This is a genomic window from Halanaerobium sp. DL-01 (assembly GCF_003338615.1).
GTDB lineage: Bacteria > Bacillota > Halanaerobiia > Halanaerobiales > Halanaerobiaceae > QPJE01.
The window spans coordinates 1-57,671 of record NZ_QPJN01000012.1 but is presented as its reverse complement, the minus strand read 5'-3'; the positions used below and the strand labels follow the sequence as shown (position 1 = coordinate 57,671).

47 protein-coding genes, 1 pseudogene and 1 riboswitch (1 of these 49 running past the window's edge) are annotated in these 57,671 nt (G+C 34.4%); of the genes and pseudogenes, 40 read left to right on the top strand and 8 right to left on the bottom strand.

Going from position 1 to position 57,671, the window contains the following annotated elements; translation table 11 throughout:
- From prdC to DER71_RS05845, 11 genes and pseudogenes are all read left to right on the top strand, one after another.
- On the top strand, positions 1 to 1,150 hold the 3' portion of the coding sequence (prdC, locus tag DER71_RS05900) for a proline reductase-associated electron transfer protein PrdC (RefSeq protein ID WP_114458206.1). 149 nt of this gene lie to the left of the window's left edge; 1,150 of the gene's 1,299 nt are visible here — the last part of the coding sequence; its start codon lies off the left edge, out of view; it ends in the stop codon at positions 1,148 to 1,150.
- Between the two features lie 137 nt (positions 1,151 to 1,287).
- Positions 1,288 to 3,390, top strand: coding sequence for a D-proline reductase (dithiol) proprotein PrdA (gene prdA / locus DER71_RS05895; protein ID WP_114458205.1), 2,103 nt, complete (start codon positions 1,288 to 1,290; stop codon positions 3,388 to 3,390).
- Positions 3,391 to 3,437: 47 nt separating this feature from the next.
- Positions 3,438 to 3,731, top strand: a complete 294-nt coding sequence (locus tag DER71_RS05890; RefSeq protein WP_114458204.1) for a CBO2463/CBO2479 domain-containing protein — start codon at positions 3,438 to 3,440, stop codon at positions 3,729 to 3,731.
- Entirely contained in the window at positions 3,728 to 4,453 is a 726-nt protein-coding gene (prdB, locus tag DER71_RS12385) for a D-proline reductase (dithiol) protein PrdB (protein ID WP_114458203.1), read from the top strand. Before DER71_RS05890 ends, prdB begins: the two co-directional genes overlap by 4 nt.
- 44 nt (positions 4,454 to 4,497) lie before the next feature.
- Positions 4,498 to 5,745, top strand: a pseudogene (prdD, locus tag DER71_RS12215) (proline reductase cluster protein PrdD).
- A gap of 198 nt (positions 5,746 to 5,943) precedes the next feature.
- On the top strand, positions 5,944 to 6,948 hold the full coding sequence (locus DER71_RS05870) for a proline racemase (protein WP_114458200.1): 1,005 nt from the start codon (positions 5,944 to 5,946) through the stop codon (positions 6,946 to 6,948).
- Positions 6,949 to 7,012: 64 nt separating this feature from the next.
- Positions 7,013 to 7,861 carry a sulfite exporter TauE/SafE family protein gene (locus DER71_RS05865; protein ID WP_369834948.1) on the top strand — a complete coding sequence of 283 codons (849 nt, stop codon included), beginning with the start codon at positions 7,013 to 7,015 and terminating at the stop codon, positions 7,859 to 7,861.
- Positions 7,862 to 8,302: 441 nt separating this feature from the next.
- Positions 8,303 to 9,706: a sodium:solute symporter gene (locus DER71_RS05860; protein WP_114458198.1), complete on the top strand. Its 1,404-nt coding sequence runs from the start codon at positions 8,303 to 8,305 to the stop codon at positions 9,704 to 9,706.
- A gap of 614 nt (positions 9,707 to 10,320) precedes the next feature.
- Positions 10,321 to 11,421: a Xaa-Pro peptidase family protein gene (locus DER71_RS05855; protein WP_158531729.1), complete on the top strand. Its 1,101-nt coding sequence runs from the start codon at positions 10,321 to 10,323 to the stop codon at positions 11,419 to 11,421.
- A 215-nt stretch (positions 11,422 to 11,636) separates the two neighbouring features.
- The gene (locus DER71_RS05850; RefSeq protein WP_114458196.1) at positions 11,637 to 13,343 is read left to right on the top strand and encodes a proline--tRNA ligase; all 1,707 of its coding nucleotides are present in this window, start codon (positions 11,637 to 11,639) and stop codon (positions 13,341 to 13,343) included.
- 461 nt (positions 13,344 to 13,804) lie between these two features.
- Positions 13,805 to 15,037, top strand: coding sequence for a sensor domain-containing diguanylate cyclase (locus tag DER71_RS05845; protein ID WP_114458195.1), 1,233 nt, complete (start codon positions 13,805 to 13,807; stop codon positions 15,035 to 15,037).
- A gap of 15 nt (positions 15,038 to 15,052) precedes the next feature.
- On the opposite strand, the gene DER71_RS05840 is transcribed toward DER71_RS05845, so the two are convergent.
- From DER71_RS05840 to DER71_RS05815, 6 genes are all read right to left on the bottom strand, one after another.
- The gene (locus tag DER71_RS05840; protein ID WP_114458194.1) at positions 15,053 to 16,018 is read right to left on the bottom strand and encodes an omptin family outer membrane protease; all 966 of its coding nucleotides are present in this window, start codon (positions 16,016 to 16,018) and stop codon (positions 15,053 to 15,055) included.
- A gap of 124 nt (positions 16,019 to 16,142) precedes the next feature.
- A complete protein-coding gene (locus DER71_RS05835; protein WP_114458193.1) occupies positions 16,143 to 17,420 on the bottom strand; it encodes an O-acetylhomoserine aminocarboxypropyltransferase/cysteine synthase family protein in 1,278 nt (425 codons plus the stop codon).
- A 76-nt stretch (positions 17,421 to 17,496) separates the two neighbouring features.
- Positions 17,497 to 17,601, bottom strand: a riboswitch (SAM riboswitch).
- A gap of 189 nt (positions 17,602 to 17,790) precedes the next feature.
- A complete protein-coding gene (locus DER71_RS05830) occupies positions 17,791 to 19,119 on the bottom strand; it encodes a PTS galactitol transporter subunit IIC (RefSeq protein WP_114474409.1) in 1,329 nt (442 codons plus the stop codon).
- 18 nt (positions 19,120 to 19,137) lie between these two features.
- The gene (locus DER71_RS05825; protein WP_114458191.1) at positions 19,138 to 19,425 is read right to left on the bottom strand and encodes a PTS sugar transporter subunit IIB; all 288 of its coding nucleotides are present in this window, start codon (positions 19,423 to 19,425) and stop codon (positions 19,138 to 19,140) included.
- A 67-nt stretch (positions 19,426 to 19,492) separates the two neighbouring features.
- Positions 19,493 to 19,978 carry a PTS sugar transporter subunit IIA gene (locus tag DER71_RS05820; protein WP_114458190.1) on the bottom strand — a complete coding sequence of 162 codons (486 nt, stop codon included), beginning with the start codon at positions 19,976 to 19,978 and terminating at the stop codon, positions 19,493 to 19,495.
- Positions 19,979 to 20,073: 95 nt separating this feature from the next.
- Complete coding sequence (locus DER71_RS05815) at positions 20,074 to 22,077, bottom strand: BglG family transcription antiterminator (protein WP_114458189.1); 2,004 nt, start codon at positions 22,075 to 22,077, stop codon at positions 20,074 to 20,076.
- A gap of 382 nt (positions 22,078 to 22,459) precedes the next feature.
- Between DER71_RS05815 and pdhA the strand changes: the two genes are divergently transcribed.
- The 17 genes from pdhA to DER71_RS05730 all read left to right on the top strand — a co-directional run bounded on the left by pdhA (position 22,460) and on the right by DER71_RS05730 (position 39,886).
- Positions 22,460 to 23,437 carry a pyruvate dehydrogenase (acetyl-transferring) E1 component subunit alpha gene (pdhA, locus tag DER71_RS05810; RefSeq protein WP_114474408.1) on the top strand — a complete coding sequence of 326 codons (978 nt, stop codon included), beginning with the start codon at positions 22,460 to 22,462 and terminating at the stop codon, positions 23,435 to 23,437.
- A complete protein-coding gene (locus DER71_RS05805; RefSeq protein ID WP_147267758.1) occupies positions 23,437 to 24,411 on the top strand; it encodes an alpha-ketoacid dehydrogenase subunit beta in 975 nt (324 codons plus the stop codon). The genes pdhA and DER71_RS05805 overlap by 1 nt, the downstream gene beginning before the upstream one ends.
- Before the next feature lie 46 nt (positions 24,412 to 24,457).
- Entirely contained in the window at positions 24,458 to 25,711 is a 1,254-nt protein-coding gene (locus tag DER71_RS05800) for a dihydrolipoamide acetyltransferase family protein (RefSeq protein WP_114458186.1), read from the top strand.
- Positions 25,712 to 25,869: 158 nt separating this feature from the next.
- Positions 25,870 to 26,241 (top strand): transcriptional regulator GutM, encoded by a 372-nt coding sequence (locus DER71_RS05795; protein ID WP_114458185.1) that lies wholly within the window; start codon positions 25,870 to 25,872, stop codon positions 26,239 to 26,241.
- A 380-nt stretch (positions 26,242 to 26,621) separates the two neighbouring features.
- Complete coding sequence (locus DER71_RS05790) at positions 26,622 to 27,158, top strand: PTS glucitol/sorbitol transporter subunit IIC (protein WP_114458184.1); 537 nt, start codon at positions 26,622 to 26,624, stop codon at positions 27,156 to 27,158.
- 148 nt (positions 27,159 to 27,306) lie between these two features.
- Positions 27,307 to 28,320, top strand: a complete 1,014-nt coding sequence (locus DER71_RS05785) for a PTS glucitol/sorbitol transporter subunit IIB (RefSeq protein WP_114458183.1) — start codon at positions 27,307 to 27,309, stop codon at positions 28,318 to 28,320.
- Between the two features lie 141 nt (positions 28,321 to 28,461).
- Positions 28,462 to 28,827 (top strand): PTS glucitol/sorbitol transporter subunit IIA, encoded by a 366-nt coding sequence (locus tag DER71_RS05780; RefSeq protein WP_114458182.1) that lies wholly within the window; start codon positions 28,462 to 28,464, stop codon positions 28,825 to 28,827.
- Between the two features lie 17 nt (positions 28,828 to 28,844).
- A complete protein-coding gene (locus DER71_RS05775; protein WP_114458181.1) occupies positions 28,845 to 30,134 on the top strand; it encodes an SAF domain-containing protein in 1,290 nt (429 codons plus the stop codon).
- Between the two features lie 169 nt (positions 30,135 to 30,303).
- Positions 30,304 to 30,618, top strand: coding sequence for a bh protein (locus DER71_RS05770; RefSeq protein ID WP_114458180.1), 315 nt, complete (start codon positions 30,304 to 30,306; stop codon positions 30,616 to 30,618).
- 18 nt (positions 30,619 to 30,636) lie between these two features.
- Positions 30,637 to 31,635: a lipoate--protein ligase gene (locus DER71_RS05765; RefSeq protein WP_114458179.1), complete on the top strand. Its 999-nt coding sequence runs from the start codon at positions 30,637 to 30,639 to the stop codon at positions 31,633 to 31,635.
- 329 nt (positions 31,636 to 31,964) lie between these two features.
- Positions 31,965 to 32,921, top strand: a complete 957-nt coding sequence (locus tag DER71_RS05760) for a sugar-binding transcriptional regulator (protein ID WP_114458178.1) — start codon at positions 31,965 to 31,967, stop codon at positions 32,919 to 32,921.
- Positions 32,922 to 33,157: 236 nt separating this feature from the next.
- A complete protein-coding gene (locus DER71_RS05755) occupies positions 33,158 to 33,640 on the top strand; it encodes an RpiB/LacA/LacB family sugar-phosphate isomerase (RefSeq protein ID WP_114458177.1) in 483 nt (160 codons plus the stop codon).
- A 198-nt stretch (positions 33,641 to 33,838) separates the two neighbouring features.
- Positions 33,839 to 34,492 carry a fructose-6-phosphate aldolase gene (fsa, locus tag DER71_RS05750; RefSeq protein WP_114458176.1) on the top strand — a complete coding sequence of 218 codons (654 nt, stop codon included), beginning with the start codon at positions 33,839 to 33,841 and terminating at the stop codon, positions 34,490 to 34,492.
- A gap of 589 nt (positions 34,493 to 35,081) precedes the next feature.
- On the top strand, positions 35,082 to 35,654 hold the full coding sequence (locus DER71_RS05745) for a glycerol-3-phosphate responsive antiterminator (RefSeq protein WP_114458175.1): 573 nt from the start codon (positions 35,082 to 35,084) through the stop codon (positions 35,652 to 35,654).
- Positions 35,655 to 35,909: 255 nt separating this feature from the next.
- Positions 35,910 to 37,442: an FGGY-family carbohydrate kinase gene (locus tag DER71_RS05740; protein ID WP_114458174.1), complete on the top strand. Its 1,533-nt coding sequence runs from the start codon at positions 35,910 to 35,912 to the stop codon at positions 37,440 to 37,442.
- Positions 37,443 to 37,708: 266 nt separating this feature from the next.
- Complete coding sequence (locus DER71_RS05735) at positions 37,709 to 38,569, top strand: class II fructose-bisphosphate aldolase (protein ID WP_114458173.1); 861 nt, start codon at positions 37,709 to 37,711, stop codon at positions 38,567 to 38,569.
- A gap of 63 nt (positions 38,570 to 38,632) precedes the next feature.
- Entirely contained in the window at positions 38,633 to 39,886 is a 1,254-nt protein-coding gene (locus DER71_RS05730) for a zinc-binding dehydrogenase (protein WP_114474407.1), read from the top strand.
- 96 nt (positions 39,887 to 39,982) lie between these two features.
- Here the strand turns inward: DER71_RS05730 and DER71_RS05725 are convergent, their stop codons facing one another.
- On the bottom strand, positions 39,983 to 40,753 hold the full coding sequence (locus DER71_RS05725; protein WP_114458171.1) for a DeoR/GlpR family DNA-binding transcription regulator: 771 nt from the start codon (positions 40,751 to 40,753) through the stop codon (positions 39,983 to 39,985).
- 514 nt (positions 40,754 to 41,267) lie between these two features.
- Between DER71_RS05725 and DER71_RS05720 the strand changes: the two genes are divergently transcribed.
- The 12 genes from DER71_RS05720 to DER71_RS05660 all read left to right on the top strand — a co-directional run bounded on the left by DER71_RS05720 (position 41,268) and on the right by DER71_RS05660 (position 54,734).
- Positions 41,268 to 42,599, top strand: coding sequence for a sn-glycerol-1-phosphate dehydrogenase (locus DER71_RS05720; RefSeq protein WP_114474406.1), 1,332 nt, complete (start codon positions 41,268 to 41,270; stop codon positions 42,597 to 42,599).
- Between the two features lie 115 nt (positions 42,600 to 42,714).
- Positions 42,715 to 43,512 (top strand): HAD-IIA family hydrolase, encoded by a 798-nt coding sequence (locus DER71_RS05715; protein WP_114474405.1) that lies wholly within the window; start codon positions 42,715 to 42,717, stop codon positions 43,510 to 43,512.
- 18 nt (positions 43,513 to 43,530) lie between these two features.
- Complete coding sequence (locus DER71_RS05710; RefSeq protein ID WP_114458168.1) at positions 43,531 to 44,541, top strand: dihydroxyacetone kinase subunit DhaK; 1,011 nt, start codon at positions 43,531 to 43,533, stop codon at positions 44,539 to 44,541.
- 90 nt (positions 44,542 to 44,631) lie between these two features.
- Positions 44,632 to 46,341: a flavocytochrome c gene (locus DER71_RS05705; RefSeq protein WP_114458167.1), complete on the top strand. Its 1,710-nt coding sequence runs from the start codon at positions 44,632 to 44,634 to the stop codon at positions 46,339 to 46,341.
- Positions 46,342 to 46,629: 288 nt separating this feature from the next.
- Complete coding sequence (locus tag DER71_RS05700; protein WP_114458166.1) at positions 46,630 to 47,805, top strand: M20 family metallopeptidase; 1,176 nt, start codon at positions 46,630 to 46,632, stop codon at positions 47,803 to 47,805.
- Between the two features lie 239 nt (positions 47,806 to 48,044).
- Positions 48,045 to 48,419 (top strand): RidA family protein, encoded by a 375-nt coding sequence (locus DER71_RS05695; RefSeq protein ID WP_114458165.1) that lies wholly within the window; start codon positions 48,045 to 48,047, stop codon positions 48,417 to 48,419.
- 25 nt (positions 48,420 to 48,444) lie between these two features.
- Entirely contained in the window at positions 48,445 to 49,725 is a 1,281-nt protein-coding gene (locus tag DER71_RS05690; RefSeq protein ID WP_114474404.1) for a serine dehydratase subunit alpha family protein, read from the top strand.
- A gap of 100 nt (positions 49,726 to 49,825) precedes the next feature.
- Positions 49,826 to 50,995, top strand: a complete 1,170-nt coding sequence (locus tag DER71_RS05685) for a dicarboxylate/amino acid:cation symporter (protein WP_114458163.1) — start codon at positions 49,826 to 49,828, stop codon at positions 50,993 to 50,995.
- 209 nt (positions 50,996 to 51,204) lie between these two features.
- Positions 51,205 to 51,843 (top strand): transcriptional regulator, encoded by a 639-nt coding sequence (locus DER71_RS05680; protein WP_114458162.1) that lies wholly within the window; start codon positions 51,205 to 51,207, stop codon positions 51,841 to 51,843.
- A 238-nt stretch (positions 51,844 to 52,081) separates the two neighbouring features.
- Entirely contained in the window at positions 52,082 to 52,273 is a 192-nt protein-coding gene (locus DER71_RS05675; protein WP_114458161.1) for a hypothetical protein, read from the top strand.
- An 88-nt stretch (positions 52,274 to 52,361) separates the two neighbouring features.
- Positions 52,362 to 52,883 carry a transcription repressor NadR gene (locus DER71_RS05670; protein ID WP_114458210.1) on the top strand — a complete coding sequence of 174 codons (522 nt, stop codon included), beginning with the start codon at positions 52,362 to 52,364 and terminating at the stop codon, positions 52,881 to 52,883.
- A 363-nt stretch (positions 52,884 to 53,246) separates the two neighbouring features.
- Positions 53,247 to 54,734 carry a sodium:solute symporter family protein gene (locus DER71_RS05660; RefSeq protein ID WP_114458159.1) on the top strand — a complete coding sequence of 496 codons (1,488 nt, stop codon included), beginning with the start codon at positions 53,247 to 53,249 and terminating at the stop codon, positions 54,732 to 54,734.
- Between the two features lie 65 nt (positions 54,735 to 54,799).
- On the opposite strand, the gene DER71_RS05655 is transcribed toward DER71_RS05660, so the two are convergent.
- A complete protein-coding gene (locus DER71_RS05655; protein WP_114458158.1) occupies positions 54,800 to 57,547 on the bottom strand; it encodes a cation-transporting P-type ATPase in 2,748 nt (915 codons plus the stop codon).
- Positions 57,548 to 57,671: the final 124 nt, after the last annotated feature.

The window sequence follows — 57,671 nt, the reverse complement described above, 5'->3', positions numbered from 1 at the left end:
AAAAATTACAGAAACAGAAGTTATTATTGAATCCAGTCAGGAAGTAGAGAAGGATGATTTTTTAAAACTGAATAAAAGTGATGACTATCTAGAAATGATTAAAGAAGCCGGCATTGTAGGTGCTGGTGGAGCAGGGTTCCCAACACATGTTAAGCTTAATTGTGAATTAAATAACGGTTTTGTTATTGCTAATTGTGTTGAATGTGAACCAATACTTAACCATAACATCAGTTTAATTGAAAAAGACCCCACCTCTATAATTAGAGGTATTAAATATGTAATGGAAATTACTGGGGCAGAAGAGGCATATATTGCGATAAAAGCTAAAAACAAAAAAGCTGTAAAAGCTTTAGAAGAAAAAACTTCATCAGAAAATAATATTAAAGTTAAAAAGTTGAGAGACATATACCCTATGGGTGAAGAAAGAGCAATTATCAAAGAAATTTTTGGTAAATGGTTGGAACCAGATCAGCTGCCGTTGGAGGTAAATTCTGTAGTATTAAATGCAGAAACAATTTTTAATATCAGTGAGGCTGTAGAAAAAAGAAAACCGGTAATAGATAAAGATATAACAATTGCTGGTAAGTTAAATGGAGAAAAAACAAGGGTCGTAAAATTAAGAGTTCCGATTGGAACCCCCATTAAATTGTTAATTGAAAAAGCAGGTGGTATAAAGGGAGATTATGGTGAATTAATAATTGGCGGACCATATACAGGTAAAGCTGTTTCTCTGGAAGAGGCAGTTCTAACAAAAGTCGATGGTGGAGCGCTGATAACTCTTCCCTTTCCAGAATATACTGGACCACTGGGATTACTTGTTTGTGCCTGTGGTGCTGATGAAGCAAGGCTGCGGGATATAGCTGAAAAAATGGGTGCAGAAGTTGTCGGTGTAGAACAGTGCAAAAATGTTGTTGAAAATAATGGCAGTTTAAAATGTAAAACTCCTGGAGAATGTCCTGGCCAGGTTGAAAAAATAATGAAACTAAAAAAAGCAGGGGCAGAAAGAGTACTTATTGCCAATTGTAGTGACTGTTCAAATACAGTAATGTGCTGTGCACCTAAACTGGGCATTCCAGTTTATCACCATACTGACCATGTTTTTAGAACATTAAATTATCCGCTCACAAGAAGACTAAAATTAGATGCATAAAGCATTAATTATTAGTTTATGTAAAAAATATATAAAAATAACTTACTTATGATAGTTCAATTTAACATAGTGAATTAAAAATATATTAATTTAAAGATATTGGAAAATAAAAGATAAGAAAAGAAAGGAGAATAATTATGTCAATTTCTGCTGAAGAAGCACAAAAGATGAAAAATGAAGTAGCAGTTGGCTGCTGCCGTACAGAAGCCGGAACAGTCATTTCTGCAAAGAACCTGGAAGATCCAGCTATTATTCCAGATCTAGTTGATTCAAACCTGCTGGAAATTCCGGACAATTGTTTAAAAATAGGGGAGGTAATAGGTGCCAAACTTAAAGAAACTGTTGATTCTCTGACACCATTTACTCCAGAAATGTTTGAAGATATTAAAAAAATGGAAGAGGATGAAGACATTAAATTAAGTAATGAAGACCAGGCAGCAGTGCTTAAGATAAATAAAAAAGCAGGTGAAAAAATTACTATAGACGATTTAGAAGATCCAATGCATTTTGATAAATTAGAAGATTCTCTTCTCATTGATTTAAATGACAGTGATAATGTATTAAGCAGGAGGGAAGCAGTAGGTAAAACTCTTTCTCAGGATTTACCAGCTTTAACTCCAATTAAAAAAGCAGTAATTAAAGAATATCCTGATTCCACAACTGAAGAAGGTGGAAAATCAAATCAAAATAATGTTCAAAGAGGTGGAGTACTTAAAATAAAGATAGATGAGGGAAAAGGTATTGATATAGAATTACCTCTCAATACTACTGTACAGGGGGGTGCACAAACTATTGCAGAATCAAATCAAAGCAAAAGTTTAAAAATTAAAGATACAGCAGATAAAGAAAAAAAGGCAGAAGAAGAAATAATTGTACGTAAACTAAAGCGCAAATATTTCGAAATAAATGAGGTAAAATTTGCTAGAGAAAGCAAAATTGAGGATAAAACCCTTTACATTAGAAAGGATATCTGTCAGGATGCTGTAGATTCAGAAGATCTTGTTGTTGATCTCAAAATAGATATAATAACTCCTGATGATTATGATAAATTCAGTAATACTATTATGGATGTTCAGCCAATTGCAGTTAAAGAAGAAGGAGAACTTGGAGAAGGCATCACAAGAGTTATTGATGGAGTAATTGTAATGGTAACTGGAACAGATGAAGAAGGTGTACAGATTGGAGAATTTGGTTCTTCAGAAGGTATTTTAGAAAGAAATATTATGTGGGGCCGCCCCGGTGCACCAGAAAAAGGCGAAATATTTATTAAGACAGATGTTAAAGTTAAAGCTGGAACAGGAATGGAAAGGCCTGGACCTATGGCAGCTCATAAAGCAACTGATTTTATCACTCAGGAAATTCGTGAAGTTCTCAAAGAGTTGGACGAAAGCCTTAAAGTAAGGGAAGAGGAATTTGTTCAGAAGCGCCGGCCAGGGAAGAAAAAAGTTGCTATTATAAAGGAAATAATGGGCCAGGGAGCAATGCATGATAATTATTTACTTCCTGTTGAACCAGTAGGCACACTTGGTGCTAAAGCAAATGTAGATTTAGGTAATGTTCCGATTGTAGTCTCACCACTACAGGTTATAGATGGCTGTATTCATGCTTTAACCTGTATTGGCCCAGCTTCTAAAGAGACTTCAAGACATTACTGGAGAGAACCTCTAGTAATGGAAGCTATGAATGATGATGAAATAGATTTAACAACAGTAATTTTAATTGGATCACCACAGGTAAATTCAGAAAAATTCTATGTATCAAAATTACTGGGAATGGCGGTAGAATCTATGGACCTTGATGGTGCCATTGTTACTACAGAAGGATTTGGAAATAACCATGTGGACTTTGCAAGTAATATTGAACAGGTGGGTAAAAGAGGAGTTCCGGTTGTAGGAGTCACCTATGCAGCAGTACAGGGCCAGCTTGTAGTTGGTAATGAATATATGGATGCTATGGTTGATCTAAATAAATCCAGACAGGGTATTGAAAATGAAATTTTAGAAAATAACTGTCTGACTAAAGAAGATGCCATAAGAGCAATAGCTATGCTAAAAAGCAAAGTAGCTGGTGAAGAAATTAAAGCACCGGAAAGATCCTGGAACCCAAATGTTAAGTTAAATAATATCGAAGTAATTGAAGATACTCTAGGAGAAAAAATAGAACTTGCTCCTAATGAAACTTCCCTTAAAATGAGCAAAAAGAGAAAAGAAATTTATGAAAAAGATGAAAAAGATAATTAGATCAAAATTGCTGACTGCAAAAAAATATCAAAAAGGAGATTAGACAGATGAATAATTTAAAATATATTTCCACAGAAAGATATTATGAAGGTATTATAACTGAAATAAATGATTGTGCAGTAGCAATTGATTTCAAAGGGCGTATGGGAGAAATCTATATTCCCCGCCGCATGTTGATTAGTGATTATAAAATAAAAGTTGGTCAGGAAGTAGGTTTTATGATGACATATCCAGAAGTTTTAGCTTCTGATGTAAATGAAGATTATTTAGCCAATATAAAAAGAAGTAATATAAAAAAGCTTAGAAAAAATAATAAAAAAAGTAAAGGAGGAGCAAAATGAGTTTAACCGTTGTAAAAGGACTGCAGTCCGAAATTTATGTTCCGATTACTCCCGAAGTTGTCTGGACACCGGTAGAAAAACCTTTAAAAGAAATGAAAGTAGCGCTTGCTACTGCAGCTGGAGTACATTTAAAGAGTGATAAAAGATTTAATTTGGCAGGTGATACAGGATATCGAATTATTCCAGGTGATGCCTCAAGTGAAGATTTAATGGTTTCACATGGTGGCTATGATAATAGTGATGTTAACAAAGACATCAACTGTATGTTTCCTCTGGACAGATTGAGAGAGCTTGAATCAGAAGGATTTATTAAAGAAGTAGCTTCCAAACATGTAGGCTTTATGGGAGGTGGGGGTGATGTAAAAGTCTTCAAAGAAGAAACTGGCCCCAAAATTGCTGAAATATTTAAAGAAGAAGGTGTTGATGCAGTCTTATTAACTGCTGGCTGAGGTACCTGCCACCGCTCTGCCGTGATTGTGCAGAGAGCGATTGAAAGTGCTGGTATATCGACAATTATTATTGCAGCATTACCTCCAGTAGTTCGTCAAAATGGTGCACCAAGAGTGACTGCTCCTTTAGTACCTATGGGAGCTAATGCAGGTGAACCAAACAATGCTGAAATGCAGTTGAATATTGTGCGTGATACATTAAAACAGTTAGAAGAAATAGAAACTCCAGGAAGAATAGTAAAACTACCTTATGAGTATAATGCTAAAATTTAGAGCTAAAAATTGATAATAAAAGGGATATAAACAGGAGGATAAAAATGTCGGGGGAAAAACGCAAATTGACAATCAAAGCTTTTAATATTAATAAAGTAGAACTAGGATCTTTTACAGAAATAAAAGATAATGTTCTCAAACTGGATAGAGAATATCTAAATAAAATAGATTTTCAAAATGAAATAATAAAAGATATAAATTTAAAAATTATTTCACCAGATAGACATGATCAATATGTGAATAATATCCTGGATTTTATCCCTATCTCAGTTAAAGCACTTGGTAATTTAGGAACTGGCATTACTCATACATTAACCGGGGTATATTTGCTCTTAAGCTGTGCGGACGAAAAAGGAAGACAGATGGCCGAATTTGGATCTTCTGAAGGCATACTTTCTGATAGAGTTATTTTTGGAAGAGCAGGTACCCCGGCAAAAGATGACTATATAATTAATTTTGAAGTTATAGTTAAAGAAAAATATCTTTTTGAAAGAAAAGCAGCTCAGAGTGTTCATGCAGCTTGTGACAATTTTTTGGATTTGATCCGTGAAAAACTAAAAAATATAGATGGACGAAAAGCAGATGAAATACATAAATATGAAGAAAAAATAAATCCAGATAAGAAAAAAATTGTGTTAGTCAAGCAGGTTGCCGGTCAGGGAGCAATGTATGATAACCAGATTTTAGCTGATGAGCCATCAGGATTTAAAGGTGGTAGATCAATTATCGACATGGGCAATATGCCAGTAATACTATCTCCTAATGAATATCGAGATGGGGCAATTAGAGCCATGACATAATATTTTATTACAAATAAGAGGTGTTTAATTATGGGAATTGGTCCATCAACAAAGGAAACAAGTTTACATCATTTTCGTGATCCGCTCTTAAATATCATAAATAAAGATGAAGATATTAATCTTATGGGAGTAATTATAGTTGGCACTCCGCAATCACAAAAAGAAAAATATTATGTTGGGAAGAGAGCTGCTCAGTGGGCGGAAGCAATGCAGGTTGACGGAGCAATAGTTTCAGCAGATGGCTGGGGTAATTCTGATGTAGATTTTGCCAATACAATAAAAGAAATAGCTGTTCGGGATATAGAAGTAGTTGGACTTAGTTTTATTGGTATACAGGGTAAATTTGTTGTAAAAAATAGGTATATGGATACAATAATAGATATAAATAAATCAGAATCTGGAATAGAAACAGAAGTTGTTGGTGAAAATACTGTTGATGAGCTTGATGCCAAAAAAGCGCTGGCATTTTTAAAACTTAAAATGAAAAGATAAACTTTAAATAAGCTAGTTTAAATTATATAAAGGAAGAACTTTTTAGGAAAAAGCTTAATTTTTTATATAAGTCACCCCTATATTTCCAAAAATTATTATTTATGCCTTAAAATTCTAATTTTCTAGTTTGAAGAAAAATGAAAGACTGCTGATAAGTAAGTATTTAAGAGATAAATCAATTTCATAAGGAGGTAAATTATGAATTTTATTAAAAGTATTCAAGCTGTTGATTCTCATACTATGGGAGAACCCACCAGAATTATAACTAGTGGTGTGCCAAAAGTTCCAGGTAAAAATATGGCTGAAAAGAAAGCATATTTAGAAGAATATTTGGATAACATCAGAACTACAGTAATGTTTGAACCGCGTGGCCATAATGATATGTTTGGTTCCATTATTCTACCCCCAACTACAGAAGAAGCAGACTTAGGAATTGTGTTTATGGATGGTGGTGGTTATCTAAATATGTGCGGTCATGGCAGTATTGGAGCAGCCACAGTTGCAGTTGAGACCGGTATGGTAGAAGTCAAAGAACCTTATACCGATGTAGTTTTAGAAGCACCGGCTGGTTTAATTAAAGCCAGGGTAGAAGTTAAAGATGGTAAAGCTAAATCAGTTTCTATAATTAATGTTAACTCTTTTGTTTATAAGGAAAATTTAGAAATTGAAGTGCCAGAAATTGGTGCAGTTAAGTTAGATATTTCTTTTGGAGGTAGTTTTTTCGCAATTGTAAATGCTAAAGATCTTGGCTTACAGGTTAATCATGCAAATGCTGATCAGCTAAAAAAAGTAGGGATTCAAATTAGAGATATTGTTAATCAGACAATTAAAGTTCAGCACCCAGAAAAACCGCATATTAATCAGGTTGATTTAGTGGAAATTTATGATGATCCAACTAATCCAGCTGCTGATAAGAAGAATGCAGTTGTTTTTGGCCAGGGCCAGCTGGATCGTTCTCCCTGTGGAACAGGAACAAGTGCTAAATTAGCTACTTTATATAAAAAAGGTGAGTTAAAAGAAAATCAAGAGTTTGTATATGAAAGTATAACTGGAACTTTATTTAAAGGAAAAATAGTAGGTCTGGCTAAGGTAGGAGATTTTGAAGCTGTAGTCCCTCAAATAACTGCTAATGCCTATATAACAGGGTTTAACCAATTTGTAATTGATCCAGATGATCCTCTCCAAAATGGATTTTGTTTATAAATAATCTGATCTTTTAATGAATTAGATAAATAAACTATTAAAAGGAGTGAATAAATTGATTAATATTTTATTAGGTATGTTAGCTTTATTGGGTAGCTGGTTTGGTGTGGAGCTGGCCCGAGATACAGTAAAAAATTATAGTAATTTAGAAAATAGAACAGATTGGTTTAAATCAGGAGCAATTGGATTTGCAACCAATTTTTTTGATACACTTGGCATTGGTAGTTTTGCACCTACGACAGCCTTATTGAGAGGATTTAAGCAGATTAGTGATCGTATTTTACCAGGAACTTTAAATGTTTCCTGTACAATTCCTGTAATTATTGAAGCATTTATTTTTATTTCAGTAATAAATGTTGATCCCATAACTTTATTTAGCATGATAGCATCAGCTACAGTAGGAGCCTGGATTGGAGCTGGAATTGTATCTAAATTACCAGAGAAAAAGGTACAGTATGGAATGGCATTTGCCTTGTTTATTACTGCTGTTTTAATGATTTCAGGTCAGCTGGGCTGGATGCCAGTTGGTGGAGAAGCAGTTGGTTTAACTGGTTTAAAACTAATAATTGCAAATGGAGTTAATTTGATTCTAGGTGCTTTAATGACACTAGGAATTGGGCTTTATGCTCCCTGTATGGCTTTAGTTTACATGCTGGGAATGAGTGCCCGGGTTGCTTTTCCTATTATGATGGGATCCTGTGCCTTTTTAATGCCGGTTGCTTCTGTTAAATTTATTAAGGAAGGTGCTTATAACAGAAAAGCTTCTCTGGCAATTTCTATTGGAGGAGCTATCGGTGTTTTTATTGCAGCTTATATAGTTAAAACTTTACCACTCAATATTTTAACCTGGTTAGTAATCTGTGTAATTTTTTATACTTCAGTTACTATGTTTAGAGCTGCATACAGTAAATAATTATTATAAACATGAAATAATTCAGATTAGCTAAAATATAAATAATTTACTTTAAATAATATGTTTTGGCAGGAGGAGATAATATTGCTCTATTAGAGTGCTGGTTATCTCCTTTGATTTTTTAAATAAGAAATAATATAATTATACTAGTTTAAAATTTCACATGTAAATTAAGCTAAGACTTTTTAATTTCATTCTGCATTTTAGCTTTGGTGACATATCCGATACCGTTATTTCCACAGTATCTAAGGTTTTCATAGTGAGAAAATAGGGAATATTCCAGAATAGATGAACCAGCGATAAAACTAATACTGGTCATATTATACTACTACATATCAATAAAAAGGGGGTAATGTTAATAATTTATAGGCATATATTTTGTTGGTTGTTTAATATTAAAATTTTAATATTAATCAAAACATTATCTGAGGAGATGAAAAAATGAAAACACAATATTTGATTTTTATTTTTGCTTATTTGATCGGTATTTCTCTTTATGGAGTTTATTTGAACAAAAAATATATCACAGATAGTGATAGTTTTGTTAGAGCTGGTCGTTCTCTCCCATTTCCAGTTTTAGTTGGTACTTTACTGGCTACTTGGATGGGTAGTGGTATGATTACTGGGACCGCTAATTTTATTTATGAGCGTGGACCAATAGCCGGTATGATTCATTTAATTGGTGAACCAGTGGGATTATTATTGATAGCTTTATTTTTAGCTAAAAGAATTCGTGAAAAAGTTAACTATACTCTGCCAGAATTGATTGAAAAAAAATATGGAGTTTTAGCTAAAGTTCTTGTGGCAGTCTGTATAATACTTGCATATGTTGGAATAGTATCCTATCAATTTAAAGCTGGCGGCTATATATTAAATATTGTTACCGGTATGAGTGTGCAGGTAGGTACTCTTATCAGTGCTGCTGTTATAGTATTTCTTGCTATGGTAGGTGGACTTGTCTCAGTAGCATATACAGATGCAATAGGTACTCTGCTGATATTTGGAGCAATTTTAATTGGCCTTCCCATAGCAGTCAGTCAGGCCGGTGGTATTTCTGAAATAATTGCTTCAATACCCGCAGAAAAAACTACAGTTACTGGTGGGCTTTCAAATATTCAGCTTATAGGGTATATGCTTCCTACAATATTTCTTGTTTTAGGAGAACAAAATCTCTATCAGCGTTTTGGAGCAGCCAAAGACCCTGAAGAAGCAAATAAATCAGGTTTTGGCCTGTTTGGTCTGGCACTGTTATTAGATATTTTAATAATTGCTATGGTAGTAATGGCAATAGTATTATATCCAGGATTAGCTAATCCTGATACAGCATTTTTTCAGGTGGCAATGGGATTACCACTCGTGGTTGGTGGATTAATAATTGCATGTTCTATAGCACTTTTTGTTACCACAGCTAATTCTTACTTGCTCTCTGCTTCGACAAATATAGTATATGATCTCTACATAAATTTTTTTAAACCAAATATTTCAGATAAAGGAAAATTAGTTGCTATGAGAATAACTATATTTATTCTGGCGGTGGCTGCATTAGTAATGGGAACATTTTTCCCAAATATTTTGAGTATGCAGATGTACGCTTATTCAATGTATGGAGCAGCAATTACTCCATCACTGCTGGCAGCTCTTTTCTGGAAAAAAGCATCTAAGCCCGGAGGATTAGCATCTATAATCTCTGGAGGAGCTACTGTGTTAATCTGGGATGTTTTATTGGGTACCCCATTTGGATTAAATAGTATTGTGATAGCAGGTCCATTGGCAATAGTGGTATTGATAATCGTAAGTTTAGCTACACAGGACCAGGTTAATTTTTTAGAAGCTGAAAATGCATAATGTTTTAAATTATTTCTCTAGCATTGCATAATTTCTCTATCATAAATGATGCGAATATTTATTTTGATTCCTGTTTTGATTGATCTAAAATCAGCCCAGAAATAATTACTTAAAACCATGGAGGCAGATGAGCATCAATGATATTTATGGTCGAGATTGTTTTGTAGAAATTAGAATCTCTTTTTCCAGAACCACTCAATTTAATATGATTAAATGTGGTTTTTATGATATTTTTATGCGGTGTTAGTAAAATTATTTAGTTTTATTGTTGATTTTAAATCAAAGGTAATCTAAGTAGGAGTTTCCCCAAAATTTATTTTCAAGCTGCAAAAAGGGGGCTTTAGTCATCAACGAAATTTTTAGATTTAGCTAAAACTCAATTCGGGTGTGAAATAGGGCACACTAATCAATGAGTCCTACTGACTCATGATTAGCTCACTCCATCCTGCAGTTCAACCCTATTTCTTCCTTCATTTCGTTAAGATTCATTGACTAAAAATTTCAATATTCCTGCATCTCCCCTTTTTGCAGCAGTATATAAAAAATGGGGAAAGTCCAGTAATCTAAGTTATTATTTTAAGTTCAATGTATATTATATGGGGAGGATATTATTTATGGTTTGGCAGAAAAAGATCGATAAGCTGGCAGAAGTAATGAAGGAAAATGATGTAGATTTCTTAATTATTGGCGCAGACACTGATTTGGAATATTTTGCACGAATAAATTCTTGGGAAGGCGAACGATTTAAGGGGTTAGTAGTTTTAAACAATGGACAGCATTTTTACATAAGTCCAGAACTTTATTATGAAGAAACAAGAGAAGTTTTAGGTGAAGAGGAAGATATATATCAGTGGGGAGATGGCGAAGGTTTTTTAAAAGCTTTTAAAGAAGCTGATAAAAAGTATGATTTAAGAAATAAAGTGATTGCAGTTAACCAGGCAGTAACAGCAGTTGAAATGTTAGAAATGAAAAAAGAATTGAATTCTAATTTTATTTCAGGTCAGGATTTCGTTTCACAGATCAGAATGATAAAAGATAAAACTGAAAGAAAATATTTAAAAAAAGCTGGAGCGATTGCTGATAAAGCAGCTGCAGATATTGTTGAGTTTATAAAGCCTGGCATAACAGAAAGAGATATAAAAGAAAAAATAAAAGAATTACTGTTAGAACATGGAGGTGAATCACTATCTTTTGAAACAATAGTAGCATCCGGTCCAAATAGTTCTAAGCCTCATTATAATAACGACAAAAGAGTAATTGAAAAACAGGATGTAATAGTTTTGGATTTTGGCTGTAAGTATAAGGGATACTGTTCTGATATGTCTAGAACTGTATTTGTTGGAGAACCTACTGAAGAAATGAAAAAGGTTTATGAGATTGTGTTAAAGGCAAACAGAAAAGCAGAAAAAGCAGCCAATGTTGGTTCTACAGCTGAAGAAGTAGATTTAGCCGCAAGAAATATTATTGAAGAAGCAGGATATGGTGAGAACTTTATAAACAGGACCGGACATGGTATTGGTAGAGCAGTTCATGAAGGCCCATTTATTAAAAATGGGAATAAATTGGAATTGAAAGATGGTATGGCTTTTAGTGTTGAACCAGGAATCTATATACCTGGTAAATTTGGTATGAGAGTGGAAGATATAATTTTAATTGAAGATGGAAAAGGACAAAAATTAAATAATTATAATAAAGAAATGATAGTAATAAAATAAATAATAGATTAATTATTTAACAGCAGTGCTGGTTTCGGGCAAATAAATTTTCCTGATACAGCTACATTAAATAAATTTACAAGCTGTTTTAGCAGGAATCTAGAAAAAGTTATAGAAATTATAATTTATGATATTTCCTAACAGCTGTGATATTATCAATATTTTTTAAAAACTATTAGATTTGACGTAACGAGAATATGAAAGGGGGATTTTTTATGAAAATGTCAAAAATGTACATACCTACTTTAAAAGAAACTCCAGCTGATGCAGAAATTGTTAGTCATCAGCTTATGCTTAGAGCAGGCCTGATGCGTAAATTGACTTCAGGTATTTATACCTACTTACCGTTGGGTTATAATGTGATCAGAAAGTTTGAACAAATTGTTAGGGAAGAAATGAATAGAGCGGGAGCTCAGGAGCTTTTAATGCCAGCTCTACAGCCAGCTGCTCTCTGGAAAGAGTCGAAACGGTTTGATGACTACGGCCCAGAATTAATGAAGTTAAAAGATAGACATAACCGGGATTTTTGTCTGGGACCAACTCACGAAGAGGTAGTAACTGATCTGGTTAGAGATGAAATTAGGTCTTATAAAGATTTACCTTTAAATCTTTATCAAATTCAGACTAAATATAGGGATGAGATTAGACCCAGATTTGGAGTGCTGAGAGGTCGAGAATTTATTATGAAAGATGCCTATAGTTTTGACCGTGATCAAGCAGGTCTTGATCAAAGCTATCAGAAAATGTATGATGCTTATTGTAAAATTTATGATCGCTGTGGTCTTAAGTACCGCACAATTTTGGCTGATAGTGGACCAATTGGAGGAGATAATTCTCATGAATTTATGGTTTTGGCCGAAGTTGGTGAAGATACTATTGTCTATTGTGATAGCTGTGATTATGCTGCTAACTTAGACCTGGCCGAATCAGTGCTGGATCTTAAAGAAGAAACTGCTGGTGATGCGGAGCTGTCTGCAGTATCAACCCCTGCTGCCAAAACAATTGATCAGGTAGCAGAATTTTTAGAGTTAGAAATTAAACAGATTGTAAAATCTGTTCTTTATGAAACTCAACGGGGTGAAATTGTTCTAGCTTTAATTAGAGGTGACTATGAAGTAAATGAAGTTAAACTAGCTAATCTATTAGGTGTTGTCAACCTGGAATTGGCTGGTGATCAGGTTTATGAGGAATTAAATACGGTTAAAGGATTTACTGGCCCTGTTAATATTGGAGAAGTGAAAATTATTGCTGATCATTCTGTTAGTAAAATTGTTGATGGAGTAATTGGTGCTAATGAAGCAGATCAACATTTTATTCATTTTAATTTTTCTCGTGATCTTGATTTAGAGGAAACTTTTGATATTCGCAAAGTCAAAGAGGGCGAAGAATGTGTGCATTGTGGAGGTAAACTGAAATTTGCTGAAGGAATAGAAGTTGGTCAGATTTTTAAATTAGGAACTAAATATAGTGAAGTTTTTAATGCAACTTATCTAGATGAAGATGGCAAATCTCAGATGATGGAAATGGGCTGTTATGGAATTGGAATTACCAGAACAATTGCTGCTGCAATTGAGCAAAACTATGACGAATATGGTATAAAATGGCCGCTTGCTCTTGCACCCTATCAGGTTCATTTATTACAACTTGGTGAAAGTGAAGAAGTAATAGCTAAAACAGAAGATCTCTATAAGCAGTTGAATAATGAGGGAATTGAAGTTTTATTAGATGATCGTAATGAACGAGCAGGAGTTAAATTTAATGATGCTGATCTGATCGGTTGTCCAATTAGAATAACAATTGGCGAACGTTCTTTATCAGCTGGAAAATTAGAAGTTAAATACCGACAAACAGGTAAAGAATTTACTATCAGTACTGGTGATGAAACAGCTAAAATTAAAGAGTTGCTTGCTGATTTAAGTTAAATCATCTTTGAGATGTAAAAGGAATAATCCTGCTGGGACCAGTTCAGCAGGATTATTTTAAGTTTTCAAAAATAATATCAAAAAAACTTAGATATTTTATCAGCTGATAATTGATAATATTTTATAAATAATATACAATATAATTATAAATTAACCGGCTATACGGAGATTATCATCAGCAAAAATTAAGGTATGAACCTCTCTTCCTAAATCAAAAACAAGATTTAGATGGAGCTTTTAATTACATATAGATTAAATTTCAAACAGCCAATTTATTGGCTATTTTAGATAAAAATAATATTTGTCACTGTTTTTACAGAGAGTATGCAGGAGTAAAGTATTTTCAGTTGAAGAGCTGAATAAAAAATAGGTTTAGATGTGAGAGGAGACAATTTAACTGCTGTTTTTAAAAATTCAATATCTGTTAATGATAATTGATAAGGGAGGAGGTAGATTAAGTTATGAACATTGATATTGAAAAATTAAACTCCAAATATTTAGATACTATTTTGAGAGCACTGCCGGAAATAATTATTTTGATGGACAGCAAGGGGAATTATCTGAATATTCTAACTTCAAATTCTGATGATTTAGTTGATCAGAAGAAGAACCTTGTTGGGGAAAATGTTCGGGATATATTACCAGCGGCTGAAGCAGAAAAATTTATCAACATCTGCAGATCTAACTTTAAAAAAGGTGAAGTTAAAAAATTTGAATATAGTCTTTTGCTTGATGGCAGGCAAAAATACTTTAATGCTCTTTTTTCAGCTGTTGAGCCTGAACATATAATGGGCAAGGTAGTAGTAGCTTCTATCCGCAATATCACTAAATTAAAGGAGACTGAGCAGAAGTTAAAAGAACAAAAAATCTATTTTGAGCAGCTTTTTAATAATTCAACAGAGGCAATTTCTCTAATGGATAAAAATCACTGTGTAATTAAGGTTAATAAAAAGTTTGAAGAAATATTTGGTTATACTGAAGAAGAGATTAAGGGATACAATCTTGATGATTTTCTGCTTCCTGAGGAAATAGAAAGTACAGGTAGATATTATACTGAAAAAATAAAAAAAGGAGAAAAAGTTACAGGTGAAACTGTTAGAAAAAGTAAAGATGGTAAAAAAATAGATGTTTTTCTTCAGGGATTTCCAATTAATTTAAGCAATGGTCAGATTGGAATATATGCTCTTTATACAGATATCAGTCAGCGCAAGAAAAAGGAGAGAGAAATAAGGTTTCTTTCTTTTCATGATGAAATGACCGGTTTATATAATAGAAGATATTTTAAAAATGAGCTGGAAAGGCTGGAATCTTCCCGCAAGCTACCAGTTGCTGTGGTGATTGGAGATTTAGATGGATTAAAAAAGATAAATGATGCCTATGGTCATAAAATGGGAGATAAATTTATCATGAGTACTGCTCAAATACTTAAAAATACCAGCAGAAGTGAGGATGTAGCAGCTAGAATTGGTGGTGATGAGTTTGCTGTAATTCTGCCTAAAACAGATGCTGAATCAGTTCATAAATACTGTCAGCGGATCAGAGAAAATATTGATAAGTTTAATCAGCAAAATGATCTGCCCCAGGAACTTTCCATTTCGCTGGGTGCTTCTGTTTTAAAGAACAGTTCTCAAAGTCTGGATGAGATTTTTAATGAAGCCGATCAGAAAATGTATATTAATAAAGGACGAAAGTAGATTTTAAGAAAAAAATTAAAACTTCCATGTAATTCCTGCCATATACTGTGTATATTCCTGTTCAGCTTTATAATCAATACCTTCTGCAAAACTTCCATCTGAAAAATATTGTTTCTGGCTTCCATCAACTTCTGTTTTATTGTAATCTATATTGAGAAATATATCTGCAGCAGGTCCTAATTTGTAGCTTGCTTTTCCGCCAATCATCAGAGAACTTCCCTCACCTTTTCCTTTAGCGCTTAAATTTCGAAGAAGATGACGATCTTCATCTTCCATATCAACCCAGTTTGAGTAATTAATAACAAATTCTAAATTCAAATTATTGAGGTTATTTTGGAATTCCACACCTACATAAGGAATATCATAGGTTGCTTTATAAGTAATATTATCTCCTGCTACTTTCTGCACTGTTCCTTTAGGAGGAAATATAGTTGGATAATAATTAGAGATGTTTGTTAAAGTAGTCTGGTTCAGATCATATGTCACTAAATCATATTTATCTTGTTTAAATCCAACATTTATGGAATATTCCCAGTTATACCCTGCTGAGTTCCAAGGTGCTTTAATTTTTAAATTCCACTTAGTTATATCTTCAACTTCTGTAGAAGACTTGCCTATAATATCCTTCACATGTATTCCTGTTGCTGCTAACCAGTCAGAATCCTTAAAAGTCCCCGCATCATCATTGATATTTTTTGCAATATCAAATTCTATACCACCAATATTTAAAGATTGAATGTTTAAATTATTTCTGTAGCTTATGTTAATCATCTCTACATCTAATGGAAATTCAAGCAGACTTCTAAAAGTATATCCTGAAGAAATATCAGAATCGATAGCTCCAATCTCATATTCAGTATAACCATTCAGAGTTCCAATGCTTAGATCAAATTCGTGAGTGAGATCTTCTGCAGAAGCTGCAGTGGTAAAAGAAAATAAAAGCAGGAAAAGAATCATATAAATGATAATCTTATTTTTCATTAATTTTCACCTCAATAATAAATTTTACAAATTATGAAAAAATATATCTATTTATATAATTCACGTATTTTAAACTAATTCCTGCAGATATCACTTAATAATTTTCTAATTCAAAGAAAAATAATTAGTTCCGTGATTTTTCTATTGCTTGATCCAGATCAGCTTTAATATCTTTAATATCTTCAATTCCAATAGAAAGTCTAATTAAATTCGGAGAGATACCGGTCTTTTTTAGATCTTCTTCATTAAGCTGCTGATGAGTTGTACTTGCCGGATGAATGGCAAGTGATCTTGTATCTCCCAGATTGGCGACATGTAGAAATAGTTCTAAGTTATTGATAAACTTTTCAGCTGCCTTTTTACCACCTTTTACACCAAATGCAATCATACCACCATAACCATTACTTAAATATTTTTTTGCATTTTCATGTGTGCTGTGATTTTTAAGACCTGGATAGCTGACCCATTCAACTCTATCATCTGCCTGCAGAAATTCTGCTGTCTTAAGTGCATTTTGCGAATGTTTTTCCATCCTGAGGCTCAATGTTTCCAAACCGGCTGCGGTTAAAAAAGAATTAAATGGACTGGGTGCACTTCCCAAATCTCTCAGCAGCTGTACTCTTGCTTTAATGATATAGGCAGCCTCTCCAAACTCTTCCTGAAATTTTATTCCATGGTAGCTGGGATCTGGTTCTACCAACCCCGGAAATCTTCCGGTATTCCAGTCAAAATTACCGCTGTCAACTATTACACCACCGATAGAATTACCATTACCGGAAATATATTTTGTTGTAGAATGAAGAACAATATCTGCTCCATATTTAAAAGGCCTGCAGAGGTATGGTGAGGCAAGAGTATTGTCCACTATCAGCGGTAAACCATTCTGATGAGCAATTTCTGCTATTTCTTCTAAATCAGGTACAGTCAGAGATGGATTTCCGATAGTTTCTAAGTAAAAAGCTTTTGTATTATCTCTGACTGCTTTTTCAAAGCTTTTTGGATCTTCTGTATCAACAAAGTTTACATCTATACCCATCTTTTTAAAAGTATGTTTAAATAGATTATGGGTTCCACCATAGATTGCACTCCCACTTACAATATGGTCTCCCTGATTACAGATAGTTAAGAGAGCAACAACTTCTGCTGCCTGTCCTGAAGAAAGTGCTAAAGCACCGACCCCACCTTCTAAAGCTGCAATTCTTTCTTCTAGAACCGAATTGGTAGGATTCTGAATTCTTGTGTAAATATTTCCACTTTCTTTTAGAGCAAAAAGATCTGCTGCATGTTCTGTGTTTTCAAATAAGTAAGATGATGTCTGATAAATGGGGAGAGTAGCTGATTTTTTGTTATCTCCCGGGTTATAACCTGCATGTACCGCTAAAGTATCAAATTCTAAACTCATTTAATTTCCCTCCTGAATATTATTTTAAAAACAAAAATCCCAGCTCCTAAAAGTAGAAGTGGGATAAATTACGTACTCCTTATCTTCAGGAATAATCCATCTGGAATTAGCACCGGGCAGTATATAGACTGCTGGTTGCCGGGCTTCAAAGGGCCAGTCCCTCCACCACTCTTGATAAGTTTATTTGTTTTTTAATACTTTAACATAGTTTATTTATCTTGTCAAGAATTAATTTTGTGCAAAATATCACTTGTACCAGGTACAAAAAGGTCTTTTTGTACCTGGTACACACAGTTAGATGTCAGACACCTGTTAAATTCAGATATCTGACATCTGCTGTAATTGTATTATAATCTATAACATATATATTTTAGGCAGTAGCTCCCTTGTTTCTATATATATAATATCCAAATCCAACAACAGCTATTGCAATTATTCCAACACCAATTACACCCAGGTTCATGAATTTAACTATCAACCAGGTAAGAGGATTGCCACCATCACAGATACTGGAGATAATATTGGCTCCTTCTGGGAATTCAAAAGAAGTTGTTTTAGCTGCAGATGTAATCATTGGTGCCAGGTTGGTAGCTATCAGCAGCCCAACTCCGATGATAATAGCTCCGATTAAAGTAGATCTAAATATATTACCTTTTGTAATCGGGATAATCATGACCACCATAAATGGCAGTGTGGCCAGATCTCCAAATGGAAGCACACCATTACCAGGTATAATTACAGCTAAAAAGATTGTCAGTGGAACCAGGATAAGAGCTGTAGAAATAGCACTTGGATGCCCTATTGCAATTGCGGAGTCAAGTCCAATATAAAATTCTCTGTCCTGGAACTTTTCGCGCATATATTTTTTAGCTGATTCAGATAGAGGTGTCAGACCTTCCATAAGAATTTTTACCACTCTGGGGAAAAGAAGCATAACGGCGGCCATTGTAACACCAAGATTCAAAATTTGGGGAATGCTGTATTGGGCAAGCATTCCGACAATAATCCCTAATACAAGTCCCATAAAGATTGGTTCACCAAAAACACCAAATTTTTCCTGTATTGTTTCCGGATCAAGTTCAATATCATTTATTACAGGTATTTTATCTATCATGGCATTTAAAGGTATTGCAATTGGTACATATGCTGCAGAAAATCCATGTGGCAGAGATATATTAGGTATGTTGTAGAATTTCTGCACCATGGGAGCTGTCCAGTCAGCCAGAACAAGAACAATTGCTGCATTGAGGGCAGCAGTAATAAGTCCCCAGGTCAGACTGTTAGTAACAGCAGCTACCAGGGAACCGGTAAAAGCAAAGTGCCAGTAGTTCCAGATATCAACATTTAAGGTTTTAGTAAGCTTAAAGAAAATCATAACAACATTGACCAGAAGCACAATTGGTATAACAAAAGCGCCAACCTTTGTACCATAAGCTATTGCTGCAGAAGCGGGCCAGCCTACATCAATAATATTGAGAGAGATCCCAAAATTGTCGATCATAGCTTTTGCTGCAGGTCCAAGGTTGCTCACCAGTAAATTAAGTACAAGGTTAATACCAACAAAGCCGATACCTATTAATAATCCAGACTTAAAAGCTTTTCCGGGTTTTTGTTTAAAAATTAGTCCCATAATAAAGATTATAATTGGCAGAAAAACTTGTGCTCCCAGATTAAGTAAATATTGAATAGCAGCTTGCATTATATTTCCTCCTTTACTCTAGTCCTTTAATATATTTTTAACTTCTTCTATTACTTCTTCTTCTCCAACTCCGCTAATAAAAGGAAGACCTTTTACATAAGGAACATCAACTTCAAATGGAAGTTGAGTTGTAGCAATTAGCAGATCCACTTTATTATCTTTAAGATGGCTTTTGGCTTCTGTAACTTTAACCTGATTGATATTGACATCAAAATTATTTTCCTTCGCAATTTCTTTAATTTTTTCTCCCACTACAGTTGATGTTGCAATACCGGTACCACAGACAAGTAAAATATTTTTTTTCACTGGTATTCACCCCCTTTTTTTAATAAGAATTTGCTAAAAATTAAATTAACCACTGTAAAATTAAAATCTACTGCAAATTTGTTTTAACTAAATTAAGTATTTCATGCTTATCATCAGACTTTTTGATAGATTTTAAAAAGTCAGAATTCTGAAAAGCCATAATAAGTTTGCTTAAAAATTTGCTCTGCTTTTCCTTTTCGTCTATAAGTAAAAAGAATAGGACTTCAACATTCACTTCTTTATTTGGATCATCCATCTGCTTAAAAGTGATAGGTTCAGCCATCTTTACCACCATTAAAGAAGCTTTTTTGATATGTTTATTGTCTGTATGTGGTATGGCAACATTTATTGGTTCTGTATTTATACCTGTTGGAAAAACAGCTTCTCTTTCAAGCAGTGCATTATAATAGCTTTCTTTAACGATATTTTTTTTCATTAAAATATTGGACACTTTTTTGAACAGCTCTTCCTTTGTTTTAGAGTGATCATTTATAAGTATTAAATCTTTTTTGACCATATTATCAATATTCAGTAATGTAGAATTTTTTTTCATAAATTACATCTCCCTTTTTGATAAATAATATAGTGATAAAATTGTGGAATAAAAATTTTTTATAATTGTCGAGACAGAAATTTAATATAATTAAACTAAAGAGTGTTTTTAGATAACTGGCTGTATATCTGATCTACAGAATCTGCCCTAATTAAGTTATCAAAAAATTGTTCATCTTTTACCAGAAGATTAAAGACTCTAAAAAATTTTTTAGCTTTGGCTTTATCTTTTAAGGCAAGCAGAAATATAATATTAACATTTTTAGAATCATCACTCCATTTGATTCCTTTTTGGAGTATGGCAACTGCAACACGTGATCTCAGCACAAATTCGTTATCACCATGTGGAATGGCCATACCCTTTGTTATTTCTGTGGATGTAAGTTCTTCTCTTGCAAAAACAGACTGGCTGAAATTTTTTTTAACAATTCCTTTTTGTACAAGCTTATTAATTAAGAAATTAAGAAGTTCTTCTTTTGAATTAATATTTAAATCAGGAAAAATTAAATCTTTGTCAAATAAAGAGTTGTCTATTTCTGCATATGTATTAAAACTCAGGCTGTTTTTAAACTGAGTTAGTTCACCTTTAATCTTTTTGATATCTTCTTCCAGCAGAAGAGGATTGACCTGTATAAAAGGCTTTTCTTCAATTTTTACTGGTACAGTACTAATAATTAAATCAATACTGGTTAAATTATAATTTTTTAGGCTGTGCAGTGATATCGAATCACTGATATTGATATTAACAAAGTTTTCCTGCAGTTTGGAAGCTAAAAGCTGTGCTGTACCAATACCACTTCCACATACAAGCAGCAGATTGACAGTCCTTTTTCTTCTTTCCAATGCTGCTCCCAGATGTAGTGCAATATATGCTACTTCCTCTTCTTTAATCTGCAGATCTAGTTTTTCCTTAAAAATAATACTGGTAGCCCATGCCGCTCCAAAAACATTGGGATAATTTTTCTTTATATTTTCCAACAGCGGATTACGCAGACTTAGACCATATCTAAGTCGGTTGACAGCTGGTCTCAAATGAAGAATAAGACCTGTAAACAGTTTTCTATCATTCTGCAGGCTGACATTCAAAATATCCTCTGACATTTCTATAATACTGCTGGCAGTTTCTATAATTTCCGGGTCAACAGTTTTGAGCAGATCATCCAGGTTATCTGTATCAACATTTTTTAAAGATTTAGAGCCAAGTATGTGCAGGCACATATATCCAATCTCCGAATCAGGAAGGCTAATATCAAGCTCTTTATTTATTTTTTTGGCAATAAACTTTGCAATTCTGTATTCTTCTTTGTTTTTTAAGCTGTTTAAACTGTCTTTATCCATCACAATATTTTTATTGGCTTTTAATCTTTCTATACTGATGGCAGTGTGTATAATTAGCCCATTAAAGGTCTGATCTGTAAAGGAAAAATCAAGTTCATTTTCCACTTCAATTAAAATATTTTCTAAAACTTCAATCAGCCTGTCCATATTTACATCTGTAAAAAGATCTTTTAAAGATCTGTAAACTGATTGATCAATGCGCGAATTATCATCATTTATGTTCAAAAAGTTATTTAAAATACTTTCATTTTGAACCTTTACCAGCAGTTCTGCAGTAAACTTGCGCCAGTTTTTTTCCTTTCCTTCTATATTTAATCCATTTTCATTTTTTATAAGCTGCAGATTGTATTTTTTTAACCAGTCTCTAATATCTTTCAGATCTTTATAAATAGTTGCATCAGAAACATACAGCTCTCTGGATAGATCGCTGACATTATAATCACTATTTTCAAAAATAAGTTTAAGAATATAGTTCTGTCTTTGTTTTGGTGTGAGCTGTTTGCTGTTTTTGAGATTATCCAGCAGTTCATTTTGAAGCAGCTCCATTTCATTATCGTCGAGCTCAAGCCAGACACCAACATTTGGTTTTTTAATAAGTTTAAATCCTTTTTTGTCCAAAAATTTCTGCAGTTCTTTGAGATCTTTTCGGACTGTGCGACGTGATATAGTCAATTTATCGGCCAGAGCCTGTATAGTAATAGGAGAATCTGATTGAAGAAGAAGGTATATAATCTTATTTAATCTTTCATATGTTAACTGCATTAATGGTCAAACCTCCATATCTTGCAAAATTATCTTACTTTTCTCTATATTACTATTATTAAAAGTATTATTCCAAGTTTAATATTATCACAGGAGATTTTTTAAAACAATGAAATAACTCGGATGATATTTCCAGATTAATGTGGAAGGATTTTATAATTGTTAATCATTAATTAGTACCGGGTACAAAACCCCCTGTTTTGTACCCGGTACAAGTGATTATAAGCACAATTAAGAATAGAAAAAATTTTAAGAAAAATTATCAGATTTACCTTGACAGACCTAATTTCTGATGGTACCATTAAGATGCATTTAATTTACAAAAGATATAAAATAGAACAAATGTAAAAAAATAAGTTAATAACGCGTGGAGGTGAAGGCAATGGAATTGTCTGAAGCGAAAAAATTAAAGATGTACAGAGACATGTGGAGAATTAGACAGTTTGAAAGAAAAGTAGATCAGTTTATTTCCAGAGGTGATATTACCGGGACAACTCACCTTTATATAGGTGAGGAAGCTACCGCAGTGGGAGCAATTAATGCTTTAAAAGATGAAGATTATATAAGCAGTACCCACCGAGGTCATGGTCATGCTATTGCAAAGGGATCTGATATTAAGGAAATGATGGCGGAGCTGTTCGGAAAAAGAACTGGAGCCTGTAAAGGTAAAGGCGGTTCTTTACACATTATTGATACCAGTACAAATAATTTGGGGGCAAATGGTATTGTTGGGGGAGGTATTCCAATAGCTGTTGGAGCTGCTCTGGCACTTAAGATGCAGAACCGCGATGAAGTTGTACTTAACTTTTTTGGTGATGGAGCCATGAATCAGGGGGCTTTTCATGAAGCTGCAAACCTGGCAGCAGCCTGGAATCTTCCAGTAGTATTTCTCTGTGAAAATAATCAGTATGGAATGTCAACTTCAATAGAAAAAGCATTTAAGATTAAAGATCTGGCTAAAAGAGGGGAAGCCTATGGTATACCAGGTGTTAGAGTAGATGGAAATAAAGCTCTAGAAGTATATGATACAGTTTTAGAAGCTGCTAAGAAAGCAAGAAATGGCGGCGGCCCCAGCCTGATAGTGTCAGAGACATATCGCTGGAAAGGTCATTCTAAGAGTGATGCCAAGGTTTATAGAACAAAGGAAGAAGAAGAAGAATGGAAACAAAGAGATCCAATCGCTGATTTTGAACAAATACTCATCGAACAGAATTTGCTCGATGAAGATAAAATAAAAGAGATTAAAAATGAAGTTGATGCTGAAGTAAAAGAAGCAGTAGAATTTGCAAAAGAAAGTCCATATCCGGACAAAGACGAAATATTTGATGATGTATATGTAGATAGGGAGGTGGAATTATAATGAGAGTTATAACAGGAAGAGAAGCAGTAAGAGAAGCACTGCGTGAAGAGATGCAGAGAGACGAAAATGTCTTTATAATAGGTGAAGATGTTGGAGTTTATGGTGGTGCTTTTGGTGTTACAGGTAATTTAATAGAAGAATTTGGTGAGGAAAGAGTTAGAGATACTCCTATCTCCGAAGCCGCAATAGCAGGGGCAGCTGTTGGAGCATCACTGCTGGGGATGCGCCCGGTAGCAGAAATAATGTTTATGGATTTTGTTACAATAGCTTCTGATCAGCTTATGAATCAGGGGGCAAAAATTCATTATATGTTTGGCGGCCAGCAGAATGCACCATTTGTAATGAGGATGCCGGCCGGAGCAGCAGAAGCTGGAGCTCAGCATACTCAGAGCCTGGAAGCACTGCTTTATCATATTCCAGGACTCAAAGTTGTAATGCCTTCTACACCATATGATCTAAAAGGATTACTCAAAACAGCCATTAGAGATGATAATCCTGTCATGTTTGTAGAACATAAAAAAGGTTATGGCGAAAAAGGCGAAGTTCCCGAAGAGGAATATACTATTCCATTTGGAAAAGCAGATATAAAAAGAGAAGGAAAAGATGTAACTATAATAGCGACTTCTCATATGGTATTTAAAGCATTAAATGCTGCTGAAACACTTGCAGAAAAAGGAGTGGATGCAGAGGTACTAGATCCAAGAACACTGGTTCCACTTGATATGGAAAGTATTGTTAAGTCTGTAAGTAAAACTGGTAAAGTAGTTATAGTTCACGAAGCTCCAAGGAGAGGTGGAGTTGGTGGAGATATAGCGGCAAGAATTTCTGACAGTGAAGCATTCTATTATCTGGAAAAGCCAATTAAGAGAGTTACAGGTCCAAATACTCCGGTACCATTTTCTCCAGTGTTAGAGGCAGAATTTATTCCAAGTGAAGAAAAAATTATTGATGCTGTAATGAAATTAACTAAATAACATAAGTATATAAGTAAGTATGGACTTATAAGGAGGTATAAATATTATGGCAGAAGAGCTGATTATGCCCAAACTCAGCATGACCATGGAAGAAGGTCAGATTGTTAACTGGCTGGTTGATGAAGGTGATGCAGTTGAAGAGGGTGAAGTAATATTAGAAGTTCTCAGTGATAAAACAAATTTTGAGATTGAAGCTCCTGCATCTGGTGTTCTGCTCAAAAAAATATATGATGCAGATGATGTTGTGCCTGTCACTGAAGTAATTGGATATATTGGTGAAGAAGGAGAAGATATTGAAGACTTAATTGCTGATAAGGAAGCTGGCTCAGAAAAAGAAGCAGAAGTGCAAGATAAAGAAGAAGCTGCAGAAAAAACAGAAGAAACTGAAAAAACTCCTGCAGCAGAAAAAGAACAGTCGACAAAAGAAAATGACATAGAAGTCAAAGATGAAATAATAACAGATAAAGTAAAAACAGTACCTGCTGTAAGAAGAATTGCTGAAGAGAAAAATATAGATCTGCGTAAAGTTGAACCAACAGGAGAAAATAATGTAATAGAAGTAAGAGATATCGAAAACTATATAGCAGAAATGGAAAAAGGAACAGAAATTAAAGCTTATAGAGAAAAATTAAGTGGTATTAGAAGGTCCAGTGCCAAAAAAGTTAAAGAAAGCTGGACAGATATACCCCATGTGACAGTAACCAGTGAAGTAAATATGGAAAAAATAATTGAACTTAAAGATAGCTGGAATCAGATGCAGAAAGATGATGTGCTTAAAGTTTCTATAACCGATCTTCTGATTAAAATAGTAGCTGCAGCAATGGAAAGACATCCTATTATGAATGCATATATGGAAGATGATGTAGAAGTTGTTCATAATGAGGGAGTAAATATAGGACTTGCAGTTTCAGTCGATGATAAGCTTACAGTTCCGGTATTTAAAAATCTGGAAGCAAAAAATATAAAAGATATTGTAAGAGAGAAAAAAGAACTTATAGAAAAAGCCAGAAATAACAAACTTAAGTCAGATGAAATAACAGGTGGTTCTCTCACTATAAGCAATCTGGGTATGTATGGCACAGAAATATTTACACCGATTATCAATGCTCCTCAGAGTGGAATACTGGGAGTTGGAACAATAAAGAAAAAACCTGTTGTCGTAGATGATGAAATTACAATTAAGCCAATGATGTGGCTGAGCCTTGCCTTTGACCACAGGCTGGTAGAAGGTGCACCAGCTGCAGTATTTCTCAAAGAAATAAAAGATCTGCTGGAATTCCCGGCTAAAGTCATGTTTTAGTCACTTGTAAGGAAAAAACAGGGAATTAGCTTTTTTAGTGTGTGAATATATATTTCAATGCGGCTGCTTAAAAAGGAAATTTCTATACTATAAATTTAAATAGGAATTTCTTTAAATATATTTAATAAAATCACTTAACCAGAAAAGGTGTGAATTTTATGTGGGTAAGAGTAATAATATTAATCATAATTGCCTGGATTCTGCAGGCACTGTTTACATTCCTGCAGATTTCTAACTACCGCAAAAGAATAAGAGAATTAAAAAAGAAGGGAAAGCTTGGTATTGGTAAAGTATCACGAAAACTGAGTGCCGGCACTATTGTGTTTCTGGTAAGTGATGATTCTAAAACAATTATAGATGCCGAAAGAATGAGTGGAATAACAGTATTTGCCCGCTTCAAAAAAGACAAAGAGCTGATCGGCAAGTCTTTAGCCGAGCTTGAAGAAAAAGAATTTAAAAATAAAGCTAAAACAGAAGCGGTAAAAAAAGCAGTGGAAAATTTAAAATCACAGTTTCAGAGTGAGGATTAATTTTTTAACATATTTTTAACAGTATAATTAATAATGAAGTGGATTTTAAACAGGTTAATCATTATAAACAGCAGAACAGCATAAATGCGGAATAAAACCTGCCCAGAAATCTGCTTCATTTAACTCTGAAACTCTGTATTAAAATTTATTCATAATATTATAAATAATTAGACTTGGAAGAAATATTTTAAAAATACTTGTTTTTAAATGGTTAATATACTGTTTACAGAGAAAGCCAGCTGACTAAAATACTCCAATCTTTATACTTGATTTATAATAACTCATAAAACTGAAGAAAATCTAAAATGGAGGTGGTGCAAAGGTTAAAAAGTTTGCTGATGATTTAAGTTTTAACAAAAATTTTGGAGGTGTTAAAATTAATGGAAGCATTAACTGTTTTTGCAGAATGGTTTATAGGTTTATTTAATGAAGGTGGTAAAACATTTGTTGGTTTTCTTACAGGGATAGTTCCAACTCTTGTTGCTCTGATGACAGCTGTTTATGCTATTAAAAACATGATTGGAGAAGAAAGGGTAAATAAATTTGCCCAGAGAATTGGCGGTAATATTATTCTCCGCTATACACTTCTTCCAATTATGGCTGTCTTTTTCCTGACCAATCCAATGGCTTATACATTTGGAACTTTTCTTCCCGAAAGATATAAGCCCGCTTTTTATGATGCAGCAGTTTCATTTGTTCATCCAATCCTGGGTCTTTTTCCACATGCCAATCCGGCTGAATTATTTGTCTATATGGGAATTGCCAACGGTATTCAGGAAGCAGGATTTTCTCTTGGCGCTCTGGCTATAAGGTACTTTATAGTTGGTGTGGTAGTAATCTTTATAAGAGGTCTTGTTACTGAACGTATAACTGTCTGGATGATGAACAGAGAAGGTGTAGAATTAGAAGGATTTTAATATTATTTTAAATCCAAAAAAGTTTTGGCAGGTCAGTTAAACAGCATCTAAACAGCTGAACTGTTTGACTGGAATGGCAGGATTTAAGCAAAACAAACTAAAAATCTAAAAAGTTATGATTAATATAATCATAAAAGGAGGAAAAGTAATGGCTTATAAAGCTGTAAAAATTAATCGCTCCAGCAGTGGTTGGGGAGGGCCGCTTGTCCTTAAACCAACAGATAAAAAAAATGTAGTTGCATCTATAACCGGTGGTGGAATCGATCCGATTGCCAAAAAAATTGCTGAAATGAGTGGAGCAGAGGCAATAGATGCTTTTACAAATAGTGTTCCAGAAGAAAAGATTATGTGTGTTGTAATTGACTGTGGTGGTACTGCACGGGCAGGAGTTTATCCGAAAAAAAGAATTCCTACTGTTAATTTAACTCCGGCCGGACAGGTTGGGCCACTTGCAAAATTTATAAAAGAAGATATTTATGTTTCTGGAGTAAAAGAAAGTACTATTGAGTATGCAGAAGATGAATCAGAGGTTGTAGAAAGTGAAGTAGAAGCTGCAGGAGCTTCCGAAGCTGGAGAAGAAAAAGAAGATATTAATGCTAAAAAAGCTGCTGCTGAAGAAGAAAAGGGTGGTATAACAGGATTTATTGCCAATATAGGTAGAGCTATGGGTGGAGTAGTAGGAATATTTTATCAGGCAGGACGTGAAACAATAGATCAGCTGATAAAAAATATTATTCCTTTTATGGCCTTTATCGCAACAATAATTGGTATTATTAATGCTACTGGACTTGGAGAATTTATTGCTAATACACTTTCTCCACTGGCAAGTACACTACCTGGACTTCTATTATTAACAATTATTGCATCACTTCCGTTTCTGTCCCCTATTCTTGGACCCGGTGCAGTAATTGCCCAGATTATTGGTGTTATGATAGGTGTAGAAATTGGAAAAGGTAATATTCCGCCACAATTTGCACTGCCGGCTCTGTTTGCTATTAATCCTCAGGTTGGCTGTGATTTTGTTCCGGTAGGTTTAAGTCTTGGTGAAGCTGAACCAGAAACACAGGAAATTGGAGTTCCGGCTGTACTGATTTCCAGAGTAATAACAGGGCCAGCGGCAACAATAATTGCCTACTTTGCCAGTTTTGGCCTCTATTCATAAGAGATAATATACTTAATGCTTATTAATACTAATACAGCAAAAGGCAAAATTTGTTTATTGATATAGAGCAGCAGACAAAGCAATACTAGTACTTTTTCTAAAGCTGTTATTGTACTTAATTATACAGGAGGAGGAATAATTTTGGAAACAATCTATGAAGTAGAAGTTACTGGATTAGGTGAAGGTGTTGACGAATTTTTGGAACAGGACTTAATAGTTCTTTTTAATAATAATGCACCTGCAGAACTGGCCGAAATCTCTGTTATTCATACAGAAGCAGAGCTAAAGGGTGAGATAGAAGCAGGTGATATTATAAGTATAGATGATAACGATTATAAGATCACCGCTGTTGGTGAAGTAGTTAATAAGAATATAAGCAGGTTGGGACATTCAACTTTAAGATTTAACGGTAGAGATGAAGCACAGCTTCCTGGAGATATTAATGTAGAAAAATCTCCACTGCCAGATATTAAAAAAGGAACTATTATTAAGATAATCAAAAAATAATTTAAATAAAAGGTGATATAATGAGACTTTATAATGAGTTAAAAAAGAGAGAAAGTATGGGAAATAAGATCAAAGTTGCTCTGGTAGGTGCCGGTCAGATGGGTACCGATATTGTGAGTATGGCTTCTTCAATGCCGGGACTAGATATTGCCGTTGTAGTAGACATTAATCTGGAAAATGCTCAAACAGCATATAAACTGTCAGGATTAAATGGAAACCAGATTAGAGAAAGCAGTAGCAAAACCGAAATAGAAGATTTAGTTATGCAGGACAAAGCAGTAATTACATCTGATTCCAATATAGTGACAGAAGTGGATAATATTGATGTAGTAATAGATGCAACAGGAGTACCAGAAGTAGGTGCTGAAGTTGGATTAAACAGCATTATGAATGGTAAAGATATAGTTATGATGAATGTTGAAGCTGATGTTGTGATAGGACCTATCCTTAATAAAATGGCCAAAAGGGCCGGTGTAACCTATACTGGTGCAGCCGGTGATGAGCCAGCAGCTATTATGGAAATATATGATTATGCAAAGAGTATGGGACTTGAAGTAGTAGCTGCCGGAAAAGGTAAAAACAATCCACTTCAGCTTGATGCAAATCCGGATACTGTTCGAGAGACGGCAGAAAAGAAGGGAACTACTCCTAGAATGCTGGCTACCTTTGTTGATGGTACAAAAACGATGGTAGAAATGGCAGCTGTCTCCAATGCAACAGGCCTTGTACCAGATGTTGTCGGCATGCATGGGCCAACTACCAATGTAGAAGATCTTCCCCAAAAATTTTCTCTAAAAGAACAGGGTGGAATCCTGAACAGCAAAGGAGTAGTCGATTATTCGCTTGGAAATGTAGCACCAGGGGTATTTGTTATAGTAACCTCTGATAATCAGCGAGTTAAAGATAGTTTTGCTTACTCCAAGATGGGTTCTGGACCTAATTATCTACTCTACAGACCTTATCACCTGGTTAGTCTGGAAACTCCAATCTCTGCAGCGAGAGCAGTAATTAAGGGAGAGGCAGCAATTGCTCCAGAGTTTGGTCTGGTCAGTGAAACAATAACAGTGGCTAAAAAGGATCTCAAAACAGGTGAAACTCTTGATGGGATTGGCGGCTTTACTGTCCACGGTTCAATCGAAAAAGCTGAGACTGCCAGAGAGAAAAACCTCCTCCCCCTGGGTCTGACTCATGGTGCTGTAATGAAAACAGATGTTAAAAAAGGTGATCTTTTAACCTATGATGATGTTGAAATTAAAAAAGATTCCATTATCTATCAGCTGAGAATGATTCAGGATAAGATGCTGTAAAAAAATGAAGCAGGTATCAGGCACTTAAAAAAATTTCTCGGTGTCTGGTACCTATATTTTTTGCCAAGTTTTTGTTCCAATCTGCAATTGCTATTTTGATTATATTATCTTATAATAAAATTGAACAGCTTTAAATTTACAAGATTAAATCTGGAGGTGTTTTAGATTAATGGAAAAAGTTGAAACAGAATTATACTGTGTAAAATGTGATGAAGAAACCCCCCATATAGTAACCTATATAAATGATGAAATTCAGACAATAAAATGCAATAAATGCGGCAGCTCACATGGAATTGACAAAAAAGAACTGCTGGAGCACTATACAGTTGACACAGTTGAACACATCCTGACAGAGCCCTTTAAGCTGAGCAAACAGCTTAAAGAGAAGAAATTTTCTATTTTATATTCTTTACCCAAAAGGCTGCTTACAAAACCCTACAGAATAGCAAAAGACATTAAAGATATATTAGAGGAAGAAGAATAATTTAAAAAGGAGAGTATTATGAGTATTAAAAAATCTAAAATAATTTATTCAGAAGAATTTAATCCATGGTACAACCTGGCTTTAGAAGAATATTTGTTAAACAGTGTTGATGATGATGAGATAATATTATACCTGTGGCAGAATGATAATACAGTTGTAATAGGCAGAAATCAAAATGCCTGGAAGGAGTGCCGCTGCAGCCTTCTGGAGGAAGAAAATGATGGATATCTTGCTCGAAGATTATCAGGAGGAGGAGCTGTCTATCATGACATGGGTAATTTAAACTTTACTTTTTTGATGGACAGAGATAGTTATAATCTCAAAAAACAGCTGTCAGTTATCCTGGAAGCAGTAAAAGGACTGGGAATTGATGCTGAATTTTCCGGCAGAAATGATCTTGTAATTGGTGAAAAGAAATTTTCCGGTAATGCCTTTTATTTTGGCAGTAAAAAAGCATATCATCATGGAACAATACTGCTGGATACAGATATTAAATCTCTAGTGGAATATCTGCAGGTATCAAAAGAAAAGATTATTTCCAAAGGGATAGAATCTGTACGTTCAAGAGTTGTTAATTTAAAAGAAATTAATGATAAAATTAATCTGGACTCACTTAAAGAAAAGCTGGAAAAAAGTTTTAGCAGTATTTATGTAGAGCCAGAAGAAATTTTGCATTATACACCTTCAGAAATGCCAGAAATTGCAGATCTTTATGAAAAATATTCTTCCTGGGACTGGAGATATGGAGAAACTACTGAATTTGATATAATATTTTCCAACAGATTTGACTGGGGTGAAGTAGAAATAGCGCTTAATTCTGTTAATGCTGTGATAGAAAAAGCAAAAGTTTATTCTGATGCAATGGAAGCAGAACTGTTTGCAGAGCTGGGTCCTGTGCTGGAAGGTGTTCGCTTTACCAAGGAAAATATTATTGAAACTGTAAAGGGTCTAAAAGATAAAGGTAATAAAGAGATGATTTCTGATCTGGTAGACTGGATAAAAAAACGGGATTTTTAAATATTATAGACTTTCCCCATTTTTTATATACTGCTGCAAAAAAGGGAGATGCAGGAATATTGAAATTTTTAGTCAATGAATCTTAACGAAATGAAGGAAGAAATAGGGTTGAACTGCAGGATGGAGTGAGCTAATCATGAGTCAGGAGGACTCATTGATTAGTGTGCCCTATTTCACACCCGAATTGTGTTTTAGATAAATCTAAAAATTTCGTTGATGACTAAAGCCCCTTTTTGCAGCTTGAAAATAAATTTTGGGGAAACTCCTATTAAATATTTGCTTGACATGGGAAAATTGCTGTTTGTCTGGATGGAGAGGGGAATTTTAACATGGATGAAAATAAAAGGTACTGTAAAAAGCTTAAAGCAGCAAGATATTATTATAATGAAGGTTTAACCCAGCAGGAAATTGCTGACAGACTTTATATTTCTCGTCCTACTGTTTCTAAAATGCTGAAAGAGGCAGAAGAAGAAGGAATTGTTCAGTTTAAAATTATAGATGTAAAAGATAAATGCCATATGCTGGACCTGGAAGACAAGCTGGTTAAAAAATTTGGACTTAAAAATGCTGTTATTGCAGAATATGATGAGAAATATAATGACTTAAAAGATAGAATAGGCAAAGCAGCCGCACAGTATTTTGAAGATGTAGTAAAAAGTGGTATGACAATAGCTATCTCCTGGGGAACAACCCTGCGTTCTATGGTAAAAAATTTAAATTTCAATAAATCTGTAGATAATCTAAAGGTAGTTTCTATGGTTGGTGGATCGAGGAATCTGGTGACAGATATTCAGGCCAATATTTTAGTGGAAAAAATATTGAATAAATACCAGGGGAAAGGCTATTATCTTTATGCACCTGCTGTTGTGGACAGTCCTGATATTGGAGAAAATTTGAAAAACAATCAGGAAACTAAAGAAGTGCTGGAAAAATCGAAAGAAGCAAATATAGCTTTTGTGGGGATTGGCCCTGAAATAGAAAAATCCACTTTAAAGGAAACCGGTTATTTTAATCAGGAAGAGATAAATCTTTTAATGAATCACAATTCTGTTGGAGATATCTGCTGGAGATTTTTTGATAAAAATGGTGAAGTTTGTATCCCTGAAATTGATAAGAGAACAATAGGGGTAAGTCTTGATACACTAAAAGAAATGAAGACAGTAGCTGGAGTTGCCGGTGGTGAAGAAAAGTTAGATGCTATACTGGCCACACTTAGAGGAAATTTAATCGATATATTGATAACAGATGAAATTACCGCCAGAAAAATAATAGAAAAATCAGAATAAATTATCTTCAGTTTTCATTTGAAATCATTAATTTAAATTATTTTTTAAAATTAGTATTTAATGTATTTTACTAATTTTTATTAATTCAGCTTAAATAAAAAAATATAAAAATAAATAAAAATAAATAATAAAATATGCTTGCTTTTGCTTTCATATTGTGTTAATATTTAAATTAAAGAAAATAAAAGATAATTTTTAAAATTTAATTTATAAATCAGCAATTAGGAGGTGGGGAAATGAGTAAAAAAGCTAAAAAGAAAATTGTTATTGGTGCAGCAAAGGCAGCTGTTGAATTAAAAGAAGTTTTAAAAGAACTGCTGGAAGAAGAAGAAATAGAATATGAAGATGTGGGTCTTAATTCAGCTGATGAGGATGAGTATTACCCATCAGTGGCAAAAAGAGCTGTAGAAAAGATAGTAGAAAGCGATTATGAAAAAAAAGGTATTTTACTCTGCGGTACAGGAATTGGTATGGCAATTACAGCTAACAAATTTCCCAAAATATATGCTGCTCAGGTTTATGATAGCTATGCAGCAGAACGGGCCAGCTTAAGTAATGATGCAAATGTTATTACACTTGGTTCCAGAATAACCGGGCCAGAACTGGCAAAGAAAATAGTTAAAGAATGGCTTGGACTGGAATTTAAACCTGGACGTTCAACCCCAAAACTAAAAGAGATTTATGAGATAGAAAAAGAGAATTTTAAGGGAATTGAATAAACCAGTATTTTTTAATGTCTAGGAAATTATACCAGGTGGTTTATTGTGGATAAAATTTATGGATTCATAATTTTCGACGTCAACAAAATTTAACCTTACTGTAATAAAGAAGTCCGAAGGACATTTTGTTCTAATAAAAAAATCAGTATACAAAAATCTACAATATAAATTACTATAAATTATAAGGGGCTGATAAGATTGAAATTTTTTATTGATACTGCCAATCTTGAAGAAATTAAAGAAGCAGAAAGTTATGGTTTAATAGATGGTGTGACAACAAATCCATCTTTGGTGGCAAAAGAGGGAGATATTGAATTTGAGACAAGAATAAAAGAGATCTGTGAAATAGTGGATGGCCCGGTTAGTGCAGAAGTGGTTGGTCTCAAAGCTGAAGAGATGATTAAAGAGGCAGAAGAACTGGCCGAGATAGCTGATAATGTAGTTGTTAAGATTCCGATGACAATGGAGGGAATGAAAGCTGTTAAAGCACTTAGTGAACAGGGTATAGATACAAATGTGACCCTTGTTTTTTCGGCTAATCAGGCACTTCTGGCTGCAAAAGCAGGAGCAGCCTATGTAAGTCCCTTTATAGGAAGATTGGATGATATAGCAGCAGATGGTATGAACCTTGTAAGAGAAATAGTGCAGATTTTTGATAACTATGGTATAGAAACTGAAATTATTTCTGCCAGTATAAGACACCCCATGCATGTCAAAGAGGCAGCACTTGCCGGGGCAGATATTGCAACTATCCCATTTAATGTAATAGAAAAACTTTCCCAGCATCCCCTTACAGATATAGGCATTGAGAAATTTTTGGATGACTGGAATAAAACCCAGGGTGCTAAATAGAGGAAAAATAAATGTTAAATTAAATTTCAATACTGTACGGAGTTTAGCAGCATAATTTGAATTTATACCACAAAAGTTTGTAGCAAAATAACTTATCAATTAATACAAATATTATAAAAATATATTAAAACCAAACCAATACAGGCTGTACTGCTGTCTGCAGTTTGTATTGGTGAAATAATTCAGAATATTGATTTAAAATTGCAAATTTTCATTCATATTAAAGAGTTTCTCCAAAATTATTTTTAGAGATGCAAAAAAAGAGATTTCTTTATAAATGTAATTTTTAGATTCATTTAAAACTCAACTATGGTACGGAAATATGGTACATTAATCAAAGAGTTCTCCTGATTCATGATTTTGACGCACAGGATGTGCTGGTGTCCTGAATACTGTAGGATGTAGCTAATATGAGGGATTACATTTTGTAGTTCGACCCTATTTCTCTCCAGCAATAAAGGGTAAAAATTAATTGCTGTCCTTTTTCATAATCTTTTGACTTGTTTCAAATTTAATGTTATAATTATAAATATGATAATAAGTAAAAGTATAAGTGAAGAATAATAAAAGGTTGTGAATAAAGATCAAAATGAACAAAAGAAGAGTTGGAGACATTTTTTCTGATAAACTCATTATTCCATCTGTAAAAAAGCTGAAATATCTTAATGAGGCCCTTAAGAGTTCTGCTCCTGTCCTTTATTTATCCAATGTTCATATTGGTAATTTAAAATCTATCTCGGAAACCTGCCATAAAAAGAGTAAATTTGTTTTTGTTCATACCAACTTAATAGGTGGTTTTAAAGCAGATCATACTGGAATAAAATTACTAAAAAACTTTTTTCGGGTAGATGGATTATTTTCCACCAATCCCCAGACTATAAGTTTGGCTAAAAAAGAAGGCCTTTATGCTGTCCAGCGTTTCTTTTTTATGGATTCTATGTCAACAGATTTTGCGCTAGAAAGTTTGAGGAGCTCAAATCCTGATGCATGTGAACTGCTGCCTTCACCTTTAGCTTTGAAGGTTAAAAAAAAAATAAAAAGTGTGAATCCAGATATACCACTGCTGGCAGCCGGCTATATAGATAATCGAAAATTTGTAGAAAAAATATTTGAAGCCGGTCTAGATGGATTGACTACCAGCAGCAAAGATTTATGGCCCTAAATTCTTTATTTATTAATTCCTTCTAAACCGTAATCTAAGTTCCTTAATTTTCAAAATATTAAAACAAAATATTAATGATCAACACTTTTATTATATTAATCAAAACAAAATCAATCAAAAGGGTATGTGATAAGAAACCCCGCTTTTAGACAATAGGATATTTTCTGTTGTTCTAGAGTGGGGTTTTTATGTTTAGATTTTAAATTTTGCTGTTTTTAACAATTAACATATATCAAAATTAGGAGGGAAAATTATATGAAGTATGTATTAGGAGTAGATATAGGCACAAGTGGCGCAAGGGCGGCGATCATTAATGAAGAAGGTGAATTTGAAAATTCATTTTACACCAACCACGGGTATAATATACCTAAAGCAGGTTGGGCTGAACAGGAAGCAGAGGTATATTGGAACAGTTTTTGTGAGGTAGTTAAAGAGGCTACAAATTGGGTTGAAGAACAAAATGGCGACATTGTGGGACTTGGTGTCAGCGGGTTAACTCCAGATGTTTTACCGATAGATAAAAATGGAGAACCCTTAGCTCCTGCAATTTTATGGCTGGACAGAAGAGGTACAGAAGAAGCTGAATGGATAAAAGATAATATTGGTGTAGACAAAGTATTTGAGTTAAGTGGAAACACTGTTGACTCCTATTATGCTTTGGTGGAACTGCTCTGGCTGAAAAATAAGGAGCCTGGGATTTACGGAAAAGCAGATAAATTTGTAAACATTAAAGATTATGTACTTAACAAACTAACTGGAACAATCTGTATGGATTATACTCAGGCTGCCTGTACAGGTATAGGGTTCGATATCCGCAAAAAGCAGTGGGATGCTGAAATGTTCAATAAACTTGGACTGGATATTAATAAGATGCCCGATCTTGTTAGGCCTGAAGAAATAATTGGAGAAACTCTTCCAGAAATAAGTGAAGAAACGGGGTTGGAACCTGGTATTCCAGTTGTTGCTGGAGCAGGAGATGCATTTGCTAGTGTAATGGCTGCTGGTATTAGTGAAGTTGGAGAAAATGTTGTAGCCTTAGGTACTTCAGCAGTTTGGGGATTTTTAGGAAAATCTGATGACTTTGCAGAAAATATGCTTGTTACCCCCGCCCCTGGTTATCCTGATATGTATCTAACTAGTGCAGCACCTGTATTTACAGGTGGAGTATATAAGTGGATTAGAGAAAATATCATGGCACATGAAGCTGAAGATGCCTATGATAAAATGAATGAAGAAGCAGCAAAAATCAAACCTGGTTCAGATGGATTAACTATCCTGCCGTATTTTGCAGGTGAAAGATCACCTGTTTGGGATGCAAGAGCTAGAGGAGTTATTTTTGGTTTATCCACAGACCACACCAGGGCCAATGTATTTAGAGCTGGACTCGAATCTGTAGCATATGCTCTGCTTGACAACTTGAAATACATTAGAGCCTCAGGTACTGAAATTAGTGAAGATATGGTTGTAACAGGTGGTATGGCTAAAAGTAAATTACTGAGAGAAATTTTAGCAAACACCCTGAACATGAATGTTGTTTACATTGGCGGTCATGTAAGTGCTGAAGTAGGATCAGCTTATATTGCCGGTAATGGTGTTGGCTTATTTGAAAGTTATGAAGTGGCAAAAGAAAAACTAGAACTTATTGATAAAATTGAGCCAGATCCAAAGATCAACGAAATTTATGAAGAATACTATGAAAGAGTATATAAACATTTGTACCCAGCTCTTAAAGATATATTTAAAGCTAATTATGAAATCAGAAACAATGTTGATAAACTGATCAATTAAAAACTGATCAATTAAACTCATTTCGATGTTTGTCAAGTTGTATAACTGCTTTGTTAAATGACTATTAAGATGATGGGTTAATAAACACCAACCTGTTTTCTCGTAATAATTTAATAACTTCAATAAGAGAGAAAACAGGAATAAAATATCAAATAAATCTTGAATGACTATATTTTTTAAAATTAAGTTTCAAAAACCCCTAAAATTTTTATTTATTTTATTAAAATAAATTACTATCCCAGGTCTAAAAAAGGAGAATGATAATTATGCTGACTAATTTAAATGAAGTACTGCCCCAGGCAAGAAAAGAAGGTTATGCAGTTCCAGCGTTTGACTGTATTGAAGATTTTATGATCAGAACTATTTTGGATACTGCAGAAAAGAAGAAATCACCTGTAATTTTAATGTCTTTAAGACACGATCTTGAAGGTAAAGGATTTAGTTATATTGCAGGTTTGATCAATAAAGTTGCTCCAGAATACGATATACCAATTGTGCTTCACCTTGATCATGCGGAAAATTTCGAATTTATAAAACAGGCGATTGATAATGGTTTTACTTCAGTAATGTATGATGGCTCTAAACTTCCTTTTGAAGAAAATATTAAGAATACAAAAGAAATAGTTGACTATGCACATACTAAAGGAGTTACAGTTGAAGCTGAATTGGGGCATGTGGGTGGAATGAAACTTGACGGCAGCAGAGAAGGAGATTCCCAGCTTACCAGAGCAGAGGATGTAAAAATATTTATCGAAAAAACTGGTGTTGATGCTTTAGCAGTTTCGATCGGTACCGCTCATGGTGTTTATGAATCCGAACCGGAATTAAATATTGAACGTTTAAAAGAGATTAATGAGATCAGTTCGATTCCTTTGGTACTTCATGGTGGTTCTGGTACACCTGTAGAACAGGTTCAGGAATCTATCAAAAACGGTATTGCAAAAATTAACATCTTTGCTGATTTGAGAATTTCAATGTATAAGGGACTTTTAGAAGCTGCCAAAAAGGCAGAGCAAGAAGGAAGAATTGACCCAACTCCAGATGTACTTTTTGAACCGATTAGAAATTCTCTAAGTGATGCTGTGGCTGGAAAAATAGAAGATTTATTTGCTGATAACAGAGTTTGATTGATAAAGGAAACAAAAAACTATTAGATTTGACGTAACGGAATATTAACCAGGAGGAATAATATGAAAACTAGAGCACTCAGATTATATGGGAAAAAAGATCTTCGTTTAGAAAAATTTGAGCTTCCTGAAATCAAAGAAGATGAGATTCTGGCAAAAGTAGTTACAAACAGCATTTGTATGTCGACCTACAAAACTGCTCTTCAGGGTGCAGACCACAAACGTGTACCTGATAATGTTTCAGAAAATCCGATTATTACAGGCCACGAATTTGCAGGTGAGATAATAGAGGTTGGTTCAAAATGGAAGGATAAGTATAAAAAAGGTGAGAAATTTACTATTCAGCCTGCCCTTGTCTATGAAGGAAAAGCTGTAACAGCCGGATATTCTTACCCATATTATGGTGGAAACAGTGAATATGTAATTATTCCATCTGAGGTAATTGAGACAGATTATATTTTTAAATATAAAGGTGATGCATTTTTTGAAGCTTCTCTGGCGGAACCTATTTCCTGTGTGATCGGAGGGTATAAGTCTGTTTACCATCATACAGATGATTATAAACATGAGATGGGAATTGTTGAGAGAGGAAGTACTGTTCTTTTAGGTGCTGCAGGCCCTATGGGTCTTGGTGCTTTAGATTATGCACTTCATTCTGATAGAAGACCTTCTCTTTTAATTATGGTAGATATAAATGAAAAAAGGCTTCAGCGAGCAGCAGACATATTTTCTGTAGAAGAAGCTGCTGAAGACGGAATTGAGCTTCACTATATAAATCCAGCAGAAGAAGAAAATTATCTGGAGAAAATTAGAGAATTAAATGATGGACAGGGTATTGATGATGTATTTGTTTATGCTCCTATTAAAAAGTTAGTAGAAGATGGAGATGAGCTTTTGGGAGATGACGGCAATTTGCATTTTTTTGCTGGACCAACAGATAAAGAATTTTCTGCTGAAGTAAATTTTTATAATGTTCACTACTCAAATACACATTTTACTGGTTCATCTGGTGGTAATGATGTTGATATGAGAGAGGCGCTTGATCTTTTTGCTGAATCGCGTCTTAAACCAGCCAAGATGATTACACATATTGGTGGACTTGATAGTGCAGAAGAAACTATTTTAAATTTACCCGATCTTCCTGGAGGGAAGAAGCTGATTTATACCAATATAAATATGGAATTAACACCTCTTAAAAAATTAAGAGATAAAGCTGAAGTTGATAAAAGGTTCGCTGAGCTGGCAGATATAGTTGAAGCAAATAACGGGCTCTGGTCAAAAGAAGCAGAGGATTATCTGCTTGATAATTTCAGTTAAATTTGGCTGTACATTAAATACTTAAATATAATAAAACACGGCACATAAAAAATGTTTCTTTATATTTTTTTAAGTCTAACTGTTCTAATTTTTTTCCTATTTTCCAATAATTATTTCTATACCGGAATCTTTTATTTCTTTAAGATCTTTATCATTTATTTGAGAATCTGTAATAAGGAGATCGATTTCACTACTGCTGGCAAATTGAGCAGCAGAAGTATGACCTATTTTAGTATGATCCAGGACTGCAATTAATCTGTCGGATTTTTCTACCATTTTTTTCTTTAATTCTACTTCATAAAAATTAAAATCTGTTAATCCATTTTTGACATTGAATCCGTGCGCAGAAGTAATCATCAGATTAGCAGAAATATCATTGAGCATACAGCTGCCGATAAGTCCTTCTACAGAACCGGATTTAGGCCTTACAATTCCTCCCAGCAGAATAACATTAAAGTCTTCTTCATTTTTAAGTTCTAGTGCGGTATAAATGCCATTGGTTATTACTGTCAGTTTTTCGTATTGGGTTAGATAGGGAAGGAGGTAGAGAACTGTAGAGCTGGCGTCAAGTATTATTGTCTGACCGTTTTCTATATAGTTTTTTGCCACTTTTCCAATTGCCTTTTTTTCTTCCACATTTTTTTCACTTCTTTTGTGGAAACTGCGGAAACTGTTTTTGCTCTCTCTTTCTGGCAGAACAGCACCACCGTGAATTCTTTTTATTAAACCCTTTTCTTCGAGCTGGGTCAGATCATTGCGGATAGTTGCACCTGATACAGAAAGTTGTTTTTCCAGTTCCTGTGTGGAGATTTGTTTATGTCTTTTTAAAATTTCTAAGATTTTATTTTTCCTTGTATGAGAAAGCATCTAAAATACCTCCTAGTAGATTTAAAACTACTGTCATTTGTCATTTATTATAATTGTATTTTATAATATTTTGAATGTCAAGCAAATTACAATCATATGTTTATATATTTTAAATTATTTTTTTATTTAATGTCTGAAATAAAAGAAAATAAAAACTACCAATAAAATGATAATTTAATCAACTTTATTCATACTGTATTTAGTATTCAAAGCATGTAAAAATAGTTTAGTCTTGATCAATTAAAATGGTAATCTTTATTTAAAGTGTGATAAAGCCGAATTTAATGTCATTAGGGGTACAATTTTTAAACATTATAAAAAATAATAAAAATAAATAAAAATAAACAGAAAGAAACAATAATAATTACTTGCTTTAATTTTTATATTATGTTAGTATTTAAGTGGATAAGTATCTGTAAATTAGACAGATTTAATCAATTTGTTTCTAACAGCTGTAATTTTAAAGAATGACTCCTTAATAATTTTTAATTATATTACTGAAAGGAGAAATAATATGGATTTAAATATTAATGAAATTTCAGGAAAAAAATGCTCCTGTGGAAGAACACATCAGATTCCCATAAAAGAAGTTTTAATTGAAGAAAGTGCTGTTGAAAAACTGCCCGAGTTAATTAAGCAAGTAACAAATGAAGAAAAAATCTATGTTGTAAATGATAAAAACACTAAAAAAGCTGCCGGAGATGCTGTGCAGTCAGTGCTTAATGAAGCCGGATTTAAAGTAAAAGAAATTCTGCTTAAGGAAAAAGAAGGAGATGACCACCTGGTTCCTGATCCTGATGCTATTTTTAGTGTTTTAGCAGGAACAGATGATGATGGATATATTGTTGCAGTTGGCTCAGGAAGTATAAATGATCTTACTGCTTATGCAGCGCGAAAAATGGGGAGAGGTTATTCTGTTGTTGCCACAGCACCATCAATGGACGGTTATGCATCTTCAATTGCCTCTATTACTGCAGAAGGGATTAAAAAATCTTATGATATTACACCACCAGAGTTTATTGCTGCTGATTTAAATATTCTGGCAGTTTCTCCCTGGAAGTTAATTCAGTCAGGGATCGGTGATCTGCTGGGCAAAGTGACCTCTCTTTTAGGATGGAAAATGCAGAGAGAACTGCTTGATGCATATTTCTGTCAGGAAGCTTATAATATGGTGGAAAATGTGCTGAATGAGCTGATGGATAATTATAAAACTATTATAGATCGAAAGATTACAGGAATTGAATCACTTACAAAAGGCCTTATATATTCCGGTATTGCGATGATGATGGTCGGGAACTCAAGACCTGCATCTGCAGGTGAACATCAGATATCTCATTTTTTTGATATGTATTCTGGCATATTTAAGCAACCTGTACCAACACACGGCATTAAAGTTGGGGTTGCTGCAGTTATAACAAGTAATATGTATCTGCGGCTGCTGGAAACTGATTTTTCTGAACTGGAAATTAAACACAACCGCAAACTGAGAGAAAAAAATATAAAGGAAATATATCTGGATAAAGCACCTAAAATACTCAATCTTCTTGATAAACGCTGGGAAAGAGAAAAAATATCTCAGGCGAGATTGCTGGAGAAAGAAACAAATCTAAAAAGCTATATTAGAGAATATAAAGATAAGCTTCAAAGTATAGAAAAAATTCTGGATGATTTTGGATTTTTTGAAAGAGAAGATGTAAAAAATTTAAATCGAGACTGGTTAAATAAAGCAGTGAATTACGGCTTTGAAATTAGGGCCCGCTACTCTATCCTCACTCTTTTAACACAGCTTGGATTAATTGAAGAGTGGTCTCAGGATGCAGTGGCAGAGTTGGAGAAAAAACTTTAACTTTATTAAAAAATAATAAAGGGTGAAAGAAGAGATTAATATATAGAGGGAGAAGTTAAAAAAATAAGGAGAACAGATATAAAGTAAATTAATACAGTTAAAGGAATGATAGTTAATGAACAGGATTAAAGATATCGATTGTTTTTTACTTGATATGGATGGAACTATATACTTGAGCAATCAGCTTATTGATCAAGCAGTTGATTTTATAAAATTACTTGAAGAACAGGATAAAGAGTATGTGTTTTTTACCAATAATTCTTCTAAAAATACAGATGATTATCAAAAAAAGCTAAAAAATTTTGGGCTTGATGTTCCGCTGGAAAAGATAGTTAATTCAGGTCAGGTGACAGCCAATTATGTAAGAGAACATAAGGAGAATGCTGCTGTATATCCGGTGGGGACACCTTCATTAGAAAGGGAGCTGGCCAGTGCAGGTCTCAAACTAGTAAAAGACAAAAACGAAGAGATAGATTTTCTTGTCCTCGGTTTTGATAAAACATTAAATTATAAAAAGCTGTGGGATGCACATGATCTCATTTTAGAGGGCATAGAATATATAGCGACAAATCCTGATTCTGTCTGTCCATTAGAAAACGGGAAAAGCATGCCTGACTGTGGCTCTATTATAAGTCTGCTGGAAACTTCAACCGGGAAGAGGCCGCTTGTGGTTGGAAAACCAAATACTCTGATGGTAGATTATGTCTCCAAAAAACTGGGTATTAAAAAAGAGGGAATGGCAATGGTTGGAGATAGAATTTATACTGATATTCAGATGGCTATCAATGCCGGTATTACAGGCATTCTGGTTCTCAGTGGTGAATCAACCCAAAAAACTGTTGCGGAAAGCCCACAGGAAGTTGATTATGTTTTTAATTCAGTTGCTGATATAATGGAGCAGCTGAAAAAATAATATAAGGGGGCTGGGTTTATGGGTAATCCAAATTATGAAAAGTATCTTAATGACCCGGAAGAGCTTATTGAAGAAATGATCGATGGTTTTGTTAAATCACATGAGGACAGGATTAAGCAGGTTTCGGAAAGATCAGTAGCAAAAAAAGAAGCTCCTATTGAAGGAAAGGTTGGAGTCGTTTCTGGTGGGGGTTCAGGACATCTGCCCGCATTTATGGGCTATATTGGTGATGGTGCTCTTGATGCAGTTGCTGTTGGAGATATATTTTCTTCCCCTTCTGTTGACCATATCTATGCGGCAATTAAGGCTGCAGATGGTGGAAAGGGAGTTATTTGTTGTATAGGTAATTTCAGTGGAGATATTATGAATTTTGAAATGGCTTCAGAAATGGCAGAAGAAGAAGGAATAGATGTTAAAACTGTGATTATAAATGATGATGTTGCTTCTGCGCCAAAGGAAAAGATGAAAAACAGGCGGGGAGTTGCCGGTGAGGTGATTATCTGGAAGCTGGCTGGGGCTATGGCTGAAAAAGGTTACAGCCTTGATGAAATTAAAGAAACGGCTGAAAGAGCTCTTTTCAATACAAGAAGTATGGGAGTTGCTCATAAGCCCTGTATAATGCCAACAAATGGAGAGCCAAGTTTTGAGCTGGCTGAAGGGGAGATGGAAATTGGCGTCGGCCACCACGGAGAACCCGGTATTAGAAGAGAAATGATGAAAACAAATGATGAGATTACGGCAGATCTTTTAAATATTGTTCTGGAAGATCTTCCCTACAAAAAAGGAGATGAAGTTGTAGTTCTGATTAATGGTCTTGGGTCTACTTCAAGACTGGAGATGTATATTTCCTATAGAAAGGTATATAATATGCTTCAGGAAAAGGGTATAAAAATATTTAAAAACTATATTGGAGAATTCTTTACTTCACAGGAAATGGCAGGTTATTCTATAACTCTTACTAAAGTTGATGATGAATTAAAAGAGCTGTTTGCAGCTGACTGTGATGCAGTTGGATTCACCTGCCTCTAAGTGTGTACCAGGTACAAAAAGGCCTTTTTGTACCTGGTACTGTCTGCTTGGTCTGCTGGTCTGCACAATAATTGAATGGAGGGTTTTATTATGAGATTAAAAAGTAAAACAGCTGTACTATTTCTGGTGCTGCTTCTGATAGTTTCAGCTGCAGGTAGTGTTCTGGCGGAGGAAAGTTATACTGGTGAGGCAGAAGGGCATAATGGAAATCTTAAGCTGGAAGTGATTATTGAAAATCAGGAAATAAAGGAAATTAATGTTCTGGAAAGTAAAGAATCAAATTTTACTGATCCTGCTTTTGATCAGGTGATTTCTGATATCATAGCATCTAACAGTATAGATGTAGATACTGTTTCTGGTGCAACGGTTACAAGTAAGGCAATTATTTCTGCAGTTGAAGATGCTGTCAGTAAAGCAGGAATAACACTGACTGCCAAAACTGCTGTTAAAAAAGAAACAAATTCTGATACCTCTACTGATATTGTAGTTATTGGTGGTGGTGGTGCTGGACTTAGTGCAGCAATTGAAGCCAGCAGTAGGGGTGTAGATGTAATTCTTGTTGAGAAAATGCCAATACTTGGTGGGAATACTGCCTATGCAACTGGTGGTTTAAATGCGGCAGAAACTGAATTTCAAAAAGCAAATGGTATTGAAGATGATGCAGATCTATTTTTTGAAGATACAATGCTTGGCGGTAAGCTGAAAAATAATGCACTGCTGGTTAATAAATTAACTGAAACAGCAGATGAAACAGTTGCCTGGCTTACAAAACTTGGTGTTGATTTATCAGATGTAGGAAGACTTGGAGGAGCTAGTGTCAGTAGAGCTCACAGACCTGCTGGTGGTGCTGCAGTCGGCTCACATTTGGTAGATGTTCTTGTAAAAAACGCCAAAAAAGCTGGTGTTGATATTAGATTAAGCACAAAAGCAGTAGAAATTCTCCACAACGGAAATGCGGTGAATGGTATTACTGTTGAAAATAAAAATGGGCGTTATAATATTAATGCAGAAGCTGTAATTGTTGCTACAGGAGGTTTTGGAGCCAATCCCGAAAAAGTTGTTAAATTTGATCCAAGTCTTAAAGGATTTGGAACAACCAATGCACCTGGAGCAACCGGTGATGCATTAGATTTTTTGGCACCATTAAATGTTGCGTTAGTTGATATGAAAGAAATTCAGACACACCCGACTGTTGTACCTGTTAAAAATAAAATGATTACCGAGGCTGTCAGAGGTAATGGCGCTATTCTGGTTAATAGAGACGCAGTGAGATTTGTAGATGAGCTGGAAACAAGAGATATTGTTTCTGCTGCAGAGCTGGATCAGGAAGGTCAAACTGCATTTTTAATCTTTGATCAGGGTGTAAGAGAAAGTCTTTCTGCAATTGAAAGTTATTATAAAGCAGGACTGCTAACAGAAGCAGAGTCTCTTACAGCTTTAGCAGAAAAAATGAACTTAGATGCAGACCAGCTTAAATCAACTGTAAATAGATATAATGGCTTTGTAAAATCCGGAAACGACAAAGATTTTGGCAGAGAAAATATGAAGTCAGAATTGACTAAAGCTCCTTATTATGCAGTGGAAGTTGGACCTGCTGTTCACCACACAATGGGTGGAGTTAAGATTAATTTAAGTACAGAAGTAATAAATAAATCTGGTGAAGTTATTGAAGGCTTATATGCTGCTGGTGAAGTAACAGGCGGAATTCATGGAGCTAATAGGCTTGGCGGAAATGCTCTGGCAGATATAACAACCTTTGGTAAAACTGCAGGGGCAAAAGCTGCTGAATTTGTAAAATAAATGGATTACGTATAAATGTTTGAATACTGCAGTTTTTAGATATTAAATATTAAACATTATATAAAGTCATATTAACATTAAATACAATTAATATAATCCTGCCGATATTTTTACGGTGGGATTATATTTTTTGTTTTTATGGTTTTTCTGTACCCGGTACAAAAAAGGGTGATATGTACCCGGTACATGTGAAAAATATAATTTGTACCCGGTACGAATTGCACAAATTGCATAGTATAATAAAATAAATATTCAAAAATCTAAAAGTAGAGGAGAATTAAGTAAAAGATGGATCTAACAAAGTTAACTGAAAAGATTGATAAGGAAGCAGTAGAACTCAGGCGTAAAATTCATCAGAATCCAGAATTGAGTTTTGAAGAAGTTGAAACAACAAAACTGCTGGAGGATGAGCTATCTCAGGTTGAAGGTTTAGAAATTATAAAAGACGGACTTAAAACAGGTTTGATTGTGATTCTACGAGGTGATAAACCAGGTAAAACGATTGCTTTAAGGGCTGATATGGATGCACTGCCAATTCAGGAAGAGACAGGACTTCCTTTTGCTTCACAAAATAAACATGTTATGCATGCCTGCGGCCATGATATTCACACTTCAGTACTGTTTGGTGCAGCAAAAGTTTTGAGTCATTATAAAGATCAGATTAAAGGGAATATTAAATTTTTCTTTCAGCCGGCAGAGGAAAAGCTGGGTGGAGCAGTAGCTCTTATGAAAGCAGGATGTATGAAGGATCCTGATGTTGATGCAGCTGTTGCAGTACATACCTGGCCCAATCTTGAAGGAGGAAAAGTTGGTTTAAAAAAAGGACCGACAACTGCTTCTGCAGATGAAATTATAGTAAAAGTTAGAGGAAAAGGTGGTCATGCAGCACATCCTGAAGACTGTATTGACCCGGTAATAATTTCTGGATATATACTGACAAAAATTCAAACTGCAGTGAGCAGAGAAACATCACCTCTGGATCCAATAGTAGTAACAGTTGGAACTTTAAATGCTGGTACAGCCTCAAATATTATACCGGATGAAGTTGTTATGACGGGGACAGTGAGGACTGTTAAACATAAAACTCGTATGGAAATTTTTGATAGACTGGAAAGAATAATAAAACATACAGCGATCAGTATGGGTGGGGAAGCTGAACTTCAAGTTAATAAGGGAGTTCCACCTCTGGTGGCTGATGAAAATGTAGTTGATACCATTGAAAGGTCAGCAGTTGAAATGCTGGGAGAAGAAAATGTTGTTAAGTTAGACGAGCCTTCAATGGGAGGAGAAGATTTTGCTTTTTATTTAGAAAATACTCCAGGAGCAATGATAAGACTGGGAACAGCCAATGAAGATGATAATTCCCGTATTTCCCTGCACAATGCTAGAGTTATTTTTGATGAAAGATCAATTGGAGCAGGAATTAAGGTGCTGGTCAAAACAGCTCTAAATTTTCTAGAATAAAAAATGCTCAGAATTCAAATGTATAAATTTAATAATGTCTGTGAAATCCCGCTGAAATTAATTGGCGGGATTTTTGCTTTAAATAAAAAACTATTATTATAATAATAAATATATTGACATAATAATAATATATTGTTATTATAATAATATATTATTAAAACAATAAATAATTATTAACAAAAGTATATAAGCAATATTTAAGTTTTAATAATATAAAAATTAAAAGGAGATGATTGTTTATGAAAAAACAGATTAATACAGAAGCTGCACCGGCAGCAATAGGTCCATACTCACAGGGAATTGAGATTGAGGGCTTTATTTTTACATCAGGCCAGATTCCTATTAATCCAGAAACTTCAGAAATGGTAGAAAATAATATTGAAAAACAGACAGTACAGGTTTTGGAAAATTTAAAAAACGTTCTTAAAAAAGCAAATCTTGGAATGGATAATATCATTAAAACTACAATATTTCTATCTGATCTAGGTAATTTTGATAAAGTAAATGAAATTTATGAAGAATATTTTGGAGATATTCCACCGGCAAGATCATGTATAGAAGTAGCAAAACTTCCTAAAAATTCTTTAATTGAAATTGAAGCTATTGCCAGATAAGTAATAACATAGAAAGGTGATTTATATGAAAACAGATAAAATAACAGATCTATTAAAAGAAACGATAAAACCGGCACTGGGATGTACAGAGCCGGTTGCAGTAGCTTATGCATTAGCAAGGGCAAAAGATGAAATAAATAGTGAAATAGAAAAAGTTAAAATTATGGTGAGCCTCAATATTTATAAAAACGCTGCCAGAGTAGGAATTCCCGGCACAAATCATAAGGGTCCAATTATGGCGGCTGCTCTGAGTATGGTAATGGGTGATTATACAAAAAAGCTAGAAGTAATTGAAGGTGTTAAAGAAGATGATATAAGAGCTGCTCACAAAATTATTGAAAGAGAAATAATAGATTTAAAAATACGAGATGATATCAGTGGACTTTATATTGAAACTCAGTTAATAACTCCAGAAGAAAAAGTCCGTGTAATTATTGCTGATAATCATCTAAATATTGTTAAAATAGAAAAAATAAGTAGAGATAGTGAGTTTGACAAATTTGAAATTAATAATGATGATAATGATAATGCTGACTGTAAATTAATAAATAATTATTCATTTACTGATATTTTAGATTATGTTAAAAACGTACCTTTAGAAAATATTAAATTTCTCAAAGATGGTGTTGAAATGAATCTAAAAGTTGCTGAAGAAGGATTGGAAATAAAAAACAGCCTCAGCAGTAAATTCAGAAAATTTATAGATGAAGAATTTTTAAATGACAATATGATATCTGAAGCCAGAATGTTGGCCTCTGCAGCATCTGAGGCACGAATGACAGGCAGTAGACTGCCAATTATGAGCAGTGCAGGAAGTGGAAATCAGGGAATAGTAAATTTTATAACAAATTATGCTGTAGCAAAACATCAAAATGTTAGTGAAGAAAAACTGCTCAGAGCTTTAGCCTTAAGTAATTTAATAACATTATATATAAAAACAGCTACCGGAAGTCTCTCGGCAATGTGTGGAGTTGCTGTTGCAGCAGGAGTAGGTGTGAGTGCAAGTACTGTATATATGCTTGATGGGAAAAAAGAAGAGATTTTTTCTTCAATGTTAAATGTTCTGGGGTCTGTAAGTGGAATTGTTTGTGATGGTGCAAAAGAAGGCTGTGCTTTAAAAATAGCCACTGCAGTGGAGTGGGCTGTAATTTCTGCTAAACTGGCAGTGGAAGGTAAGTCAGTAGATACTAAAGATGGCCTGCTGGCAGACAACTTTAAAGATCTGATTGATAATCTGGCCTATGTTTGTAATCCAGGTATGATTTCGACAGATCAGGCAATGCTTAAAGTTATGTTAAATAATTAAAAATAATGGAATTCAGTTAAATTTTATCTGCTGTTATTTTTTATAATAATAATGTGATATTTTGTGAAATATTTATTAAATAATACAGGAGTGATTATAAATGAGCGAAAAGAAATTTACAGACAATCTTGTATTTAGATTGCTGGTGGCAGTTTTTGTGGGTGTTTTTATAGGTGTTTATGTAAATAAAGATATTATGCAGGTTGTTTCTACTATTAAATATGTTTTGGGACAGCTTATATTTTACTCGGTACCACTTGTTATTATTGGATTTATAGCTCCTTCTATAACAAGGCTGCAGGAAAAAGCAAGTAAACTGCTGGGTCAGGCGGTGTCTATTGCATATCTTTCATCTTTAGGGGCTGCTATATTTGCCATTGTATCAGGACGAATAATAATTCCATTTTTAAATATTGCCGAAGAAACCACTTCTTTAAGAGAACTTCCCGAAATAATGTTTCAATTAGATATCCCGGCTATTATGCCTGTTATGAGTGCCCTTGTTTTAGCTCTTTTCGTTGGCCTTTCAGCTGCCTGGACTAAAGCAGAAATGATATCAGACCTGCTGGATGAAATGCAGAATATGATTTTATCACTAGTTGAAAAAATAGTCATACCAATTCTGCCGTTTTTTATTGCTACAACTTTTGCAGAGCTGGCATATGAAGGAACAATTACTGAACATTTACCAGTGTTTCTTACTATTATAATTTTAGTTATTGTCGGTCATTTTATCTGGTTAACTGTTCTTTACTCAATTGCAGGTATGATATCTGGAGAAAACCCGCTGGAAGTTATTAAACATTATGTTCCTGCTTATTTAACCGCCGTTGGAACAATGTCCAGTGCTGCAACTTTGCCTGTATCTTTAAAATCAGCCGGAAAATCTAAAGTGCTTGAAGAAGAAATAACTAATTTTGCTATTCCATTAGGAGCAACTATTCACCTGTGTGGTTCAGTTTTAACAGAAACATTTTTTGTAATGGTTATTTCTAAAGTGCTTTATGGTAGCGTACCATCAATGTCGACCATGTTTTTATTTGCAATTTTGCTGGGGATCTTTGCAATTGGAGCTCCTGGAGTTCCAGGTGGAACAGTTATGGCATCTCTGGGATTGGTCACCGGTATTTTAGGTTTTGATCAGACCGGGGTAGGACTTGTGTTAACTATTTTTGCTATACAGGACAGTTTTGGTACAGCCTGTAATATTACCGGTGATGGGGCAATTGCACTGATGCTGACCGGATTAAATAGAAAAAAAACAGCATAATTACATATTTAAAAAATAATAGTTAGAAGATTTGCTTTCGGTTTTATATAAAATACAGCTGTTTATATTTAATTTAAAATAATTAAAAATGATTAAAGGTTCCTGATATATATATATTAGATTTCAGGGACTTTTGCTCATTTCAAAAAAGGGTACTTTAATTAATTATTGAATAAAAATATAGAGACTATTTTAGAGGAGGAAAAAAGTTGAGTAGTGAGTATTTAGATAATTATAAACCACTTGTTAAATTTCTGGCAGAAGTTCTGGGAGAAAACTGTGAGGTTGTGCTTCATGATTTAAATAATCTGGAAAATTCCATTATTGCAATCGAAAATGGACATATTAGTGGGCGAAAGGTAGGAGATGCACTCACAGATCTCGCCTTAAAAATTGTCAGAGAAGGTCATGATTTAGAGAAAGATTATATGACAAATTATACAGGCAAAACAAAAGATGGTAAGGCTTTAAGATCTTCAACATATTTTATAAAAAAAGATAATAAAGTTGCAGCAATGCTCTGTTTAAATTTTGATGTAAGTAAATTTATCGAAGCCAGAGATCTGTTGAATGAATTTATTACAGGTGATAAAAGGGAAAATAAAACAATTGAAGACAATTCATCAGAAAAATTTACTAATTCAATAGAAGAACTTATGCATTCAATTATAGAAAAGCACATCAGCAGAATTTCTGTTCCACCAAAAAGAATGACAGCGGATGAGAAAAAAGCAGTTGTAAAGGAACTGGAAAAAGAAGGAGTTTTTCTACTTAAAAATTCAATTTCTGAAGTAGCCGGTGAACTAGAAACGTCAGAAGCTACAATTTATCGATATCTAAATGGATAGGCGTTTAAAAATTATCCAGCTGTTTGCTTTTCTTTATCTGTTGCGAACTGCCGAATGTTTGGTATTGTGGAGGTGTAATCTTAAATTTAATACAGCATTCAGAATGGATTTTGAGATTGCTTTAGATAAAAAAGCAGTCCTTATGGAGGGTCCTTATGGAGGGAAACTTATGCTCTATAAAGCTAATGAAAATTAGATAAATTATGATGAAGCTGTTGGAATTTTACTTTTAGATTATGTGGCACCTTTTATTCCAGGAAATGCAGGAGATGTTGGTAATGCCAGTAGTTATGATTATCCTATCAGGTATAAACTTGTAAAAGGAGTGAACTTTAAACAGCTGCTGGAAAAAGATAAAAGTGGTGTGGAAGTTATAATTAGAAGTAGCAAAAGAATTGGAGCGAGATGGTGCAAGGACAATAACAGCTGACTGTTCTTTTTTTTTCAATATAATATCTTGACATCTGTCAATACAGATGTTAAAATACTTAACAGATTATAAAAGTGAGGTGGTAAAAATTAAAACTGAGGAGAGGAGAAACAAACTGCTGCAGAGATTAAAAAATGCAAAACAAGCTGTAATTGGTTCACAGCTGGCAGAAGAATTTGATGTAAGCCGTCAGGTTATTGTTCAGGATATAGCTCTTCTGCGTGCCCGGGGTGAAGGAATAGTGGCTACTTCTCAGGGCTATTTTTATGAAGATAATCTTGGTATACCTACTGTTAAAGCTTCTATTGCCTGCAGGCATGGAGATAATGATGAATTGAGGGATGAGCTGCTTACAGTAGTAAACTATGGTGGGAGGATTATTGATGTTAAAGTTGAGCATCCAATTTATGGTGAGCTCAGCGGCAATCTCATGATTAGCAGCATAGATGATGTTAATATTTTTATTGATAATTATCAGCAAAATGAGGCTTCACTGCTTTCGGAATTAACTGATGGAGTTCATCTGCATACAATTGAGGCAGTCAATGAGCAGGTGATAGAAAAAATTAAGGCAGAACTGAGAGAAAAAGGATATCTGCTTGAAGAATGATTTGTTTTTGTTTTAGCTGTAAAGACATGTGTAAAGTTTTACTGTAAATAAGTTTTGTTAAAATCATTTTTTTAGGTGATAATATTCAAAAAGCTAAAATAGGTGCTGATAAAATATTATATTTACTAAAGGTGATAATCTCAATAAAGGGGAGTGGATTTATGTGAAAGGAGACAAATTAAAGAGATTGAGGCTGATATATATATGTATTATGGTTTTTCTTGTGATTTCAGCTTTTGTTATACCCTATAATTTTTTAAATTCTATTAATTCATTTAAGGGCGCATTTTTATTTTGGAGCATATTTGCTTTAACTGATATTTATTTAACTATTAAAATAACATCTTACTGGGGGGATAATTAATGCCAGCTGCATATCTATATACGGCAGTGATTCTATACATATTTGTTGGTTCACTAGTTGCCTTAATGGCTCGGAAAAACATGAGTAAAGGAATTACAGAATACTTTTTAAATGGGAGAAACACAGGTGGTATTGTATCTGCTCTCTCCTACAGTGCCACAACTTATAGTGCCTTTATGATGATTGGACTGGCCGGGTTTACATATTCAGGTGGAGTAGGAGCACTGGGTTTTGAATTGATATATTTGTCAGGGCTTTCTCTTGTAGCTTTTTTTGGGCCCCGTTTCTGGCTGATAGGCAGGAAAAACAATTATGTTTCACCATATGAGATGCTTGGTGACCGCTATCAAAATAGGTGGATAGCTTTTGCTGCTTCACTTTCAGCATGTATATTTTTGATTCCCTATTTAGCGGTTCAGCTGATGGGAGTTGGCTATCTTTTAAATGGTCTTTCTAATGGGAAGATTCCATTTATTGTTGGAGTTATTACTGCTGGTGTACTCGCAATTGCCTGGGCATTAACTGCCGGTATGAAATCTATCAGCTGGACTGATTCCCTGCAGTCACTTATTATGATCACTGTGAGTATTATTATACTTTTTTATGTTGTTTATCAGCATTTAGGAGGGTTTTCAAAATTTTTTTACTCTCTTTCTCATCTGGATGGCAATATGCTTACAGTGCCTGGCCCCGGATTTTTTAAATTCAACAATTTTCTGGCTCTCAGCCTGCCCTGGTTTTTCTTTTCTATTTCCAATCCACAGGTAAGTCAGCGTCTGTTTATTCCGCGTGATTTAAAATCGATGAAGACAATGATAAAGGGATTTTTAATTTTTGGATTTATTTTTACCATTGTTTCAGTAATCTGGGGATTTTCTGCCCGCTTATTGATACCCGGTCTTCAAAATGCTGATCTGGCTACTCCAGAACTTTTGGCTTCAAGATATGTACCGCCGATTCTTGCTTTAACAGCAATGATTGGAATTACAGCAGCAGCCATTTCTACTATTGATTCGATAATGCTTACACTTTCGTCACTGATTGTAAAGGATATATTTAAGAATATGGAGGATAGGCTGGATAAAGATAAAAGTTTAAAACAATTGAGGACTGCAAAATTATCTATTTTAGTTATCGCTTTATTAGGGTTTTTCTTTGCAGTTCAGGAATTTGATCTTATAGCGGTTCTTTCTGTAGCAGCTTCAGTTGGACTGCTTGTTACTGTTCCTTCAATGTTTGGTGCTTTTTTCTGGAAAAAAGCTACTGCTGCCGGGTCACTGAGCAGTATTATTATTGGTTCATTGACTGCTCTTTACCTCCAATTTTTTGGATGGAGCCCTTTAGGACAGGGAGCAGGAATCTGGACTCTTTTAATTTCTAGTATTGTTTTTATTTTTGTAAGTCTGCTAACTGAAGCACCGGAAAAAAAGGCAGAAGAATTTATCTGTTATCTGCAAAAAGAGTGTGTGGAGAAAAATATTTTGTAACTTATGTTGATGTACCAGGTACAAAAAGGCCTTTTTGTACCTGGTACGGTCTGCTGGTCTGCAAATTATACATTTGCTTTTCGACGTCTGAAAAACTTAATAACTTCATTTAAGATTAAAAATAACACACTGGAAATTAGAATTCTACTCCAGGCGGCTATTCCTACCCCGGCAAAACCGAGAAAATCGTTTATATATGGAATATAAACTACTCCTAATACTAATCCAATTGAAATCAAAATTGCATATAGTATTTTGGGGTTACTAAAAAAGTTCTTAGAAAAAATACTCTGATATTCATATCTTAAAGACATAATATTTATCCACTGCAGACAGGCAACAGTTAAATAACTGATTGTTGTCGCCTGAGCATATAATTTTCCTCCTTCACTAACAGCTGAAATTTGTCCGTTAATGAAAGAATAGAAATTTAAATAAGCAAAACCTCCAATTACTAAAGCCATAAAGGCAAACCTGCTGAAACTTTTTTTATTAACAATATGGTCATCCTGACTTCTTGGCGGTGAGGTCATTATCTGCTCTGAAGCTGGATCAAAAGTATAAGCTGTTAATGGTAAAATTTCAGCTAGGAGGTCAATTGATAGAATCTGAATAGCCAGTATTGGAATCGGTAAGTCAAAAAGTGCTGCTGCAATTAATCCAAGCAGAACCAGTGTTAATTCAGCCCCATTGGCAGTTAATGTTCCCAGAATTGTTTTCTTTAAATTATTATAAATGGTCCTTCCTTCTTTAATCGCATAAACTAAGGTTGGATAACTGTCATCCAGCAAAATCAACTCTGATGCTTCTTTGGACACATCTGTACCCATCTGCCCCATAGCAACACCAATATGAGCACTTTTTAGTGCTGGAGCATCATTAACTCCATCTCCTGTTACAGCAACAATTTTCTGCTGTTCTTTTAAATTTTTAACTATCCGCAATTTATCCTCAGGTGATACCCTAGAAAAAATAAGTGACTTGTTTTCTTCCATAGTCTGTCTAAGTTTTTCTTCACTCATCTCTTCCAAATCTTTGCTGGTAAATACTGGTACATCTTCATCATCAACAGAAAGACTAATTTCTTTACCTACTGCCTGGGCAGTAGTTGCATGATCACCAGTCATAATATAGGTATCAATATAGGCATCATGTGATTCCTGAATGGCTTCCTTAACTCCTTCTTTTGGAGGATCAATCATCGCCACCATTCCCAGAAAAATAACATCCTTTTCTATTTCTTCTAAAACATAATCTGTCTCATCATCTTCAAGTTTGCGGTAGGCAACTGCTAAAACCCGCATTGCATCTTTTGAATACTTTTCATTTATTTCCTGTAATCTTTCTTTGTCTTTTTCTGTAATCTCTACTATTTCTCCATCTTTGAGAATATGTTTGGAAACAGAAAGTACACTCCCCAGAGCACCCTTCATCTTAAGATAATTTCCATCTTCAAATTCTCTAATTGAACTCATTCTTTTGCGGTCAGAATCAAAACTGAATTCATGTAATTCAGGATTTTCTTCATCTTCTTTAGGAGAGCGAGTACCAAGTTTTGTAGAAAGAGTAATTAGCGCAGCCTCTGTTGGATCACCTATTGCATACCAGCCGGGGTGATCTTCATCTGGCTCATGAATTTCTGCATTGGAAGCCATTGTAGCAGCATCAAAGATAATTTCCATTTCTGCAATTTCTTCTTCAGTCAGCGGTTCACCATCTTCACCTAAAAGTTCGCCTTCAGGCTCATAACCTAGTCCTGTTACTTCATACTCCCTACCATCAAAATATACTTTTTTAACTGTCATTTCATTTTTGGTTAAAGTCCCAGTTTTGTCTGTACAGATAACATTGGTTGAACCAAGAGTTTCAGCAGAAGAAAGCTTTTTGACTACTGCATTTTTTCCTGCCAGTCTTTTTACTCCCTGAGACAGAGCTACTGTAACCTGCATCGGTAAAGCCTGAGGTACAACAGCTGCAGCTACACCAAGAGCATATATTAAAGCGAAGTTCAATCCATAACCTCTGTAAATACTTACACCAAAAAGTGTAAATCCAACTGCTACTGCAAAAATACCAATTCGATTGGCCACTGTATGCAGTTCATCCTGAAGAGGGGAGCGAGATTTATCTTCTTCCTGGGTCATCGAAGCAATTTTGCCCATTTCAGTTTCCATTCCAGTTTCAACTACAACTCCCTTGGCTGAACCGGAGGCAACTGTTGTTCCCAGATAGGCCATATTGTCCCGGTCTGCTAGTGGTCTTTCTTCTTCAATTTGGTTGGAATGTTTCTCCTGCGGCATAGATTCACCGGTTAGAGAAACATCATTTGTTCTTAAATTAAATGATTCTATAATTCTCAAATCAGCTGGAATTTTATCTCCTTCTTCCAGACTAACAATATCTCCGACAACTAATTCTTCCTGCGGAATTTCTCCGATTTGATCATCACGAATTACTTTTGAAGGTGAATTAACCAATTTATTTAAGGAATCAATTATTTTTTCAGCTTTATATTCCTGCATAAATCCAATTACAGAGTTAACTATAGCAATCAAAAACATTACTGAAGCGTCACGATAACTTCCGATTAATAATGACATGACAGCGGCTATTAAAAGTAAGATCACAAGTACATCTTTAAACTGCTGTAAAAAGATTATAAATAATGACCTTTTTTTAGCTGCTTCAAGAACATTTTTCCCATCTCTTTTCAGTCTTTTTTCTGCCTCTGATTGGCTCAGCCCCTGAAGACTGCTCTCTAAAGCTTTTACAACATCCTTTGCTTTCTGTCTGTAAAATTCTTTTTCTGCCACCTATTGACCCTCCTCGGGGCAAGCCCACGAGGATTCCTGCTTCTTAGAAGTGGTAACCCACCATCTCCACAGGCTTAAAATCCTGTTAGCCCAACAGTATATCCTCTAACTTGCCTTTTGTATT

What these genes read in the sequence shown, in the direction of transcription:
- prdA (WP_114458205.1), top strand. Translation starts at nt 1,288, where the DNA reads ATGTCAATTTCTGCTGAAGAAGCACAAAAGATGAAAAATGAAGTAGCA.
- DER71_RS05890 (WP_114458204.1), top strand. Translation starts at nt 3,438, where the DNA reads ATGAATAATTTAAAATATATTTCCACAGAAAGATATTATGAAGGTATT.
- DER71_RS05870 (WP_114458200.1), top strand. Translation starts at nt 5,944, where the DNA reads ATGAATTTTATTAAAAGTATTCAAGCTGTTGATTCTCATACTATGGGA.
- DER71_RS05860 (WP_114458198.1), top strand. Translation starts at nt 8,303, where the DNA reads ATGAAAACACAATATTTGATTTTTATTTTTGCTTATTTGATCGGTATT.
- DER71_RS05855 (WP_158531729.1), top strand. Translation starts at nt 10,321, where the DNA reads ATGGTTTGGCAGAAAAAGATCGATAAGCTGGCAGAAGTAATGAAGGAA.
- DER71_RS05850 (WP_114458196.1), top strand. Translation starts at nt 11,637, where the DNA reads ATGAAAATGTCAAAAATGTACATACCTACTTTAAAAGAAACTCCAGCT.
- DER71_RS05845 (WP_114458195.1), top strand. Translation starts at nt 13,805, where the DNA reads ATGAACATTGATATTGAAAAATTAAACTCCAAATATTTAGATACTATT.
- DER71_RS05840 (WP_114458194.1), bottom strand. Translation starts at nt 16,018, where the DNA reads ATGAAAAATAAGATTATCATTTATATGATTCTTTTCCTGCTTTTATTT.
- DER71_RS05835 (WP_114458193.1), bottom strand. Translation starts at nt 17,420, where the DNA reads ATGAGTTTAGAATTTGATACTTTAGCGGTACATGCAGGTTATAACCCG.
- DER71_RS05830 (WP_114474409.1), bottom strand. Translation starts at nt 19,119, where the DNA reads ATGCAAGCTGCTATTCAATATTTACTTAATCTGGGAGCACAAGTTTTT.
- DER71_RS05820 (WP_114458190.1), bottom strand. Translation starts at nt 19,978, where the DNA reads ATGAAAAAAAATTCTACATTACTGAATATTGATAATATGGTCAAAAAA.
- DER71_RS05815 (WP_114458189.1), bottom strand. Translation starts at nt 22,077, where the DNA reads ATGCAGTTAACATATGAAAGATTAAATAAGATTATATACCTTCTTCTT.
- pdhA (WP_114474408.1), top strand. Translation starts at nt 22,460, where the DNA reads ATGGAATTGTCTGAAGCGAAAAAATTAAAGATGTACAGAGACATGTGG.
- DER71_RS05805 (WP_147267758.1), top strand. Translation starts at nt 23,437, where the DNA reads ATGAGAGTTATAACAGGAAGAGAAGCAGTAAGAGAAGCACTGCGTGAA.
- DER71_RS05800 (WP_114458186.1), top strand. Translation starts at nt 24,458, where the DNA reads ATGGCAGAAGAGCTGATTATGCCCAAACTCAGCATGACCATGGAAGAA.
- DER71_RS05795 (WP_114458185.1), top strand. Translation starts at nt 25,870, where the DNA reads ATGTGGGTAAGAGTAATAATATTAATCATAATTGCCTGGATTCTGCAG.
- DER71_RS05790 (WP_114458184.1), top strand. Translation starts at nt 26,622, where the DNA reads ATGGAAGCATTAACTGTTTTTGCAGAATGGTTTATAGGTTTATTTAAT.
- DER71_RS05785 (WP_114458183.1), top strand. Translation starts at nt 27,307, where the DNA reads ATGGCTTATAAAGCTGTAAAAATTAATCGCTCCAGCAGTGGTTGGGGA.
- DER71_RS05770 (WP_114458180.1), top strand. Translation starts at nt 30,304, where the DNA reads ATGGAAAAAGTTGAAACAGAATTATACTGTGTAAAATGTGATGAAGAA.
- DER71_RS05765 (WP_114458179.1), top strand. Translation starts at nt 30,637, where the DNA reads ATGAGTATTAAAAAATCTAAAATAATTTATTCAGAAGAATTTAATCCA.
- DER71_RS05760 (WP_114458178.1), top strand. Translation starts at nt 31,965, where the DNA reads ATGGATGAAAATAAAAGGTACTGTAAAAAGCTTAAAGCAGCAAGATAT.
- DER71_RS05755 (WP_114458177.1), top strand. Translation starts at nt 33,158, where the DNA reads ATGAGTAAAAAAGCTAAAAAGAAAATTGTTATTGGTGCAGCAAAGGCA.
- DER71_RS05745 (WP_114458175.1), top strand. Translation starts at nt 35,082, where the DNA reads ATGAACAAAAGAAGAGTTGGAGACATTTTTTCTGATAAACTCATTATT.
- DER71_RS05740 (WP_114458174.1), top strand. Translation starts at nt 35,910, where the DNA reads ATGAAGTATGTATTAGGAGTAGATATAGGCACAAGTGGCGCAAGGGCG.
- DER71_RS05735 (WP_114458173.1), top strand. Translation starts at nt 37,709, where the DNA reads ATGCTGACTAATTTAAATGAAGTACTGCCCCAGGCAAGAAAAGAAGGT.
- DER71_RS05730 (WP_114474407.1), top strand. Translation starts at nt 38,633, where the DNA reads ATGAAAACTAGAGCACTCAGATTATATGGGAAAAAAGATCTTCGTTTA.
- DER71_RS05725 (WP_114458171.1), bottom strand. Translation starts at nt 40,753, where the DNA reads ATGCTTTCTCATACAAGGAAAAATAAAATCTTAGAAATTTTAAAAAGA.
- DER71_RS05720 (WP_114474406.1), top strand. Translation starts at nt 41,268, where the DNA reads ATGGATTTAAATATTAATGAAATTTCAGGAAAAAAATGCTCCTGTGGA.
- DER71_RS05715 (WP_114474405.1), top strand. Translation starts at nt 42,715, where the DNA reads ATGAACAGGATTAAAGATATCGATTGTTTTTTACTTGATATGGATGGA.
- DER71_RS05710 (WP_114458168.1), top strand. Translation starts at nt 43,531, where the DNA reads ATGGGTAATCCAAATTATGAAAAGTATCTTAATGACCCGGAAGAGCTT.
- DER71_RS05705 (WP_114458167.1), top strand. Translation starts at nt 44,632, where the DNA reads ATGAGATTAAAAAGTAAAACAGCTGTACTATTTCTGGTGCTGCTTCTG.
- DER71_RS05700 (WP_114458166.1), top strand. Translation starts at nt 46,630, where the DNA reads ATGGATCTAACAAAGTTAACTGAAAAGATTGATAAGGAAGCAGTAGAA.
- DER71_RS05695 (WP_114458165.1), top strand. Translation starts at nt 48,045, where the DNA reads ATGAAAAAACAGATTAATACAGAAGCTGCACCGGCAGCAATAGGTCCA.
- DER71_RS05690 (WP_114474404.1), top strand. Translation starts at nt 48,445, where the DNA reads ATGAAAACAGATAAAATAACAGATCTATTAAAAGAAACGATAAAACCG.
- DER71_RS05685 (WP_114458163.1), top strand. Translation starts at nt 49,826, where the DNA reads ATGAGCGAAAAGAAATTTACAGACAATCTTGTATTTAGATTGCTGGTG.
- DER71_RS05660 (WP_114458159.1), top strand. Translation starts at nt 53,247, where the DNA reads ATGCCAGCTGCATATCTATATACGGCAGTGATTCTATACATATTTGTT.